53 protein-coding genes and 1 pseudogene (2 of these 54 running past the window's edge) are annotated in these 55,989 nt (G+C 69.0%); 17 read left to right on the plus strand and 37 right to left on the minus strand.

Annotated elements, in window-relative coordinates:
- Positions 1-134: the 3' portion of a CaiB/BaiF CoA-transferase family protein gene (locus DIE13_RS04005; RefSeq protein ID WP_124825920.1), read on the plus strand. The gene continues 1,087 nt to the left of window position 1, outside the view; the window shows 134 of its 1,221 coding nt (coding positions 1,088-1,221); its start codon lies beyond the left edge, outside the window; it ends in the stop codon at positions 132-134.
- 158 nt (positions 135-292) lie between these two features.
- Here the strand turns inward: DIE13_RS04005 and DIE13_RS04010 are convergent, their stop codons facing one another.
- Positions 293-841: an alpha/beta hydrolase gene (locus DIE13_RS04010; protein ID WP_124825921.1), complete on the minus strand. Its 549-nt coding sequence runs from the start codon at positions 839-841 to the stop codon at positions 293-295.
- 182 nt (positions 842-1,023) lie between these two features.
- Positions 1,024-1,233 carry an ornithine acetyltransferase gene (locus DIE13_RS04015; protein ID WP_006497729.1) on the minus strand — a complete coding sequence of 70 codons (210 nt, stop codon included), beginning with the start codon at positions 1,231-1,233 and terminating at the stop codon, positions 1,024-1,026.
- Positions 1,234-1,486: 253 nt separating this feature from the next.
- Here DIE13_RS04015 and DIE13_RS04020 point away from each other — a divergent pair, with 253 nt between their 5' ends.
- Positions 1,487-3,196 (plus strand): glutamine--tRNA ligase/YqeY domain fusion protein, encoded by a 1,710-nt coding sequence (locus tag DIE13_RS04020; RefSeq protein WP_124825922.1) that lies wholly within the window; start codon positions 1,487-1,489, stop codon positions 3,194-3,196.
- Between the two features lie 120 nt (positions 3,197-3,316).
- On the opposite strand, the gene DIE13_RS04025 is transcribed toward DIE13_RS04020, so the two are convergent.
- From DIE13_RS04025 to DIE13_RS04035, 3 genes are all read right to left on the minus strand, one after another.
- Entirely contained in the window at positions 3,317-3,796 is a 480-nt protein-coding gene (locus DIE13_RS04025; protein ID WP_124825923.1) for an NUDIX hydrolase, read from the minus strand.
- 11 nt (positions 3,797-3,807) lie between these two features.
- Positions 3,808-4,194 carry a hypothetical protein gene (locus DIE13_RS04030; RefSeq protein WP_124825924.1) on the minus strand — a complete coding sequence of 129 codons (387 nt, stop codon included), beginning with the start codon at positions 4,192-4,194 and terminating at the stop codon, positions 3,808-3,810.
- 127 nt (positions 4,195-4,321) lie between these two features.
- Positions 4,322-5,707 (minus strand): cytochrome-c peroxidase, encoded by a 1,386-nt coding sequence (locus DIE13_RS04035; protein WP_124825925.1) that lies wholly within the window; start codon positions 5,705-5,707, stop codon positions 4,322-4,324.
- A 207-nt stretch (positions 5,708-5,914) separates the two neighbouring features.
- Between DIE13_RS04035 and DIE13_RS04040 the strand changes: the two genes are divergently transcribed.
- Positions 5,915-7,516, plus strand: a complete 1,602-nt coding sequence (locus DIE13_RS04040; RefSeq protein WP_390679161.1) for an acid phosphatase — start codon at positions 5,915-5,917, stop codon at positions 7,514-7,516.
- A 125-nt stretch (positions 7,517-7,641) separates the two neighbouring features.
- On the opposite strand, the gene DIE13_RS33250 is transcribed toward DIE13_RS04040, so the two are convergent.
- The 8 genes and pseudogenes from DIE13_RS33250 to DIE13_RS04075 form a co-directional block, all read right to left on the minus strand.
- Positions 7,642-7,941: a DUF3331 domain-containing protein gene (locus DIE13_RS33250; protein ID WP_233409971.1), complete on the minus strand. Its 300-nt coding sequence runs from the start codon at positions 7,939-7,941 to the stop codon at positions 7,642-7,644.
- Positions 7,936-8,139: pseudogene (locus DIE13_RS33255) on the minus strand (DUF3331 domain-containing protein); the annotation flags it as partial. The pseudogene DIE13_RS33255 and the gene DIE13_RS33250, both read right to left, overlap by 6 nt.
- Positions 8,140-8,193: 54 nt before the next feature.
- Positions 8,194-9,684 (minus strand): alginate export family protein, encoded by a 1,491-nt coding sequence (locus DIE13_RS04050; protein ID WP_124825928.1) that lies wholly within the window; start codon positions 9,682-9,684, stop codon positions 8,194-8,196.
- A complete protein-coding gene (locus DIE13_RS04055) occupies positions 9,681-10,376 on the minus strand; it encodes a YoaK family protein (RefSeq protein ID WP_124825929.1) in 696 nt (231 codons plus the stop codon). Before DIE13_RS04055 ends, DIE13_RS04050 begins: the two co-directional genes overlap by 4 nt.
- Entirely contained in the window at positions 10,373-11,290 is a 918-nt protein-coding gene (locus tag DIE13_RS04060) for a VOC family protein (protein WP_124825930.1), read from the minus strand. Before DIE13_RS04060 ends, DIE13_RS04055 begins: the two co-directional genes overlap by 4 nt.
- A gap of 26 nt (positions 11,291-11,316) precedes the next feature.
- A complete protein-coding gene (locus tag DIE13_RS04065; protein WP_124825931.1) occupies positions 11,317-11,769 on the minus strand; it encodes a DoxX family protein in 453 nt (150 codons plus the stop codon).
- Between the two features lies 1 nt (position 11,770).
- A complete protein-coding gene (locus DIE13_RS04070) occupies positions 11,771-13,660 on the minus strand; it encodes an amidohydrolase (RefSeq protein WP_124825932.1) in 1,890 nt (629 codons plus the stop codon).
- 18 nt (positions 13,661-13,678) lie between these two features.
- Positions 13,679-13,846 (minus strand): DUF1427 family protein, encoded by a 168-nt coding sequence (locus tag DIE13_RS04075; RefSeq protein ID WP_124825933.1) that lies wholly within the window; start codon positions 13,844-13,846, stop codon positions 13,679-13,681.
- Between the two features lie 102 nt (positions 13,847-13,948).
- Here DIE13_RS04075 and DIE13_RS04080 point away from each other — a divergent pair, with 102 nt between their 5' ends.
- Positions 13,949-14,872 (plus strand): LysR family transcriptional regulator, encoded by a 924-nt coding sequence (locus DIE13_RS04080; RefSeq protein WP_124825934.1) that lies wholly within the window; start codon positions 13,949-13,951, stop codon positions 14,870-14,872.
- A gap of 60 nt (positions 14,873-14,932) precedes the next feature.
- On the opposite strand, the gene DIE13_RS04085 is transcribed toward DIE13_RS04080, so the two are convergent.
- Both DIE13_RS04085 and DIE13_RS04090 read right to left on the minus strand, forming a co-directional pair.
- A complete protein-coding gene (locus DIE13_RS04085) occupies positions 14,933-15,619 on the minus strand; it encodes a hydrolase (protein WP_124825935.1) in 687 nt (228 codons plus the stop codon).
- Positions 15,600-15,896, minus strand: a complete 297-nt coding sequence (locus tag DIE13_RS04090) for a hypothetical protein (protein ID WP_124825936.1) — start codon at positions 15,894-15,896, stop codon at positions 15,600-15,602. The genes DIE13_RS04085 and DIE13_RS04090 overlap by 20 nt, the downstream gene beginning before the upstream one ends.
- Between DIE13_RS04090 and DIE13_RS04095 the strand changes: the two genes are divergently transcribed.
- The 4 genes from DIE13_RS04095 to DIE13_RS04110 are packed head-to-tail and all read left to right on the plus strand — an operon-like array spanning position 15,895 to position 19,127.
- A complete protein-coding gene (locus tag DIE13_RS04095; protein WP_124825937.1) occupies positions 15,895-16,155 on the plus strand; it encodes a XapX domain-containing protein in 261 nt (86 codons plus the stop codon). The genes DIE13_RS04090 and DIE13_RS04095 overlap by 2 nt on opposite strands.
- A gap of 25 nt (positions 16,156-16,180) precedes the next feature.
- Positions 16,181-17,761 carry a sodium:proton antiporter gene (locus tag DIE13_RS04100; RefSeq protein ID WP_124825938.1) on the plus strand — a complete coding sequence of 527 codons (1,581 nt, stop codon included), beginning with the start codon at positions 16,181-16,183 and terminating at the stop codon, positions 17,759-17,761.
- Between the two features lie 56 nt (positions 17,762-17,817).
- Positions 17,818-18,210: an OsmC family protein gene (locus tag DIE13_RS04105; RefSeq protein ID WP_124825939.1), complete on the plus strand. Its 393-nt coding sequence runs from the start codon at positions 17,818-17,820 to the stop codon at positions 18,208-18,210.
- A 32-nt stretch (positions 18,211-18,242) separates the two neighbouring features.
- A complete protein-coding gene (locus tag DIE13_RS04110) occupies positions 18,243-19,127 on the plus strand; it encodes a pirin family protein (RefSeq protein WP_124825940.1) in 885 nt (294 codons plus the stop codon).
- A gap of 56 nt (positions 19,128-19,183) precedes the next feature.
- On the opposite strand, the gene DIE13_RS04115 is transcribed toward DIE13_RS04110, so the two are convergent.
- From DIE13_RS04115 to bcsB, 9 genes are read right to left on the minus strand one after another with little or no spacing between them, the layout of a single operon-like run.
- A complete protein-coding gene (locus DIE13_RS04115; RefSeq protein ID WP_124825941.1) occupies positions 19,184-19,378 on the minus strand; it encodes a hypothetical protein in 195 nt (64 codons plus the stop codon).
- The gene (gene bcsG, locus DIE13_RS04120) at positions 19,360-20,916 is read right to left on the minus strand and encodes a cellulose biosynthesis protein BcsG (RefSeq protein WP_124825942.1); all 1,557 of its coding nucleotides are present in this window, start codon (positions 20,914-20,916) and stop codon (positions 19,360-19,362) included. Before bcsG ends, DIE13_RS04115 begins: the two co-directional genes overlap by 19 nt.
- Positions 20,917-20,943: 27 nt before the next feature.
- The gene (bcsA, locus tag DIE13_RS04125) at positions 20,944-23,481 is read right to left on the minus strand and encodes a UDP-forming cellulose synthase catalytic subunit (RefSeq protein ID WP_124825943.1); all 2,538 of its coding nucleotides are present in this window, start codon (positions 23,479-23,481) and stop codon (positions 20,944-20,946) included.
- Positions 23,478-24,257, minus strand: coding sequence for a cellulose biosynthesis protein BcsQ (bcsQ, locus tag DIE13_RS04130; protein WP_124825944.1), 780 nt, complete (start codon positions 24,255-24,257; stop codon positions 23,478-23,480). Before bcsQ ends, bcsA begins: the two co-directional genes overlap by 4 nt.
- Positions 24,254-24,463 (minus strand): hypothetical protein, encoded by a 210-nt coding sequence (locus DIE13_RS04135; RefSeq protein ID WP_124825945.1) that lies wholly within the window; start codon positions 24,461-24,463, stop codon positions 24,254-24,256. Before DIE13_RS04135 ends, bcsQ begins: the two co-directional genes overlap by 4 nt.
- The gene (gene bcsE, locus DIE13_RS04140; protein ID WP_124825946.1) at positions 24,460-26,427 is read right to left on the minus strand and encodes a cellulose biosynthesis protein BcsE; all 1,968 of its coding nucleotides are present in this window, start codon (positions 26,425-26,427) and stop codon (positions 24,460-24,462) included. Before bcsE ends, DIE13_RS04135 begins: the two co-directional genes overlap by 4 nt.
- Before the next feature lie 8 nt (positions 26,428-26,435).
- Positions 26,436-30,359 (minus strand): cellulose synthase subunit BcsC-related outer membrane protein, encoded by a 3,924-nt coding sequence (locus DIE13_RS04145; protein WP_124825947.1) that lies wholly within the window; start codon positions 30,357-30,359, stop codon positions 26,436-26,438.
- On the minus strand, positions 30,344-31,552 hold the full coding sequence (gene bcsZ / locus DIE13_RS04150; protein WP_124825948.1) for a cellulose synthase complex periplasmic endoglucanase BcsZ: 1,209 nt from the start codon (positions 31,550-31,552) through the stop codon (positions 30,344-30,346). Before bcsZ ends, DIE13_RS04145 begins: the two co-directional genes overlap by 16 nt.
- Positions 31,553-31,555: 3 nt before the next feature.
- Entirely contained in the window at positions 31,556-33,886 is a 2,331-nt protein-coding gene (bcsB, locus tag DIE13_RS04155) for a cellulose biosynthesis cyclic di-GMP-binding regulatory protein BcsB (protein WP_124825949.1), read from the minus strand.
- A 478-nt stretch (positions 33,887-34,364) separates the two neighbouring features.
- Here bcsB and DIE13_RS04160 point away from each other — a divergent pair, with 478 nt between their 5' ends.
- On the plus strand, positions 34,365-35,387 hold the full coding sequence (locus DIE13_RS04160; RefSeq protein ID WP_124825950.1) for a sensor domain-containing diguanylate cyclase: 1,023 nt from the start codon (positions 34,365-34,367) through the stop codon (positions 35,385-35,387).
- Positions 35,388-35,458: 71 nt separating this feature from the next.
- Here DIE13_RS04160 and DIE13_RS04165 read toward each other — a convergent pair whose 3' ends face one another.
- The 4 genes from DIE13_RS04165 to DIE13_RS04180 all read right to left on the minus strand — a co-directional run bounded on the left by DIE13_RS04165 (position 35,459) and on the right by DIE13_RS04180 (position 39,764).
- Positions 35,459-35,911, minus strand: coding sequence for a hypothetical protein (locus DIE13_RS04165; RefSeq protein WP_124825951.1), 453 nt, complete (start codon positions 35,909-35,911; stop codon positions 35,459-35,461).
- Positions 35,911-37,323: a phosphatase PAP2/dual specificity phosphatase family protein gene (locus DIE13_RS04170; RefSeq protein ID WP_124825952.1), complete on the minus strand. Its 1,413-nt coding sequence runs from the start codon at positions 37,321-37,323 to the stop codon at positions 35,911-35,913. Before DIE13_RS04170 ends, DIE13_RS04165 begins: the two co-directional genes overlap by 1 nt.
- Positions 37,320-39,089 (minus strand): bifunctional alpha/beta hydrolase/class I SAM-dependent methyltransferase, encoded by a 1,770-nt coding sequence (locus DIE13_RS04175; protein WP_124825953.1) that lies wholly within the window; start codon positions 39,087-39,089, stop codon positions 37,320-37,322. The genes DIE13_RS04170 and DIE13_RS04175 overlap by 4 nt, the downstream gene beginning before the upstream one ends.
- A gap of 69 nt (positions 39,090-39,158) precedes the next feature.
- On the minus strand, positions 39,159-39,764 hold the full coding sequence (locus DIE13_RS04180; protein ID WP_124825954.1) for a CDP-alcohol phosphatidyltransferase family protein: 606 nt from the start codon (positions 39,762-39,764) through the stop codon (positions 39,159-39,161).
- A gap of 457 nt (positions 39,765-40,221) precedes the next feature.
- Here DIE13_RS04180 and DIE13_RS04190 point away from each other — a divergent pair, with 457 nt between their 5' ends.
- Together DIE13_RS04190 and DIE13_RS04195 are read left to right on the plus strand one after the other, a co-directional pair.
- Positions 40,222-40,869 (plus strand): 1-acyl-sn-glycerol-3-phosphate acyltransferase, encoded by a 648-nt coding sequence (locus tag DIE13_RS04190; RefSeq protein WP_124825955.1) that lies wholly within the window; start codon positions 40,222-40,224, stop codon positions 40,867-40,869.
- A 33-nt stretch (positions 40,870-40,902) separates the two neighbouring features.
- A complete protein-coding gene (locus DIE13_RS04195) occupies positions 40,903-41,832 on the plus strand; it encodes a phosphatidate cytidylyltransferase (RefSeq protein WP_098549107.1) in 930 nt (309 codons plus the stop codon).
- Between the two features lie 136 nt (positions 41,833-41,968).
- Here the strand turns inward: DIE13_RS04195 and DIE13_RS04200 are convergent, their stop codons facing one another.
- Entirely contained in the window at positions 41,969-42,793 is an 825-nt protein-coding gene (locus DIE13_RS04200) for a topoisomerase IV (RefSeq protein WP_124825989.1), read from the minus strand.
- 42 nt (positions 42,794-42,835) lie between these two features.
- The gene (locus DIE13_RS04205) at positions 42,836-43,621 is read right to left on the minus strand and encodes a hypothetical protein (RefSeq protein WP_234745540.1); all 786 of its coding nucleotides are present in this window, start codon (positions 43,619-43,621) and stop codon (positions 42,836-42,838) included.
- A 15-nt stretch (positions 43,622-43,636) separates the two neighbouring features.
- On the opposite strand from DIE13_RS04205, the gene DIE13_RS33260 reads away from it, so the two are divergent.
- The 3 genes from DIE13_RS33260 to DIE13_RS04215 all read left to right on the plus strand — a co-directional run bounded on the left by DIE13_RS33260 (position 43,637) and on the right by DIE13_RS04215 (position 45,603).
- Positions 43,637-43,822: a hypothetical protein gene (locus DIE13_RS33260; protein WP_260435037.1), complete on the plus strand. Its 186-nt coding sequence runs from the start codon at positions 43,637-43,639 to the stop codon at positions 43,820-43,822.
- A 47-nt stretch (positions 43,823-43,869) separates the two neighbouring features.
- A complete protein-coding gene (locus DIE13_RS04210) occupies positions 43,870-44,529 on the plus strand; it encodes a helix-turn-helix domain-containing protein (protein ID WP_260435038.1) in 660 nt (219 codons plus the stop codon).
- Positions 44,530-44,781: 252 nt separating this feature from the next.
- On the plus strand, positions 44,782-45,603 hold the full coding sequence (locus tag DIE13_RS04215) for a carbon-nitrogen hydrolase family protein (RefSeq protein ID WP_124825956.1): 822 nt from the start codon (positions 44,782-44,784) through the stop codon (positions 45,601-45,603).
- A gap of 25 nt (positions 45,604-45,628) precedes the next feature.
- On the opposite strand, the gene DIE13_RS04220 is transcribed toward DIE13_RS04215, so the two are convergent.
- From DIE13_RS04220 to DIE13_RS04230, 3 genes are read right to left on the minus strand one after another with little or no spacing between them, the layout of a single operon-like run.
- Positions 45,629-45,940 (minus strand): hypothetical protein, encoded by a 312-nt coding sequence (locus tag DIE13_RS04220; protein ID WP_124825957.1) that lies wholly within the window; start codon positions 45,938-45,940, stop codon positions 45,629-45,631.
- Positions 45,940-47,301: an acyclic terpene utilization AtuA family protein gene (locus tag DIE13_RS04225; RefSeq protein WP_124825958.1), complete on the minus strand. Its 1,362-nt coding sequence runs from the start codon at positions 47,299-47,301 to the stop codon at positions 45,940-45,942. Before DIE13_RS04225 ends, DIE13_RS04220 begins: the two co-directional genes overlap by 1 nt.
- A gap of 38 nt (positions 47,302-47,339) precedes the next feature.
- Positions 47,340-48,638, minus strand: a complete 1,299-nt coding sequence (locus tag DIE13_RS04230) for a CitMHS family transporter (RefSeq protein WP_124825959.1) — start codon at positions 48,636-48,638, stop codon at positions 47,340-47,342.
- A 97-nt stretch (positions 48,639-48,735) separates the two neighbouring features.
- Between DIE13_RS04230 and DIE13_RS04235 the strand changes: the two genes are divergently transcribed.
- Entirely contained in the window at positions 48,736-49,632 is an 897-nt protein-coding gene (locus DIE13_RS04235; protein WP_124825960.1) for a LysR family transcriptional regulator, read from the plus strand.
- 40 nt (positions 49,633-49,672) lie between these two features.
- Here the strand turns inward: DIE13_RS04235 and DIE13_RS04240 are convergent, their stop codons facing one another.
- Both DIE13_RS04240 and DIE13_RS04245 read right to left on the minus strand, forming a co-directional pair.
- Positions 49,673-50,266 (minus strand): flavin reductase family protein, encoded by a 594-nt coding sequence (locus DIE13_RS04240; RefSeq protein ID WP_124825961.1) that lies wholly within the window; start codon positions 50,264-50,266, stop codon positions 49,673-49,675.
- Positions 50,267-50,384: 118 nt separating this feature from the next.
- Complete coding sequence (locus DIE13_RS04245; RefSeq protein ID WP_390679185.1) at positions 50,385-51,179, minus strand: hypothetical protein; 795 nt, start codon at positions 51,177-51,179, stop codon at positions 50,385-50,387.
- Positions 51,180-51,738: 559 nt separating this feature from the next.
- Between DIE13_RS04245 and DIE13_RS04255 the strand changes: the two genes are divergently transcribed.
- Positions 51,739-52,899 (plus strand): porin, encoded by a 1,161-nt coding sequence (locus tag DIE13_RS04255; protein ID WP_124825962.1) that lies wholly within the window; start codon positions 51,739-51,741, stop codon positions 52,897-52,899.
- A 386-nt stretch (positions 52,900-53,285) separates the two neighbouring features.
- Positions 53,286-54,512: a transglycosylase SLT domain-containing protein gene (locus tag DIE13_RS04260; protein ID WP_124825963.1), complete on the plus strand. Its 1,227-nt coding sequence runs from the start codon at positions 53,286-53,288 to the stop codon at positions 54,510-54,512.
- A 198-nt stretch (positions 54,513-54,710) separates the two neighbouring features.
- Here the strand turns inward: DIE13_RS04260 and DIE13_RS04265 are convergent, their stop codons facing one another.
- The gene (locus tag DIE13_RS04265) at positions 54,711-55,040 is read right to left on the minus strand and encodes a hypothetical protein (protein ID WP_124825964.1); all 330 of its coding nucleotides are present in this window, start codon (positions 55,038-55,040) and stop codon (positions 54,711-54,713) included.
- A gap of 276 nt (positions 55,041-55,316) precedes the next feature.
- Positions 55,317-55,989, minus strand: the 3' portion of a protein-coding gene (locus DIE13_RS04270) for a MipA/OmpV family protein (protein WP_124825965.1). It continues 74 nt past the right edge of the window; 673 of the gene's 747 nt are visible here — the last part of the coding sequence; the start codon falls outside the window, past its right edge; its stop codon occupies positions 55,317-55,319.

Genomic DNA, 55,989 nt, shown 5'->3' on the forward strand with positions numbered 1-55,989 from the left:
GGATGAGCGCGACACCGCCCGACGCGCGCACCGCCCCGCCGCTGCTCGGCGCGCAGACGGAAGACGTGCTGCGCGACATGCTCGGCTACGACGATGCGCGGATCGCCGCGTTGAAGGCGAAGCAGGCAATCTGATCGCACCGGCACGGCAGCCGCGCGGCGCCTGTCGGGCACGCGCGGTGATGTGCGCGGACGTCGCCGGCGACGAGCGGACCGGTTTGCTGACTGGTCGACGCGAACTCACGCCGACTCGCCGACGCCGACTAATCGTGACGAATACCGACTTCCACAGGCTAACGCGCAAGCGCGTCGAGCCAGTCGCGCGCGGCCGGCCAGTCGCCGAGCCCGCTGTCCGCGTTGATGTGGCCGTGCGGGCCGAGGTCGCGGAAGGTGCTGCCCCAGGCATGCGCGCAGCCGCGCGCGAACGCGATCGAACCGTACGGATCGTCGCTGCTCGCGACGACGCAGGTCGGAAACGGCAGTCGTTCGTGCGGCACCGGTCCGAAGCCGTGCGCGTCGGTCGGAAACGCCGGCCCCGCAGGATCGGGCAACGCGACGAGCAGCGCGCCGCGCACCTTCGCGAGCGCGGCCGGCCGCGCATAGCGGGTCGCCCACCACGCGGCGGTCAGCGTGCCGAGGCTGTGCGCGGCGATCGTCACGGGCCCCGGTGCGGCTTGGACCGCGCGGTCGAGCGCGAGGCACCAGCCGTTGCGCGACGCATGGTCCCAGTCGGGCATCGCGACGCGCACGAAGCGCGCGTCGGCGCGCTCCCAGCGGCTTTGCCAGTGGAGCGGGCCGGAGTTGCCGTAGCCCGGCAGCACGAAAACGAGAGAATCGCTCATGGAAGATTCGTCGACCAAGGGTATCGTTATGTGAGGTCGACGAAGTGTCGCACACCCGCCCTCCCTGAGGCTGCCTGTCGAATCGCGGAAGAATCGCAGAATGGGTGTGCGGGGAATGAACGGGTCGCGATGGGCCTCAAACGCCATCACGACCGGCCGGCGCTCATGCGCGCCGGCTTCGGTCAGCGCACGCCGGCGCCGACCAGGCCGCCTGCTGCCGCGCCGGCGACCGTGCCGACCGGGCCGCCCGTGATCAGGTAGCCGAGCGCGCCGCCCGCGGCCGCGCCGATACCGGCATTACGCTGCGTATGCGTCATCGCGCATGCGCCGAGTTGCGACAAGGCCGCGACGATTACCGCGGTACGAACGAGAAAAGTGGTCTTCTTCATCATGATTGTTGGCTTCCTCCCGCCAGGCAAAAATTACGAATGGCGGCATTGAATCGGTAAGGCCATCATAGGAAAACCCGAACGGCGACGGCAATCCGATTTACGTCGTGTTACAGCCGACACACTATCGAGATATTGCGCCACACCTCCCCGCGCGGCTCGCGCCATGCCGCAACCCGCGCGGGACGGACCCCGGTCAGGTAGAATTGCAGGATTAAACCGGCGCGACGCGCCGACACAACCTGACGCCAACCGCATGAGCACCGAACGCAACGACGCCCCCGCGGCTTCCAACTTCATCCGCAACATCATCGACGACGACAACCGCACCGGCAAATGGGGCGGGCGTGTCGAGACGCGCTTCCCGCCCGAGCCGAACGGCTATCTGCACATCGGCCACGCGAAGAGCATCTGCCTGAACTTCAGCGTCGCGCGCGACTACGGCGGCGTGTGCCACCTGCGCTTCGACGACACGAACCCCGAAAAGGAAAGCGTCGAATACGTCGACTCGATCGTCGACGCGGTACGCTGGCTCGGCTTCGACTGGCGCAAGGACGCGGTCGATCACCAGTATTTCGCGAGCGACTACTACGACAAGCTGTACGAGTTCGCCGAGCTGCTGATCCAGCGCGGCAAGGCGTACGTCGACAGCCAGAGCGCCGAAGAAATGCGCGCGAACCGCGGTTCGCTGACCGAAGGCGGCAAGCCGTCACCGTTCCGCGAGCGCTCGCCCGAGGAAAACCTCGACCTGTTCCGCCGGATGAAGGCCGGCGAGTTCAAGGAAGGCGAGCACGTGCTGCGCGCGAAGATCGACATGGCTTCGCCGAACATGAACATGCGCGACCCGGTGATCTACCGGATCCGCTACGCGCACCACTACCGCACCGGCGACGCGTGGTGCGTGTATCCGATGTACGACTACACGCACTGCATCTCGGATGCGCTCGAAGGCATCACGCATTCGCTGTGCACGCTCGAGTTCGAGGATCACCGCCCGCTGTACGACTGGGTGCTGAACGAGCTTGCGGAAGCCGGCATGTTCACGCGTCCGCTGCCGCAACAGATCGAATTCTCGCGACTGAACCTCACGTACGCGATCACCAGCAAGCGCAAGCTGCTGCAGCTCGTGACCGAAGGCCACGTCGAAGGCTGGGACGACCCGCGCATGCCGACGATCGTCGGGATCCGCCGCCGCGGCTTCACGCCGGAGAGCATCCATCTGTTCTGCGAGCGTATTGGCGTGACGAAGGTCGATTCGTGGATCGACATGAGCGTGTTCGAAGGCGCGCTGCGCGACGACCTCGACGACAAGGCCGCGCGCACGGTCGCCGTGCTCGATCCGCTGAAGCTCGTGATCGACAACTATCCGGAGGACCTCGAGGAAGCGTGCACGGCCCCCGTGCATCCGCACCATCCGGAGCGCGGCGTGCGCACGTTCCCGATCTCGCGCGAGCTGTGGATCGAGCGCGAGGACTTCGTCGAGAACCCGCCGAAGGGCTATTTCCGCCTGTTCCCGGGCAACAAGGTGCGTCTGCGCTACGGCTACGTGATCGAATGCACGGGCTTCGACAAGGACGCCGACGGCAACGTGACGGCCGTGCACTGCAACTACTTCCCGGACAGCAAATCGGGCACCGAAGGCGCGAACAACTACAAGGTCAAGGGCAACATCCACTGGGTCAGCGCGAAGCATGCGCAGGCGGCCGAAGTGCGAATCTACGACCGGCTGTTCAAGGAGCCGCATCCGGACGCGGGCGGCGCGAACTTCCTCGATGCGCTGAACCCGGACTCGAAGAAGGTCACGCAGGCCTATGTCGAACCGGGCGCCGGCGACGTCGCACCGGAAACGCGTCTGCAGTTCGAGCGTCACGGCTATTTCGTCGCCGACCGCGTCGATTCGAAGCCAGGCAAGCCGGTGTTCAACCGGATCGTCGGGCTGCGCGACAGCTGGGGCAAGCCGGCCTGACGGCCTGCTCCGCGCGCGACGCGGGCCACGAGGCTCCCGGTGCGCGACAATAAGAAACCGGCCTGCGGGCCGGTTTTTTATTGCGTGCCGACGATCGCGGCGGCAGCGAGCATCCGGCGCTCAAGCGCCGGTCAACTGCCGATGCAACTCCGCGAGTGGCAACGTCGTACGAAACAGCCGCGCGAGGCTACGGCTCGCATACGCATCGACGTCGCCCGGCGCGGTCCAGCGATACGCGTCCATCTCCGGGATCAGCGAGCCGTCGCGACGGCTTGGAAACAGCGACGTGCATGTGCAGTGCGCAGGGTCGATTTCGTCGTCCGCGACCCGCACCGCGAACAGGTGCAGATCCTTGTCGTGACGATAGGCGAAGCGGCCGAGATCGAGCAGCCGCGCGGGCGCGAATTCGATGCCGGTTTCCTCGCGCAGCTCCCGTAGCGCGGCATCGACCGGCGCCTCGCCGGGCTCGCCCTGCCCCTTCGGGATGTCCCAGTGCGTGGTATCCGTCGCATGCGCGAGGAACACACGTCCGGCCGCATCGAGAATCACGACGCCGCACGATACCGTACGCGGCGTGCGCGGCGCACCGCTGCGCGTCATTGCACGTGCGCTCAGCGCTTCTGCAACTGCCACTTGCCCGCGGCGGTCTTGCAGAAGACCGGCTTGAGCGTCATCGTCTGGCCCTTCGCAGCGATTTCGGTGGCGATCTCGCGGCAGGTCTTGCCGTCGCTCTCGGACGTCGAGGGCGTGAGCTTCGCATCGATCTGCGTGCCGCGGCCGCTGCTCTGCCACGTCGTGGTCTCGCCGTCCTTGCCTTCGTCTCGCACCTGCGCGACGGCCTGGGTCAGCGACGCACGGTCGGTCTTGCTGAAGTACGTCAGGGGCGTGTCGTTCAGGAAGCCCAGGTTGCTTTGCGCATGAACGGGCAGCATCGCGGCTGCAAGCGCGGCGCCGGCCAGCACGCGCGTAACGACGGAAACAGATGCACGCATCGACATGTGTTGTTCTCCTTGGATGTTCGATCGAACGGCGTGGCGCACGGCCGGCGAACCGGGGGCCGGCCCTCCGGCACGCGCCACGCCTGTCAGCCAGCGAGCATAGCATGCGTGCCGCAAGGGCCGTGTTCTAGTGCGCAGCCGACGCGGCCGCCGGTTGATATCCGTCAGTCAGCGTGTCAAGGAACGCGATCACGTCCTTGATCTCGGCCGCATTCAGCGCGGGTGCATCGCCGCGCTTGCGGTCGAACGGCGGCTCGCGGTTGATGTTGGGCCAGTAGCGCTTCGGCAGGTCGTCGTAGATCTGCACCTTGCCGTGCACCACCGGATAGAACTTCTCCGGGTGGATATCGCGCTCGACGTAGAAGCGCATCACGTCCTCGAGCGAGTGATACACGCCGTTGTGGAAGAACGTCTTGCGCAGCGCGACATTGCGCAGCGACGGCGTGCGGAACAGCCCGCAGAATTCGTCGCGGCCCTTCAGGTCGGTACGCTCGGGGCCGCATGCGCCGAGATCGTGGAAGCGCGGATCGCGATTGACCGGCAATGCGCGGTTGCGTGGCACCGCAATCGCGATCAGGCCGAAGTCGCTGAACTGCGGCGGCGTGCCGTCGAGCGCGCGCTGGCTGATGTGGCAGCTCGCGCAATTGCCCTTCTTCTCGTCGTTGAAAAGCCGCAGCCCGCGCAATTCGGCCGGCGTGAGCGGTGCTCGGCCCGCGAGGTACGCGTCGTACTTGCTCGTATAGGGCGAGAACAGCTCGGGCGTCTGCTCGAACGTCTCGAGCGCGCGCAGCACGGCCTTGAACGTGCTGGCGTCGTCGTCAAGCACCTTCACGCCGAACACCGCGCGAAACTCGTCCGCATACGGCGCGGCCTTCACGGCCTGCGCGACCTTCGCGGGCGTGCTGTTCATCTCGAATGGCGATGTGAGCGGAATGCGCGCCTGCTCGGCGCCCGTGTCGACGCGGCCGTCCCACGTGAGGCCGCCGGTCGGGCCGGCATCGACGCTCTCGTCGCCTTCGTCGTCGGAGTCGTGGAAGTGCTCGGTGAATTGCGGCACGCCCTGCAGGTACTTGAGCGACGGCACCGCGCGGAAACCCGAACGCTTCATGTCGTCGCCGCCCAGTTGCACGGCCAGCCCGTTCGGCGGCCCGAACGCGTGCTCGGGGCTGTGACACGACGCGCATGCAAGCTTGCCGGAACCTGACAGCGTAGGGTCGAAGAAAAGTTGCTTGCCGAGCGCCGTCATCCGGCGCACGCCTTCGTAAACTTGCGCACGGGTCTGCGGCTGATTCACGGCGACCACCGGGCCGCTCGCATCGATCGTTGCGGACGCAACCGGTTGTACGGCACCCGATGCGCTGGATGCGCTCGCAACCGGTGCGGCCGGCGTGCCGGCACCCGGCTGCGCGTCACAGCCGGCAAGGGTTACGAGCGCGGTGGCCAGCACGAGCGCGCCGGTCAGATGCAGCCGCGAGCGCGCAAATGCGCCGGCTGCCGGTTGGCGAGGCTTCATCGATTCGAAGGAAAGTGGGTTCATGAGCGGCCGGAGTTTATGTCAGCCGCATGACCATTCCATGACGCCACACCGACAGCAAATCGAAAGGACGCCTACACTCGCCTGTCAAATCGCGCCCTCAAAATGCTTACAGCCGGACACGCGACGGTCATCTTCGAGAACCGGCCGCACACCGATGCTCCGGTCCCCCACGCGACAAGAGAGATGAGAGTACAACGCATGAAAACCCACGCCTGGATTCGCTTTACGCCGATCGCCGTTGCCGCGGCGGCGGCCCTCACCGCCTGCGGCGGCGACGACGTGCAGCCGCAAGGCCTGTCGACGGTGAAGAACGTCGTCGTGATCTATGCGGAAAACCGCAGCTTCGACAACCTGTACGGCAACTTCCCGGGCGCGAACGGCCTGCAGAACGTGACGGCTGCCAGCGCGCAGCAAAAAGACCGTAACGGCCAGCCGCTCGCGACGCTGCCGAAGGTCTGGGGCGGCCTGACCGCGAAGGGCGTGACGCCGGCCGTGACCGAAGCGATGACGGCCAACCTGCCGAACGCACCGTTCGCGATCGACGACCCGAACGGGTTCAACACGTCGATGAGCGTGACGACGCGCGACCTGTATCACCGCTTCTACGAGAACCAGATGCAGATCAACGGCGGCAAGAACGACATGTTCGCCGCATGGGCCGACTCCGGCGGCCTCGTGATGGGCCACTACACGCCCGACGCGACGAAGCTGCCACTGTGGAAGATCGCGCAGCAATACACGCTCGCCGACAACTTCTTCATGGGCGCGTTCGGCGGCTCGTTCCTGAACCACCAGTACCTGATCTGCGCGTGCGCGCCGTTCTATGCGAACGCCGACAAGAGCCCGGCGTCCGGCTCGATCTCGGCCGTCGCGGCAGACGGCAAGTCGCTGCAGCTCGCGAGCAATTCGCCGGCGTCCGCGCTCGACGGCATTCCGAAGTTCGTGAACTCGGGCAACCTGACGCCGGACTTCTACGCGATCAACACGATGCAGCCGCCGTACCAGCCGAGCGGCAACAAGGCCGCATCGGGCGGCGACCCGAACCTCGCCGACCCGTCGGCCGCGACGACGCTGCCGCCGCAGACGCAACAGAACATCGGCGACCTGCTGACCAATGCGGGCGTGTCGTGGGCATGGTACGGCGGCGCGTGGAACCAGGCGCTGCAGGCCGCGCAAAGCGGCACGGCGAACGTGATCTACGGCCCGAACATGACGGCGCCGAACTTCCAGCCGCACCACCAGCCGTTCAACTACTACGCGAACCAGGCGCCGGGCAGCACGAGCCGCGCGCAGCACCTGCTCGACGGCGGCACCGACGGCAGCGAATTCATCAAGGCGATCGACGCGGGCACGCTGCCGCAAGTCGCGTTCTACAAGCCGCAGGGCAACCTGAACGAACACCCGGGCTATACGGACGTCGCGAGCGGCGACCAGCACATCGCGACCGTGCTCGCGCACCTGCAGGCAAGCCCGCAGTGGAAGAACATGGTCGTGGTCGTCACCTACGACGAAAACGGCGGCTTCTGGGATCACGTGTCGCCGCCGAAGGGCGATCGCTGGGGTCCGGGCACACGGATTCCGGCGCTGATCGTGTCGCCGTACGCGAAGAAGGGCTTCGTCGACCACACGCAATACGACACGGCGTCGATCCTGCGCTTCATCACGCGCCGCTTCTCGCTGCCGCGCCTCGCGGGCCTGCAGCAGCGCGACGACGCGCTGAAGGCAAACGGCGCGCAACCGATGGGCGACCTGACGAACGCGCTCACGCTGTCGCCGAACCCGTAACGGTACGGCCAGGAACGGCCGGCGCGATGCCGGCCGCCAATGACGAAGGGCGGCTTGGGCCGCCCTTCGTTCGTTCTGCAAGCGCGCGTCACCCCGGCATGTTCGGCGTCGTGCCCGCGCCCCGCTCAGGCAGGCGCGAAGTCGGCGCCATCGAGTGCGACGGCCAGAATCATCGCGCCGGAATTCGGTGGCATCGGCCGTCCGCTCGGGCGGAACACGTCATCCCCGCATGCAATCCGCGCCCCCGTCAGCGCGCAGACACCCGCATGCCGCGCGCGTCCGGGCTTCCAGTGCTGCTCGCCGAAGTGCGCACGCCCCGGTTCGACCCAGCGCACGACCAGCAACTGCGCCGAGCGCTCCAGCACCTGCACCTGCGGACGCACCGTCGGCGCGCGCAGACTGCCGAGCGCCGCGGCCAGGATCATCGCATTCGGATCGACCGGCGCACGCCCGCGCGGGCTGAAGACGGCGTCGCCGCACACGATCTTTTCGCCAGACAGCGCGCAGTGGCCCGAACGGCATGCCCGCCCGGACGTCCAGCGCTGTTCCGCGCCGCCCGGCGCCAGCCAGCGCACGATCAGCACCTCGTCAGAATAGGCGAGCACCTGCACGCGCGCATTCATCCGACACCCTGCATCGGGCGCGCATTCGACGGCGCACGCGCTGCGGCCCGCGCGCTACCACCCATACTTCAGCTCGACGCCCGCATAGTCGGCGTTGTGTCCGCCCGCCTGCCGGATCGCGTCGCCGACCTGGAAATGCACGGCCTCGATCGATCCGATCAGGTTCGCGGCGATGGTCCAGTCCGCGCGCAACTGCACGTACATGCCCGTCCACAGACCGCCCTTGCCCGCCGTGCCCGGGACCGGTATGTTCGGCTGCTGATAGACGGCATCGCCGGTCGTCTCGCGCCACTGGAAGCCCAGCGCGCCGAGCAGCGACAGGTTCGCCGACGGTTTCAGCGTCACGGACGGCTTCACGTGAATCAGGTTCGCGTAACTCGTATAGCCGGCGAGCGTGAAGTAGTAGCCGTTCGGGAACAGCGGGTTGAACGTGCCGACGCGGCCGTCTCCCGGGTGCCGGTCGCCCGACGCCGCATCGACCTGCAGCGCGATGTGCGGCGACCACGGCGCATCGAGCTTGTAGCCCGCGATCGAACCGACGGCCCACGCGCCGATCGTGCTGTTGCCGACGGTGCCGGACTGCAGCATCGTTTCGAGATCCCAGTCGAAGCGCCCCTGCGTGCCGCTGTAGCGCAGGTCCCATACGTCGCGACGCTCTGGGCCGCTCGCATCGAGGTAACGCGCGTTGGTGCGGTTGTAGCGCGACCAGTAGCCGGACAGGTCGCCGGGCCCGACCGACTGCCGCTCGAAGCGCAGGCCGCTGAACGTGAGATCGCGATTCGACACGTCGTCGAAATCGGACGCGTTGCGGTTCTGCACCGGCTGCGTCGCATAGCCGATGAAGCGCCATTTCCCGTATTCGTAGTCGGCCCAGACCGCATCGAACGCCTGCCGCACGTTCGGACCGTCGCGCGCGGCAATGAAGCGCTGCAGGTCGAACGCCATTTCCTGCCGGCCGACGCGGAACTTGACCGTGCCGCCGCCGAGCGCGCCCGTGTAGGCCGCGAACGCCTGTTCGAGATCGAGCGGGTTCCGGTCGACCGGCGACACCGTGTTCTTGCCGTAAGCACGCGCGTCCTGCAACTGCGCGAAGAACTGCCAGTGCTGGCCGAGATGCGCATCGGCATGCACTTCGACGCGCTGGATCAGATACGTATCCGATTGCGCGGAGCCGATCCCGAACAGCTGCGCGTTGTTGGTTTCAAGCCGCTCGCGCAGGTTCATGCCAAGCGACAGATAGGATGCCGGATCGTTGCCGAGCGGCATGTATTTCAGCCCGTCGAGCGGCTGGCGCGGCACGCACGGATTCGCGAGCACCGACCAGTCTTCCTGCCAGCGGTTGAACAGCACGGTCGGCCGCCTGGCGGTGCAGGTCGAAACCGTGCCGTCGGCCGCGGATGCCGGTGTGGACGTCGATGTCGACGTTGCCACCGCTTGCGCGAACGCCGCGTCGGCGCCTGCGAACAGCAGCCCCACGACGATCGACAGGCCTGCGGCCCGATCGGCGTGGCGGCTGCGGTATCTTCCCTGTGTCAACGGGATCATGCGTGCTCCTGCTTGACGGTGCCGGCCGCTTGCGCCGCGCACGTCGCGAGCAGCGCAAGCGCGCCGACGGGCACGAGCAGCGCCCAGAATCCGACCTGACGAAACCCGAGTGCACCACCTGCCGCACCGAGCGCGAACGCGACGATGGCCGGCAGCATCTTGCCGAAGCGCGCGCGCGCGGCCGCACGCGCGCTGTCGGCCGTGCCGGCCGACAGCATGTCGACGACGTCGAGGATCGCCTGCGTCACGTTGCCGGTCATCACGGTGTTCGGCACGCCGGCACGCGGGATCACGCGCGGGTGCGCATTCTGCACGCCCATCGCGAACGTGCCGACGATGCCGGCCACGAGCGCCGGCAGGCTGTCGGGCTGCGTGACGGGCGACGCCCATACGCCGGCCGCGCAGAAACCGAGCAGCAGCACGGCCTGCACCGCGTGCAGCGCGCGCGTGCCCTGCCACGCCGGCCGCGCGGACATCGAGCGCGCGATCAGGCTGCTGGCGATCACGCCGCACACGAACGCCGGAAACACGCTCAGTTTCAGCACGACGCCCTGGCCGAACCCCGCGATGCCCGCGCCGATCAACACGAAGTTGCCGGTCACGTGCGCGGTGAACAGCCCGAACAGCGCGACGAAGCTCAGCGTGTCGACGAAGCCGGCCACCGCGGCAAGGAGCGTGTCCTCGTGCTTCATCGTGCCGCGCTCGCGTGGATCTCGGCGACGTAGCCCCCCGGGAACTGCACGAGCGCCGCTTCGCGGCCGTCCGACGCGAACGGCGGCACGAGCACGGTCACGCCCGCGGCTTCGGCCTGCTTCAGCGTCGCGGCGAGATCGGCCACTTCGTAGCCCGTCATCTCGCGGCCGAACGGGTAAGGCAGATGGCCGTCGGTCACGAGCACCGTCAGCTTGCCGAAGCCCGACTCGATGCGGATGCGGCGATACGTATCGTCCGGCCGGCCGATTTCGACGCCGGGCGCCTTGCGCGCGTCCGACACGACCTTGCCGTGCGAGAACGCGACGAAGTCGCGCACCAGCACGTCCGCGCGTTCCGGCGACACGTACACGCGGTTCTCCGGCACCGTCTGCAGCGCGTCGTAGTTCGGCGCCTGCGTATGCCAGTAGAGCTGCATGTTCACGCCGCCCGGCCAGCGGATGATCGCGTCGCGGCCGATCGGATCGGGAAACGTGTCGACGACCACGTCCGCGCCGTGCGCACGCGCCGACTTCATCGCGACGTCGAGGTCGGTGACGAGGTAGCCGGTGCGCTCCGAGCAGAACGGATACGGAATCGGCGTCTTGAAGCCGAACACCGACACCGTGCCGACCGGCGTGAGCACGAGCTGCGACATCGTCTGGCTCGGCGTCGGCGTGACCTGGAACACGCCCTGCTTCGACTTCTTGCCGCCGAACGTCGCGACGAAGCTGTCGGTGAAGCGGTCGAAATCTTCCGGCGCGACGCACACGTGCGTCGTGTCGTACTGCGGGCCGACCGCGATCGCGGGCGTCGCGACGGCCTTCGCGACCGGCGGCTTCGCGAAAGCCGCCGGCGCGACGGCGAGGCCGCCCGCGATCATCGCGGCAAGCAGCACTGAACGAATGGATTTCATCACGGGATTCCCTGGTTGTTGCATCGTCATCGAATGGAGCGGCCGTCGTCGGCCGCGTGCTGCGCATCGTCGAGCACGGTCGCCAGCACGAGTGCCGCGATCAGCCCGAGATGCTCGAAAAAGCTGTTGAGCGCCATGAAATGCCCGGCGCCCGAGCGATTCCAGAAATCATTTGCCACGACCATCGCGACGAGCGTCAGCATGCCGAGGCTGCCGGCGCCGAGCCACGTGAAGCGGCGAAACACTACGCAAAGCGAGCCGCCGATCTCGACCGCGATTGCGAGCACCGCCCACAGCGCGGCCGGATGCAGGCCGAAGTGCGCCTGCTCCGCGACCGCGCCGTCGAAATCGAGCGCCTTCGCGACGCCGCCGATCAGAAAGGCGGACACCAGCGCCAGGCGCGCGAGCGGCAAGGCCCACGGCTGCGACAGCAGCGCACGAACCCATGCCGGGTTGCCGTAGACGGTGCGCGTCGTCATGTCAGACCGCCCAGCACGAACAGCCGAACGCGCCCCAGAAGCCCTTCGCGTCCGAGGTCGGCAACGCGCGGCCCCACGCGCCCGCATGTGCGTGGCCGTGCACGTTGCACGCGCTTGCGCAGCCGCACATCGCGGCGGCCGCGGCCCGTTGGAGCGGTGCGCCGTCGCGTTGCGTCGCGCCCCAGCCGCCGTAACCGCCGTACGCGCGCACCGGCGACCAGTCCGGCATCGCGGGCGGAATCGGCGCGTCGTGCGACGAAAACGGCCCGGCGCCCCACACGATCCGGCCGCCCACGATCGTCAGCAATGCAGTCGTGTCGACGATATCGTCCTCCGCACATGTGAAGAAATCGCGATCCGGGACGACCAGGTCGGCGAGCTGCCCGACCGCGATGCGCCCTTTCTTGCCTTCCTCGTTCGAGAACCAGGTCACGTACTCGGTCCACATGCGCAACGCGGTTTCGCGATCGAGCAGGTTGCGCTGCGGATACATGCGCATCCCGCCGACCGTCTTGCCCGTCACGAGCCATGCGAGCGACACCCACGGGTTGTACGACGCGACGCGAGTCGCGTCGGTGCCGGCCGATACCTTGAGCCCCTTGCCGAGCATCTTCGCGACAGGCGGCGTCGCTTCCGCTGCCTGCGCGCCGTAGCGCTCGACGAAGTACTCGCCCTGGTACGCCATCCGGTGCTGCACCGCAACGCCGCCGCCGAGCGCGGCGATCCGGTCCATCGACTTCTCGGAGATCGTTTCCGCATGATCGAAGAACCAGTTCAGCCCGTCGAGCGGAATATCGCGGTTCACTTTCTCGAACACGTCGAGCGCGCGGCTGATCGTTTCGTCGTAGGTGGCATGCATGCGCCACGGCCAGCGGTTCTGCGCGAGCACGCGCACGACGCCTTCGAGATCGTCTTCCATCTGCGCGGGCAGGTCCGGACGCGCGACGCGGAAGTCCTCGAAATCGGCCGCGGAAAACACCAGCATCTCGCCCGCGCCGTTGTTGCGGAAATAGTCGGTGCCGTCGTGATACTTGACGCTCTTCGTCCAGTTCACGAAGTCTTCCTTCTCCGCGTTCGGCTTCTGCGTGAACAGGTTGTATGCGATGCGCACCGTCATCTCGCCCGCATCGTGCAGCTTGCGGATCACTTCGTAATCGTCGGGATAGTTCTGCGAGCCGCCGCCGGCGTCGATCACGCCGGTCACGCCGAGCCGGTTCAGCTCGCGCATGAAGTGACGCGTCGAGTTGTACTGATATTCGAACGGCAGCTTCGGCCCCTTCGCCAGCGTCGCATAGAGGATCGACGCGTTCGGGTTCGCGAGCAGCAGGCCCGTCGGGTTGCCCGTCTCGTCGCGCAGGATCGTGCCGCCCGGCGGCTCCGGCGTGTCCTTCGTATAGCCGACGACGCGCAGCGCGGCCGCGTTCAGCAGCGCACGGTCATACAGGTGCAGGATGAACACCGGCGTATCGGGCGCGACCGCATTGAGTTCGTCGATCGTCGGCAGGCGCTTCTCCGCGAACTGATGCTCGGCGAAGCCGCCGACCACGCGCACCCATTGCGGCGCCGGCGTGATCGCGACCTGCTGCTCGAGCATCTCCATCGCGACCGCGAGCGAGCGCACGCCGTCCCAGCGCAGCTCGAGGTTGTAGTTCAGCCCGCCGCGAATCACGTGCGTGTGGTTGTCGATCAGGCCCGGCAGCACCGGGCGCCCGTCGAGATCGATCACCTTCGTCGCGCGGCCCGCGAGCGGCATGATGTCGGTGTTGCTGCCGACCGCGACGAAGCGGCCGTCCTTGATCGCGACGGCAGTCGCGACGGGGTTCGCACGATCGAGCGTCGTGATGCGCCCGCTGTGCAGGATGAGATCCGGTTGAGTATCGGTTGCGTTCATGGTGTGTCCTCGATGTGGTCAGAAGCCGAGCCAGTGACGGACGGGGCCGATGGCCTGTGCGCCGATCAACATGCCGGCGAGGCCGATCAGCGCGATCAGCGGCGGCGCAGGCGAGCGCACCCTGATCACGCTGTACACGACGCCGATCAGCATGCCGGCGGACAGTGACAATAGATAAGATTCCATAACGATTTTTCCTCCCGGCCGGATTAGAATGATCCGCATCGCAACGGCTGCTCGATTCGCTGCCGCCACATTCACTTCGCATTCCTGCCACTCTGTCCGACCATGCAAACCCTTCCTGACCTCGAAGCCTGGGCCATCTTTGCGCGCGTCGCGGAGACGGGCTCGTTCGCGAAAGCCGCGGAACTGCTCGGCATATCGCAACCGACCGTATCGAAGGCGATCGCGCGCCTCGAAAAGCGCCTCGGCGCGATGCTGCTGTACCGCACGTCGCGCAAGCTGTCGCTCACGCCCACCGGCGAACTGCTGCGCGACCGCGCGATCCGCCTGCTCGCCGACGCCGAGCTGATCGAGAGCGAAGCGACCGCGCAAGCACTCGAACCGCACGGCCTCGTGCGCGTGAACGCGCCGATGTCGTTCGGGCTGCGCCATCTGTCGCCGCTGCTGCCCGCGTTTCTCGAGCGCTATCCGCGCGTCGACATCGACCTCGTGCTGACCGATCACATCGTCGACATCGTGTCCGGCGGCTTCGACGTCGCGATCCGCATCGCCGAGCTCAGCGATTCGTCGCTGCGCTCGCGCCGGCTGTGCGCGGTGCGCCGCCCGCTCGTCGCGTCGCCCTCGTATCTCGACCGGCACGGCCGGCCCACGCATCCGCGCGACATCGAACAGCACGTTTGCCTCACCTACACGAACCTGCCGACGCCCGAACACTGGCGCTTTCGCCTCCCGGCCTCGGGCGAGGACTTCGGCGTGAACGTGCACGGACGCATCCGCACCAACAACGCCGACGTGATCGTCCCCGCGCTCGTCGCCGGCCACGGCCTCGCGCTGCAGCCCGAGTTCCTGGTGTGGGACGCGATGCAGCGCGGCGAACTCGAGGAAGTGATGCGTGACTGGAAGATCGCGGACATCAACGTCAACCTCGTCACGCCGCCCGGCATGCTGCGCGCCGCTCGCGTGACGGTGCTGCTCGACTTCCTCGCCGAACATTTCGCGCATGCACCATGGGCGCTGCCCGCGACCTGAGCGGGCGGCGGTCTTCGGATTCCGCAGTCCGTCGCGGACATCGATCGGGTCGATCGTTCGTTACTTCGCCGGAACCGCCGGAACCGACTCGTGCGGCGTCGCGGTACGTTGCGCGGCCTTGTGGACCATCGTGTACGCGTAGTCGACGCCCATCCCGTACGCGCCCGAGTGCTCCCTGACGACGTTCATCACTGCGTCGTACGTATCGCGGCGCGCCCAGTCGCGCTGCCATTCGAGGATGACCTGCTGCCAGGTGACAGGCACCGCGCCCGCCTGCACCATCCGCTGCATCGCGAAATCGTGCGCGGCCTGCGACGTGCCGCCCGATGCATCGGCCACCATGTAGATCTCGTAATCGCCTTCGAGCATTGCGCACAGTGCGAACGTCGTATTGCAGACCTCGGTCCACAGGCCCGACACGATCACCTTCTTGCGGCCGTTCGCGGCCAGCGCGTCGCGCACCTTCTGGTCGTCCCACGAGTTCATCGACGTGCGTTCGAGCGTCTTCTGGTTCGGGAACACGTCGAGCAATTCCGGATAGGTATGCCCCGAGAAACTCTCGGTCTCGACCGTCGTGATCGTGGTCGGCACGTTGAACGCCTTCGCGGCTTTCGCGAGACCGACGACGTTGTTCTTCAGCGTCTGGCGATCGATCGACTGCACACCGAATGCCATCTGCGGCTGCTGGTCGATGAAGATCAGCTGGCTGTTCTGCGGAGTAAGTACTTCAAGCTTCGGATTGCTCATGGCGCATCGCGTCCTGTGAACGAGAAAAAGAGGGCCTGCCTCGACCGTGAAAACGGAAGGAGCCGGAGATACGTCGCGCCGGATCGTCATCCGGCTCGAAATATTTAATCCTCAAACGCACGGCGCGAACACCCAAGAAATGGAATCGATGCAATTCCGGAAACGACGTCCGTTCGGGGCCGCCCGTGCTTTTTTTCTTCACGCAAACCCGATACGCTTTCAAGACTTTGACGGCGCCGTTGCGGTGCCGCTCGGCCATCACGAGGCGCTCGACCATGAAACCGTATATCTTCTCGCTGCTCGCCGGCATCCTCGCCGGCGTCGTCTACGGCGCGATCGGCGTGAACTCGCCCGCGCCGCCGGTCATCGCGCTCACCGGCCTGCTCGGTATGCTGGCCGGCGAACAGATCCTGCCCGTCGCACGGCGCATGCTCGCGGGGCATCGGCTGAATACGGCGTGGCGCGACGCGAAGTGCAGCCAGCACATGTTCGGCGCACTGCCGGGCGGCAGCACGAACGAACGCAAGCCGTCGTGATGCCGCGCGTCGCGAACCGCCGCGCATGAGCAATGTCGAGCTGTTCCATTACCTGCTGCTGTTGATCTGCGGCGCGGGTGCGCTCACGTGGCTCGCCGAACGGATCTCGATTCCGCCGGCCGTGGTGCTGCTGCTCGGCGGCTGCGCGGTGGCCGTCGCCGGCAAGCGCGTGCCGGACATGGACCCGGCGCTGCTGCTCGCGGCCGTGCTGCCGCCGCTGCTGATGTCGAGCGGTTTCTACACGGCGTGGAAGGAATTCCGGCGCGAGCTCGCGTCGATCACCTCGCTCGCGCTCGGCGCGGTGGCATTCACGACCGTCGCGGTCGCACTCGCCGTGCACGCGGTGAATCCCGCGCTGCCGTGGGCCGCCTGCTTCACGCTCGGCGCGATCGTGTCGCCGCCCGATGCGATCGCCGCGGAGGCGATCCTGAAACGTCATCCGCTGCCCGCACGGCTCGTCGCGGTGCTCGAAGGCGAAAGCCTCGTCAACGACGCGTCGGGTCTGCTGCTCTATCAGATGGCCGTATCGGCCGCGCTCGCGGTCACGATCACGACGGCCAGCGCCACCAGCCTGTTCTTCTCGCTCACGCTGATCGGCATCGCGGTCGGCCTCGCATGCAGTCATGCGATGTGCTGGGTACTGCAGCGCCTGCGCGAGCCGATGCTCGGCATTGTCGTGACCTTCGCGATGGCATGGGGCAGCTACGGGATCGCGGAAGCCGTGCACGGCTCGGGCGTGCTGTCGGTCGTCACCTGCGGGCTCGTGCTCGGCGTGCGCCAGCATCGCGTGTTCGGGGCCGACATGCGGATCAAGGCGAAGGCGACGTGGGAAGCGATCGTGTTCGTGCTCGACGCGCTCGTGTTCATCCTGATCGGCCTCGCGCTGCACGCGATCCTCGCGCGCGTGAACCACGAAGGCGCGGTGCTGATGGATGGCTTGCGCGTGGCGCTGCCGGCCACCGCCGCCGCGATCGCTGCGCGCGTCGTATGGGTGTTCGTCGCGATGTGGCTGCCGGGCCGCCTGCGCGCGGCGCGGGCGGGCCATCCGGCGTGGTCGTGGCGCGAGGCCGTCGTGCTCGGCTGGTCCGGCATGCGCGGCGTGGTGAGCCTCGCCGCCGCGATCGCGCTGCCGGGCAACTTCCCCGGCCGCGACCTGATCCTGTTCAGCACGTTCCTGCTGATCATCGCGACACTCGTCGTGCAGGGCGGCACGCTCGCGCCGCTGATCCGCGTGCTGAAACTGCAGCCGGCCGCGCGGCACACGATGTCCGAGCACGCGGCGCGCGCACACACGTTCGGCGCGGCGCTCGCCGAGCTCGACGCACGCGGGCAGCACGGCTCGGGCCTCGAGCGCGCATCGCTCGACCGGCTGCTGACCGAATACCGCAGCCGCGTCGCGTTCAACGAGCGCGCGCACCGGGATGGCGCCGAACCGGCGGACGTGCGCGCACGCATGCTGCGCGTGGAGCTCGAACTGGTCGGCGTGTCACGCGATGCGCTGCTCGGACTGCATCGCGATGGCCGGGTCGACGACGCGGTGCTGCACCGCATAGAATCCGAACTGGACTTCGAGGAACTGCGGCTGCAGCGCCTGCTCGAACCGTAACGACCGGCCGTGCCCGGACGGTCGCCGGCCCACCCCCTTCCCCACATGGAATTGCAATGAGCGAACTGTCCGTCGAAGCGAGCATCGGCTCGGTCGATTACCTGGTCCATTTCACCGACGGCGTCCATCAGTGGCGCGCCGACGAGCCGGCGTCGCTCGGCGGCGGCGACGCGGCACCGACACCCGTCGCGCTGCTGCTGTCGAGCCTCGGCGCATGCACCGCGATCACGCTGAAGATGTATGCGCAACGCAAGGGCTGGCCGCTCGCCGAAGTGCACGTGAAGCTCGCGCACGAATCGGGCAGCGCGGGCAGTACGATCGTGCGCCGCATCACGCTCGACGGCGACCTGTCCGACGAGCAGCGCGAGCGCCTGCTGCAGATCGCGAACGCGTGCCCGGTGCACAAGATCCTCTCGCACCCGATCGCGATCGACACCGCGATCGCCTGACGCGCCGCCCCCCCGAACCCGAAGCCCTCACCATGTCCGCATCGATCAAGACCCTGCTCACGCCGCGCGAGAGCGACATCGGCAACCTCGTCGTGCGCCGCGTGCTGCCCGCGCGCGCCGCGCGCCTCGTCGGCCCGTTCATCTTCTTCGACGAGATGGGGCCGGCCGTGCTGCCGGCCGGCAGCGGCATCGACGTGCTGCCACATCCGCACATCGGTCTCGCAACCGTCACCTACCTGTTCGACGGCACGCTGATGCATCACGACAGCCTCGGCTTCCGGCAGAAGATCGTGCCCGGCGACGTGAACTGGATGACGGCCGGACGCGGCATCGTGCACTCGGAGCGTTCGCCCGACGAAGACCGGCCGCTCGCGCAGCCGGTCCACGGGATCCAGACCTGGGTTGCGCTGCCGGTCGAGCACGAGGACACCGAGCCCGCATTCGCGCATCACGCGGCCGACACGCTGCCGTCGTTCACGCGCGACGGCACGAACGTGCGCGTGATCGCAGGCACGGCGTTCGGGCTCACGTCGCCAGTCGAGGTGTTCTCGCCGACGCTCTATGCGTACGCGGCATTCACGGTGGGCGGAACCCTTGCGCTCGACGCGGAACACGACGAGCGCGGCGTGTATCTCGTCGACGGCGACCTCACGATCGACGGCACGCCGCTCGCCCCCGCGACGATGGCCGTGCTCGAACCCGGCACGGGCGTCGCACTCGCGAGCGCGAACGGCGCGCGCGTGATGCTGCTCGGCGGCGCTCATCTGCCGGGCGAGCGGTTCATCGAATGGAATTTCGTGTCGAGCGCGCGCGCGAAGATCGAAGCGGCCCGCAACGCGTGGGCCGCGCAGACCTTCGGCAAGGTACCCGGCGAAGAAGACCAGTGGACGCGCCAGCCGGAACGCAAGGCGCACTGACACTTCATCGGTCGATCGACGCAACGCGGCCGGCATTCACGCCGGCCGCGTTGCGTTTACCGCGTCAATCCCATCAGCTTCGCAAGTACCGGCCAGCGCTCGAGCGATTCGACGAACGCGCGCCGCGCCTGCTCGTCGACATAGTGGGCCGGGTCCAGCGCGGGTAGGTGCCGCGCGAGGCCGAGCACGTCGTTCGGTTGCGACAGGCGGCCCTCGTCGCCTTCGCCGATGTTTATTGTTCGTCGATCCATACGCCGTCCGGAGTCTTGACCGCATAGCCCGCGGGCGTCTGCATCGTCACCGTGCCCTCGTTCTCGCCGACCATCCGCGTGCGCGGCAGATCGGCCGCATATTGCGCGAGGGTCACGCCGGGCTTGAACGGACTGTTCGACACGAGGTTCGACAGGAGTTGCGCGAGCGCGAGGAAGCTCGTCGGCTGGTCGATCACGGTGGTCGTGCCGTGATTGCCGGTGAAACCGACGAGCCGAACGCCGACCGGCCCGTGAATGATGCGCGGCGTCGGAATCTCGCGCAGGCCCGCGACCTGGTTCTTGTCGCCGCGCAGCGCGGCGCCGTGCTCGGGCACGAACACGATCACCGCGCGCCGGCCCGACTGCGCGACCAGATCGGCGAGCCGGTCGAAGTCGTCCATCAGCTTGGTCGCGCGCTGCGGATACGAGTCGATGCTGTTCAGCGAACTGCCGATCACGCGGTTGCCGTCGTGCATGCTGATCGTGTTGTAGTACAGCGCGACCGGCCCCGGCACCGATGCGCGCTGCGCGTACCAGTTCGCGAGCGTCTGGTAGTCGTCCTTGATCGCCGAGCCGTCGAACGCGTGCATCGCGACAGGTGCGGCCGCGTTCGAGATCATCGGCGCGTCGGGCACGCCGAGGTTGTCGTGCACGACCTGCAGGAAGTTGTCGAAGTGGCCGTCGTGGTTCAGCAGCGACTGCACCGTGTAGCCGGCGGCCGCCAGCTGCGAGAACAGGTAGCACTGCTGCGGCGCGGGCTTGTACAGGTCCGCGTGCGCTTCCTGGCCGCAGGTCGCGCGCAGCACGCGGATCGCGGCCGGGCCGCTGTAGCTCGCGGCCGTGCTGAAGTTGTTGAACAGGTAATCGAAGTGGCTCAGCATCGGGTGGTTGCGCACCTTCGCGGCGTCGAGGTCGTCCCACGACAGCGAGCAGATATGCAGCACGATCACGTCGAACTGCGTGGACGGATCGTTGCCGAGATGGCCGAACGTGACCTGCCGCTGCGACTCCTGCGCGCGGAACGTCGCGAGCGCCGCGTTGTGATCCTCGGGCTGGTCGGAGCGCCCGCCGTTGCCGTTGGCGAGCTGCTGCGCGGGCGGTGCGACGACGCGCGCCATCAGTCCGTTGCCGGCCTGCCATAGCGGCATCACGATCAGCACGGCGAGCACGAAGGTTGCGACGCGCAGCCAGCGGTTCACGATGAAATAGACGATCAGCGCGCCCGCCACCGTCAGCACCAGCATCGGCGGCAGCAGGCGCGGCAGCAGTTCCATCCAGTAGTCGAGGCGGAACGTGCTGACCTCGCGCGCGGCTTCGGCGAGACGCGCGAGCGGCGGCGCATGCAGCTCGCGCGCGAGCAGCGGCACCGCGATCGCGATCGCCACGATCTGCCGCACGATGCGCCACACGCGCTGCCGGATCGGCGCGCTCGCGACGAGCGCCAGCGCGAACGCGAGGTTCGCGAGCCACATCGGCTGCAGGTGGCCGGTCGCGAACAGCGCGAACTTCAGGATGAAATACAGATTCCAGAACGTCATCTAAACCACTCCGTCATGAGCGCCGCGTCAGTCGCGCGCCCGATCGAGCTTCGGCGCCAGCATGGTCTGCACGCTGCGCGCCGCGCCCTTCCACATCCGTACGTACCCGTCGACGCCCACCTGCAGCACTTCCTTCAGCCCGCGCAGCGGCGTGTCGGGGCGCGAGCCCGCGTGCCAGTCGAGCCACGCGTCCGCGCGGCCGAACGTGCACTGCACGAGCTGGCGCTCCTGTTCGAGCGTGAGCGCCTCGAAGCTCACGCCGACGTGGGTCGGCGTCACGCGGCTCACACGCACCGGAAACGGGAACGGCCGGTCGCCGCGTGTCACGCACACCGTCAGCGTGTCGCCGACCGCAAGCGGCAGCCCCGGCACCGCTTCGAGACCGAGCCCGCCTGTCGAGTAGTCGCTCGTGAAGCAGGCGGCCGTCGAGCCGTCGGCGAGCAGCAGCGTCGCCGGCACCCGCATCGCGATCCGGTGCGTGACGCGTACCTGCTTCGTCTCGCGCGCAACCGCCAGCGCCGCGCCGAGCATCGCGAGGTTGTAGACGGTCCAGCCGAGCGTGATCAGGATCGTCGCCGCCTCGTCGCCCTGCTCGGCCACGAGCCGCCAGAGCCCCGCGACGACCGCGAGCACATTCAGCGCGAACAGCACGAGGTACGGCTTCGACGTCGACCAGTCGACGTAGCCTTCGTCGATCTTGCCGCCCTTGTCGGTCACGTTGAACTTGCCGTGCTTCGGGCTGAAGAACGCGACGGTGGTCGGCAGTGCGATGTACCACGCGAGCACCGATTCGTAGACCTCGGCCCAGAACGAATGGCGGTAACGCCCCTGCATCCGCGAGTTCGCGACGTTCGCGAGCACCAGGTACGGAATCACGTAGCTCGCGAGCGCGACCGACGATGCATTGATGAAGTACAGGTGGAAGAACAGGTACGCGAGCGGGATCGTCAGGAACACGAGCCGCGGAATCCCGTAGAAAAAATGCAGCATCGCGTTGCCGTAGCAGATCCGCTGCACGAAGCCGAGCCCGCGCCCGAGGAACGGGTTGTCGATGCGGAAGATCTGCGCCATTCCGCGCGCCCAGCGCGTGCGCTGCTTCACGTGGCCCGCAAGGCTTTCCGTCGCGAGGCCGGCTGCCTGCACGGTCGGCAGGTACGCCGACGTGTAGCCGCGGCGATGCAGCTTGAGCGCCGTGTGCGCGTCCTCGGTCACGGTTTCGACCGCGACGCCGCCCACCTCCTCCAGCGCGCTGCGCTTGAGCACAGCGCACGATCCGCAGAAGAACGTCGCGTTCCACAGGTCGTTGCCCGACTGCACGAGCCCGTAGAACAGGTTGCCCTCGTTCGGAATCTCGCGGAACGTGCCGAGGTTGCGTTCGAACGGATCGGGCGAGAAGAAATGGTGCGGCGTCTGCACCAGCGCGCACTTCGGGTCGCGCAGGAACACGCCCATCGTGGTCTGCAGGAACGAGCGCGTCGGCACGTGATCGCAGTCGAAGATCGCGATGTACTCGCCGTGCGTCTTCGGCAGCGCGCGGTTGATGTTGCCGGCCTTCGCGTGACGGTTGTCGTCGCGTGTCAGGTAGCCGATGCCCGCCTCTTTCGCGAACGCCTCGAACTCGGGACGCCGGCCGTCGTCGAGCAGGTACACGCGCAGTTTGTCGGTCGGCCAGTCGATGCTCTGCGCGGCGAACGCGGTCGGCTTCACGACCGACAGCGGTTCGTTGTAGGTCGGAATGTAGAGATCGACGCTCGGCCATTCGTCGGGATCGTCGGGCAGCGGCACGATCGGGCGATCGAGCGGCCACGCGGTCTGCACGAAGCCGAGCAGCAGGATCATCCACGTATAGGCTTCGGCGCCGTACAGGAGATAGCCGGCCACGGCCTCGACGGGGCTGCGGAAGTCGAGCGTCTGCGTCGTGCGCCACCACACGTAGCGCACCGTCGCGAGCAGCGCGAGCGATGCGAGCGCGAGGGTCGGCAGATGTCCGGGCAGGCGGCGCAGCGCGAGCGCGAGCATCGCGACGATCGCGAAGAACGCGAACTGCGCGTTGGGCATCAGCGGCGACATGCCGGCCGCGGCCCACAGCACCGCGCCGGCGATCAGCAGCAGCGGCGCCAGCCAGCGGTGCCGGCCGACGCCGTTCGCGCGCGCATCGAGCCAGCCGCCCCAGCGTGCCCACGGCAGGCGCTCGAACTGCATATTGACGCGCCGCGCGAGCGCGCGCGCCGCGACGTAGACGGGCACGACGAACGTGTCGAACCACGCAAGCGGATCGCGCGCGGGCCGGCCGTCGGCGCCGCGCGGCGCACGCACGATCGCGCGCCACAGCCATTCGCGCGGGCTCAACGGCTGCAGCACGCCCCAGTCGCGCGCGAGCCGCAGGAAGCCGGTGCGCGCCCAGCGGCGCACGGGGTCGGGCCGCCCGGGCGGCGGCGCATGGAAGAACAGCCGCACGAGCCAGTCGAGCAGCGTGCGCTGCACCGGCAGCCCGATGCCGCGCGCGCACCAGTCCGTCACGCGGCGGCGGGCCACGCGCCAGCGCGACGCGGATGCGCCCTTCATCGCGACGCTCCCGCACGGTCGGCCACGGCCGCCGGGAGCCACGTATCGACCCAGTTCGCGACGCCGTTCAGGTCGTGCGACGCCTGAGAATAAGGCGCGTCGTCGAAAATCCAGCTGCCCCGCGCAAGCGTTTCGGGCACGGCTGCATCGACGTGGATGCGTTGTTCGAGCATCGACGCCGGCCCCGCGACCGCGCGGAGCATCCCGAGCGCGTCGCGCTGCATGTCGCGCGCCGGGTTCAGCCGGTTCACGACGATCTGCAGCTCGCCGCCACCGGCGCGCAGCGCGTCCAGACGCGCGGCGAGCGTCGCGCATGCCGCCGGTTCGGGCGGCACGACGACGAGCGTCAGGTCCGCGCGGCGAATCGCTTGCTCGGCCTGTGGCGACGGATAGCGTGCGGTGTCGACCAGCACGACCCCGTCGGCCGGCAGCGCGATCTCGTCGAGCGCGCGCGACAACCAGGCGGAATCGGCCACGAGCCGCGCGTCGCACGCGGCGGCGCCCGCCGCGTCGACCTGCCCATACGGCACGAACAGCACGCCGTCTGCATTGCGCCATGTCTGCGCGTGCCACGGCGCGGCGTCGCCGAGCAGGCTGTGCGCGAGACCGTGTTCGGGCAGCGTGTCGAGCCCGAGCGACGCGCCCATCAGGTTCTGCGCGTCGAATTCGACGGCGACGACCGGCCGGCCGCGGCGCGCGAGCAGCACCGCGAGCGCGGCGGCGAGCGTCGTGCGGCCCGCGCCGCCCGTCGTCGACGTAATGGCGATCGTCTTCATCGCGACGCCTCGCCGGTGCGGCCCGCATCGGGCAGCAGGCGACCGCGCAGCGCCACCGGCACGAGTTCGCACGGCACCGCTTCGCGCCGGTTGATCCCGCGCGGCGCATGGAAACCGCGGCCGATGCCCAGGTGCTGAGCGACAATCCACACCGGCACCGCGATCGCGAGGCCGACGATGAAACCGATGACGAGTTCGGCGATCATGCGCCCTCCGGCTTGCGCAGCGGCATCGCACTGCGAATGGCGCCGCGCGCACGCGCGGCGGGAAATACGGAAACCTGCGCCGGCGCATCGGCGGCCGGCACGGCGTCGGCATCGGCCCGCGCGAGCGGCCGCGCCGCATCGATCGGCCTGTCGGCCGCGCCCGGCATATCGCTCGCGCCACCCGGTTCCGCGCGCCGTGCGACCTCGCCCGCGCGTCCGGCCGGCACCTGCGGCGCGGCAGCGGGTCGCGCCACTGCAAACAGGTCGCTGTAGTCGGCGATCGGCGCGCGCCGGTTCTCGGTCTTCAGCGCATCGAGTTCCTTGTCGATGCTTTCGTGCCCGAGACACACGACGCGATCCGACAGCGTATCGACCGGCACGTCGAAGATCCGCGCGAGTGCGTCGCTCGCATCGGCCGGCTCGCATGCGAACAGGAACACGTACAGGTGTCCGGCATCGGCCGTCACGACATCGCCCGCGCGGCGCGGCCGGCAGCGCCGCAACGCATCGACGTGCGACACGCCGGGCAGCAGCGCGATCTTCGCGAGCGTGTGCGGCAGCGACAGCACGGCGCCGCGATCGAGCACCGCGCGGATGCGCAGGCAGAACGCGCCGACCGGCAGGTAGCCGAGCACCGAATCGCCGAGCGCGGCCGCGAGCGCCGCACGATAGTCGGGCGCGACGGGCCGCGCATAGAGTTGCCCGCGCAGCGCGTGCACGGCGGCCTGCAGGCGCGACATTGGCAGGTCGCGCGCGACGACGCGATTCGCGCCGACGCTCAGCAGCAGCATCTCGAACTGCTGGCGCAGCACCTCGTCGCGTTCGACGATCGCGATCTTGAGTGCGCCACCGCACTGCCGGCGCAGCGCGTGAACCGCCGCGCACAGCGCTTCGAGCTGCGCATGCGAGCGGAATGCCAGCACCGCGGTCGCGGCCTGTGCGTGTGCGCAGGCGGTGACGACTGCCGCGTTGTCGTCGACGATCTCCCAGTCGGCGGGCACGCGGCTCGCGTCGTCGAGTATCGCGCGGCTGACGACGACACGGTCCTCGTCGGTCGCGAGCTTCATCCTGCGTGCGGGCTCGGTCGCGTCGCCGTCGGCGATCGCGGCGAGCCGGCCGCTCGGCGCAAAGCGCAGCGGCCGCACTTCGCCGGCCGCGAGCATGTCGCCCGCGCGCCAGAAATCGACGACCCACAGCAGCTCGCCGTGGGTGCGCTGCAACTGCGCGACACCGGAGCACACGCCGTGGAATTCGCCCCGCGGCGCGCGGCCCGCATCGCGCACGAGCGGCGGATCGTCGGTGGTCGAATCGGCATCGGCACGGGCGATCTCCGGATCGAGCAGCAACACGAGCGCGATCCGGTGCGTGCGGCACCAGTCGGCAAGCGCGTGCCCCTCTTCCGCGAGCGCGGACGGATCGTCCCAGCTTAACCAGCGCTGCGCGCCTTCGATGAAATACACCGAGCGCGCACGAAAACCGTAGCGCTTCATCGCACGCAAGCCGCCCGTGAGTCGCGCGAACGGTCCGGGCGCCGCGCGGCGCGGCGCGTCCGGTTCCGTCGCGGCGTCGCCGTCTGCCGGCCCGGTGGCCGGCGGCATCGCCAGCACGTTCAGGTTGCGCGGCCAGCCGGCCGGATGTGCGCCGCCCGCGAAGCCGCACGCCTGCATCCGCGCGGCGACGCGCGCGGCGTCCCGTGCGAGCACCACCGTCACGTCGCGCGTGCGCGACTGCCGTGCGCTTTCCCAGACGAGCGCGTCACAGGCCGGCGTGCCGGCGGCCGCATACACGGCATACAGGCCGCCCGCTTCGAGCGGCGTCCACGCATCGGGCAGCCCGTCGATCGCGAGCCGGCTCAGCGGGCCGGCGCGACCGCCGGCCGGGCCCGTGCGCAGCAGCAGGCGCAGGCGACCCAGCAGGCCGGCGGCGCCGAGCGCGGGACGAGTCGCATCGATTTCGGTATTCACGCGTTCCCCTAGTAATCCGAATAAAGCTGCACTGGCGTCGGCGTGACGAGCCAGTTGCGCTCGGCGCGCGCATCGAATGCGTAGCGCAGATACACGAGCGCCGAGCTCGGCGCATAGTCGTGCGAACGGTCCACATGCAGTTGCGCACCGACGCTCAGGTGTGGATTCACGCGGTACTCGACGATGCCGTTCACGCCGTACGAGAACGACACGCCACGCGTCGAGCTGCCCGCATAGACCAGGCCGGCCGCCTCCTGCGCGGCGCGCTGATCCGCAAAGGTCGGGTAGAACAGCGAGTCCTTCTCGTAGCTGTTCGAGATCCCGGCCGTGACGGTCAGGTCCCACGACAGCGCGTCGCGCCGCCCGGCCCATTCGATCGGCACGCCGAGCGACAGATAGCGCTGCGGGCTGTAGTAGCCGCCCTGCCCGTACGTGTAGTAGCGCAGGTTCTGCGCGTAGTGCCACGCATTGCCGACGAGCCCGGTGCTGACCTTCATCGTCGCGCGTTCGTACACGGGCACCGTGAAGCCCGAGCGCAGCGTGACTTCCGCGTTGCGCTCGACGTTGTTGCCCGACAGCACGCCCGCGCCGAGTTCCGCGAACAGGTTCACGCGGCCGATGTCGACCGACCCGCGCAGGTTCACGCCGTCGCGGCGCACGCCGCCCCACACCGCGCCGGTCCAAGGATCGCGCATTCCCGCATACGACAGCACGCTGCTCGTTTCCGGCCGCCGCGACGCATTCACGGTGAAGCTCGCCGGGCCTGCGTCGAAGCGATAGCGTACGCCGCCGACCAGGTAATGCACCGGGAACCCGAGCGGCGACGTGCCGAGATCGAAGCGCCACGCGTCGGTGCGATAGCCGGCGCCGATCGCGACGCCCGTCGTCGGCTGGTGCAGGTCGCCCTGCCGATTCGCGATCGCCCCGGCGGCCAGCAGATTCCACGGAAACATTGACGAGCCGGCCAGGGCCTTGAGCCCCCCGTAGGTCCCGAAGGTTTTCAGCGAATACGCGTCCGGGTCGCTCGTATCGAGCGTGCCGGCGTCCAGATGCACGGTGTCGAGCTGCAGGAACGCATGCCCGTCGTAACGCACCGGCATCTGCATGTAGACCGGCACCTGCTGCGCGCGGTACGCGGAAATCCCTTCGTCGCCCGACTTGTACGCGGGCAGCCAGCCGATCTCGATCTCCGGGTTGCGCCGCTGCTCGAGATCCGCGAAGGCGGCCTGCGCGGGCGTGCGGCCGTCGCGGCCCGGGCTCACGCCGCTCGTGCGTTCCTGCGACTGCGACAGCCGGTACAGCGACGCGGCATCGTCGTAGCGGCCCTGCGCTTCGGCCACGCGCCCGGCCGCGACCGTTACGTCGGCGCGCGCCGGGTAGGCGGCCTGCAACCGGTCGGTCACCTGCGCGGCTTCGTCCGGGCGGCGCAGCGCATTCAGGCGGCGCACGACCGACAGCCGCGTATCGACGTCGTCGTCCGGCGTGCGGCCAAGCACGGCCTGCACGCGTGCGAGCGCGGCCGCGCGATGGCCGCTGTCCTCGTCGATCCGCGCGAGCGCGAGCTGCGTATCGGCATCTTCCGGCATGCGCGCGACGACCGGCGCGAGCGCATCGCGCGCCGCATCGTAGTGGCCCTGCGCGCGTTCGAGATCGGCCAGTTCGAGCGCGTAGCGCTTGTCCTCGCGGCCAGCCGGGCTCGCGCGAGAAAGCAGCGTGCGGGCACGCGCATAGTCCTGTTGCGCGATCGCTTCGTCGGTCTGTCGCAGCACGAGACGCAGCGACTGATCCTCGATCCTCGCGGTCTGCGCGGGCGTCAGTCCGGGTTCGCGGCGCAGCGTGTCGAGCCACGCGGCGAGCGCATCGTCGCGCCCCGCGCTGCCGAGCAGGTCGCCGTAGCGCAATCGCACGTCCACATCGGCGTCCTTCGGATGCGCGGCGATCCAGTCGTGCAGCGGCGCAAGGCCGCGCCCGGGTTCGCCCGCGTCGATCCACTGCGCGCCGATCGCGGCGAGCATGTCGGGATCGTCCGGCGCGCTCGCCTGCGCATGCGCGAGCGACGCGGCGAACGCCGCGCGATCGCCGCGACCGAGCGCGCCGCGCGCGTCGGCCAGCGCACTTTCGGCGTCGAGCTTGCGCGCGAGCGCATGCATGCCGTCCGTGCGGTGCGGATCGTCGACGCCGGCAAGCGCCGCCCGTGCGCCGGCGACGTCGTCGATCGAATTGCGATACAGCGCGCTCGCATAATGCATCTCGGGCGTGTCGCCTTGCGCGAGCCCGTCGTCCATCACCGTGCCGCCGAGCTGCGGCAGCCCCATGTCGCGGTAGAGCCGCGCGAGCGCGAAGCGCGTCCACGCCGCGTCGGGCGCCGCGCGCACCGCCGCTTCGTAGCGCTGCGCGGCCGGCCCGCGTTCGCCCTTGTCCGCCAGGGCCTTCGCCTGGCTCGCGAGCAGATCGGCGCGCAGGCCGTCGAGCGCGTGGCGATCGTCGCGGCCCGTCACGCGGCCTTGCAGCGCATCGAGCAGCGGGCCGATGCGATCGGCACGGCCGGTGTTTTCATACAGCGTCGCGGTCCCGCGCACGGCCGACAGGCTCGGCGAGCGCGCGGCCAGCAATTCGCGCAGCAACGGCTCCGCACGCGCCCAGTCGCGCTGCGCGAGCAGCGCATCGGCGAGCTGCAGCTTCGCGTCCGGGCTGTCGGGCTGCATCGCGAGCGCGGCGCGCGCCGCCTGTTCGGCATCCTGCGCACGCCCTGCCGACGCCGCCGCGCGGCCTTGCGCGAGCAGCCCCCAGAACTGCGCGGTGCGCGCGAGGCTCTGCCATTTGCCGCGCTGGTCGGTCGCGAGCGTCGCCGCCCGCGCGAACAGCGCGCGCGCTTCGTCGTGCCGGCCTTCGCGCAGACGCAGCATGCCGAGGCCGCCCACCGCATCCGCGTCGTCGGAGCGCGCCCGCGCGGCGCGCGTGAGCAGCGGCTCGGCCGCCGCCAGATCGCCGCGCGCGAGCGCCTGCAGGCCGCGCTGCTGCGCGATGTAATCGGGATCGCGCTCGAGCCGGCGCTGCGCATCGCGCTGCCGGTCGAGTTCGGCGACGCGGTCGCGAAACTCGGTGTCGTCCGGTACTAGCGCGAGATACGCATGCAATGCGTCGGCATACGCGGGATCGATGCCGGCGGACTGCAGCACGTGCCGCCACACGGCCATCGCTTCGATATGGTCCGCGTCGACGCGCTTCGCGAGCGACCATGCGATCCGGTTCGCCTCCGGGCGCGTGTCGTCGCGCTGGTTCAGGAGCCGCGCAAGCGCCAGCGCCGCGCCGGTGTCCTGCTGGTCGGTCGCCACCGCACGGCGCAACGCGGCGATCGCGGGCTCGCGCCCGCCCGGCGCGTTCGCGACGATCTGGTAGTACTCGGCGCCGAGCGCACCGGAGGGCGCGCCGTTCGGAAACAGCGCGACGATACGCTTGGCCGCTTCGTCCGCGCGGCCGCTGCGCGCGAGCAGGCGGATCTGCGCCATCTCGCCGCGGCCGCTCGTCGCGACGCGGTACTCGTCGGCCGCGCGCCGCGTGTCCGGCGCACTCGGCGCACTCGCCTGCAGCCGCGCAAGCGCGGCCTGCGCGCCTTTCGCATCGCCGAGCCGCAACAGCACGCGCATCTGCTCCGCGAGCAGTTCAGGATCGTTCGGCGCGATCAGCAGCCCCTTGCGCACCGCATCGCGCGCGAGGTCGTCGCGATGCTTGACGCCCCACATGCGGGCGGTCGCGAGCTGGCGCTGCGCGTCGGTGAGATCGGCCGCGGCCGGCGCCGGCACCGGTACGGCATTCGGCACAACGGCTTTCGGCGCGACAGCGACCGCGGCCGGCGCGGCCACGCAGACCGACGACGCGAGCCATGCGAATCCGGCGACGCGCGGCGCGGCGCGCTTCATCGGGCCGCGCATGAACGGCCCTCCCAGCGCGCCTCGAGCGAACCGTCCGCGTCGAACCGGTAGCGGCCGTCGCGCCAGCCGAGGCCGAACAGCGTCAGCACGCTCGTGTAGTAGCCGGGCGCCGTCTGACGCGCGAGCGTATCGACCCGGGCGGCTTGCGCATCGGCGAGCGCGTGCTGGCCGCGGGCGTCGAGGAACGGCACGGCCGCCGCGGAAAAACCGCCGTTGCCGTCGTTCGGCCCCGCGACGCCGGTCGTCGTGTCGACCTTCTCGGGCGGCGCGCCATGGGCGGCGATGTAATCGGCGAACGGCGCGAACCGCGCGAGCATTGGCGCGGCGAGCGGATCGGTGCGGTCGAGCATGCCGGCCCACAGGTACACGCGGATCGCGTTGTACGCGCTTTCCGCGTGCGTCTGCGGATCGGGGCCGAAGCCCGTACCCGGCCGATACAGCGCCCAGTCCGGCGAAAAACCCTTCGGCGCGGTGTCGAGCAGCACGCGGCCGGTGCTGGCCGCAAGCGCCGCCCAGCGGCGGTCGTCGGGTAGCCGCGCGGCGAGCCCGCGGATCACTTGCGGCGGCGAATAGCTCGGGTTCACGCGGTACTGGCCGTCGGCCAGCTTGAAGCCGACCGGCCCGGGCAGCAGCGTGATGCCGAGGCCCGGCACGCTCGCCGTCTCGTCGTCGAGCACCCGCTTCGCCAGCAGCGCGCCGCGCGCGGTGTAGCTGCGCTCGCGCCACAGCCGCCCGGCCTCCAGGAGCGTGTAAGCGATCCACAGGTCGGCATCCGACGCCGCGTTCGCGTCGAGCACGCGCCACGTGCCGTCCGGCGCGCGGCCCCACAGCCACGCCGGCAGACGGGCGCTCAGGTCGCCTTGCGCGAGGTTGTTCTCGGTCCATGCGAGGATCGTGTCGAACGCGCGCCGGTCGTTCGCGACGAGCGCGAAGAACAGTCCATACGCCTGCCCCTCCGATACCGTGCGCGAATCGGCCGAGCCGACGTCGATCACGCGGCCGTCGGTCGACACGAAGTCGCGCTTGAACGCATCCCAGCGCGGCCACGCCGCGCTGCATTGCGCGTCGGCCGCGCCGCTTTGCACCGCCTGCGCGTCACCGGACGCGCAGGCGGCCGCGACGGCCAGCAGGAGCGCCGTGCCGACGCGGCGCGCCGGCTGCGTGGCCCGTCGCCTTGCGATTGCCCGCGCCATCCGTTACATCCCCCGTCGACGCGCGGCGATTCTCTGCAGCACGCTGAACACGCCGAGCGCGAGCAGCAGCCCCGCGACGACGCCGACCGCGCCGAGCACGAGCGGGTGCCGCGCCGCGTGCGTCCAGACGCGCGCATACCACGGCACGAAGCCGACCACGTACGGTTCGCCGACGCGCAGGCTGTCGACCTGCCCCGGTCTCACCAGCGCGAGGTCGCCCTGCAGTTGGGACACGAGGCCGGGCTTCTGGAACACATCGAGCAGATCGCCCAGGTGCGACTGGTCCGTCGCCGTCAGCGCGACGACGCTGCGACCGTGGCTGCCCGGCAGCTCGAAACCGGCGAGCGCCGCGAGCGGGCCCGACTGTTCGATGCGCGCGCCGCCGTTGGCCAGCCCGACGCCGTTGCGCCAGCTTTCCTTAACCGAGAACGCGACACGCGTCGCGCCCACGCCGGCCTGCTCGTCGATCGCGAGCGGCAACGACGCGCGCCACTGCGACAGCAGCGGCGACGCGGGCGAGCCGTCGATCACGAGCAGATCCTTGCGGCCGGCCAGCGCGGCGACGTCGCCGGGTCGCGCTACCTGCACGCGCAGCGCCGGGAAGCCCGTCCACTGCCCCATGTGGCCGAGCATCGTCAGATAGGCTTCGAGCTCCTGCGGCGACGGACGATCCGGTATCACGACGGCCGTCTGCGACAGGTCGGCGAAGCGCGTGAACGGGAAGCCGCTGTTCGCGAAGAACGCGAGGTTCGGCAATTGCGCGTAATGCACGAAGTGCGAGAAGTCGATCGTCGAATCAGGGTCGATCGCCGCGCGCTGCGGTTCGCTCGCGGAGCTCGAGCAAAGCCCCGTCTTCTGCGAATCGAGCGTGAAGCGGAACTGCAGCTGGTTGCCGCTGCCGACGCGGAACGCCGGAATGTCGACGTCGCTCGTCACGCGCCCTTCCGGCACCGACAGCAGCGGCAGCTGCATGCGCCCGCGCGCATCTTCCGCATGGGCCGGCCCGAGCCGGTACGACTTCACGAGCTGATCGTTGATCTCGACGGCGAGCGTCGAGTTGTCCTGCACGGTCGGCGCCGTATAGCGGTAACGCAGCGTAATCGGCACGCCCGAGCCGTTCCACGAATGGAGATCGGCCGGCACGCGCAGGTTCAGGCGGATCGCGTCGGGCGTCGTGCCGCGCACTTCGAGTTCGCGCGGGTCGGACACGAGTTCGCGGAACGTGATCGGCCGGTTCACCGGCAGCCAGCGCGGCGCGTCGTACGGCTTGCGCGGCGCGCCGAGATCGACGTGCGCGACCGTCGCCGCCGGCCCCGACAGGGCCGCGCGGCCGAGCACGAGCGTCGCGACTGCGTCGTCGACTTCGGCCGCCGTGCGGCCCGTCACCACCAGCAGCTTGCGGCCCGGCGCGGCCGGGTTGTCGGTGACGGCGAGCATCGGGCCGTTGACGGGCGGCAGCGCGAGGCCGGCCGGCAACGTCGCGGCCGTGCCGACCACCACCGCCTGGTCGTCGGCCGGCAGCGCCGAGCCGACCGGGAAACGCGCCTGCCGGTAGTCGGCCTGCGCGCCGAACCACGACGCGAGCACGCCGGCACTGCGCACCGTCGCCGAGTCGGGCGACGCGGGCAGCACGAACGGCAGCCGCAACAGCCCGTTGTCGCGCCGGTCGAAAAACGGCGCGGGCAGCAGCGCGAGATCGTTCGGCAGGCGCACCGGCGATTCGTCGAGCAGCAGTTCGCTCGTCGGGCTCACATCGGCCCACAGCGCCGAGTTCGACGGATCCTCGCAATGATCGAGCGTGTAATGCGCGATCAGGCGCAAGCCGATCTGGTTGAAATCGGAGAAGTAGCGCGGATCGATCGGGATGTCCTGAGTGACCGTGCGGCCCGCGTGCGGCGCGTCGAACGGCACGGTCGCGACCACCTCGCCGTTCACCGACACCTTCAGGTGCGACATCGGGAACACGAGCGACGGCGAGTACGCGTAGGTCAGGCGCAATCGCGCGCCGGTGACCACGCGATCGAGCCGCACGCCGGCGTTGATCGTGCGTGCGTCGTCGGCGCCGCGCAGGCGCAACGGATCGAACGCGCCGAGCGACGCGAACGGCAGGTGCACGGTCGTCACCGGCAGGCCGGCCGATGCGGCACCGGCCGCGCTGGCCGCCGCCGGCGCGGCCGCGAGCACCGGTGTATTCGCTGCGGCGGCAGACGCCCCGGCGGCGCCCCCCGCAGCGGACGCCGGCACCGCCGGCATCGGCGCGGCCGACAGCGCAGCCGCATGGAACGCGCCAAACGTGGCGACCGACAGGAGGAGCAACGACGCGGCGGGCCTCATGCGCGGCGCCCCATCGTCTCGATCACCCGGTCATCAAGCGCGTCGCAAGCCGCGCGCGCAAAGCAGCCATGCCCTTGAATGCACATCCCCACTGCTTCCCCTCAATTGTCTGGCCTGAATGCATTTATCGAAACGACGCGGCGAATTGCCCGATTGCCGATTCGCTCTGCTTCGTGCGCCTGGCACTGGCGCTCGCTCATTCGTCACACTATCTCAAAAATAGGACAAAACTTACCCCGATTCGCAACGACGAGGCGAAAAAAACTCAGTTCGGTCGGAAATACTGAACTCAGCGGATGAATGGCAAGAATTGCGTCGTTGCTGTCGGCCGGACCGACCGGCATACTGCCGGCGCGGATTGGGGATGGCAGGACACCGGCGGCCCATTGCGGGTCGCCCGAAACGCGCTGCCGCCGAGCGGCGCGTATGCTACCGCAAGCGCACGCATCGCGCCGCCCTTTATTCATGGAAAACTGACTTGGATCAAATCATCGATACCGTCACCCCGTCCCCGGCCACGCTGCTGCGCATCATCGCCACGCAAACCGAGATCGCGAAACTCGGCCTCGACCTCGGCAGCGTGATGGCCTATGTGACCGAGCAGGTGCCCCACCTGACGGGCGCGAGCGGCGCGGCGGTCGAGTTCGCCGAAGGCGACGACATGGTGTACCGCGCCGCGTCGGGCTCCGCCGCCGGGATGCTCGGGCTGCGGCTGCGCCGCTCCGGCAGCCTGTCGGGCCTGTGCGTGACGCGCGGCGAATTGCTGCACTGCACGGATTCGGAAACCGACCCGCGCGTCGATCGCGACGCGTGCCGCCGCGTCGGGCTGCGCTCGATGCTCGTGATGCCGCTCACGCACGCGGACACGACGGTCGGCGTGCTGAAGGTGATGTCGCCGAACGTCGACGGATTCTCGGCCGCCGATGCCGGCGCGCTGCGGCTCACGGCCGAGCTGATCGCCGCCGCGATGTTCCACGCGGCACGCAACGAGGCGAACGAACTCTATCTGCGCGCGACGCACGACGCGCTCACCGGCCTGCCGAACCGCGCGCTGTTCTACGACCGTCTGCGCCAGTCGATGCACACCGCGCTGCGCGCGAACGGCCGGCTCGGCATCCTCAACATCGACATGGACGGGCTCAAGCCGATCAACGACGGCTACGGCCACCGCGCGGGCGACGCCGCGCTGCGCGAGATCGCCACGCGGATGCTCGGCGCGGTGCGGCGCGCCGACACGGTCGCGCGCGTCGGCGGCGACGAATTCGCGGTGATCCTGCCGAACGTCGGCGGCCGCGACGATGTGGACGCGCAGCGCGTGCGGCTCGCGCAGCAGGTCGGCGAACCGTTCGAATTCGAAGGACGTCCGCTTGCGCTCGGCGTCAGTGTCGGCGCCGCGCTGCTGCCCGACGACGGCACCGACATGAACGCACTGATCGAGCATGCGGACCGGGCGATGTACGAGGCGAAGCGGATGCGGGGGCCGCGCGCGGGGCGGGCGTGACCCATGACGCACGGCGCACGACACGCGGATAGCGGCCTGGCGCCGCAACCGCGTGCCCCGTACCTGTACCGCTAACCGACTTGCGGCAGCGCGATCGCGATCCCGACCGCGGTCCACTGCACGATCGCGATCAGCACGCCGGCCCGGCACAACCCGACCGCGCCGCGCACGCGCGCGTCCAGCGCCCGCCCCAACTTCCCTTCGTCGATCCAGCCGAGATCGGCAAGCGCGCGGTCGAGCGCGGTCAGCCCGTCGTCGACAGGCGCGTCGCCCGACGCCGCGCGTGCCAGCGCGGCGAACAGCCGCCGGTCGATCTCGATGCGCACCGCGTACCACAGCGCGGCAATCCCCGACCCGGTGCTGATCACGGCCAGCAATACGCGCGCGATCGTTGCCGGCGCCCAGCCCGACGCGATCCACCAGCCGGCGCCCGCCGCGGCCAGCGCGGCCGCGATCGCCCACGCGCCCGCATCGAGCGCGCCGCGTGCGGCGGCAATCCTGAAGGGTGAGGACGGATCGCGCATCACACGCCTCCCGTGACCCGGCGGCGATCGATCCAGTCCTGCAGCACGGCCACGCCGTCGTCCGACCAGACCGCATGCGGCCGCACCGCGCGCACCGCCGCAAGCGCTTCGCGCGCGTCGCCGAACCCGCGCCGTGCCGCGAGCCACGCGGCCGCGCACAGCACGCTGCGCCCATAGCCCAGCGCGCAACAAACCAGCACCTCGCGCCCTTCGCGATGCAGCCGTTCGAGCGCCGCGACGGCCGCCGCGAGTTGCGCCGCGCTCGGCGCGACGAGGTCGAGTTGCGGCACCGCCGCATACGCCAGCGAAGCGTCTGCCGCGACCCAGCGCGGCATCTCCGCCGTGAGGTCGACGAGCGCGGTGAAGCCATAGCGCCGCATGTCGCGCGTCGTCGGCGTACGGCCGATCGACACGCGCTCGTCGATCCGCGCCGGCACCGGCTGCCGGAAGGTCCACAGCCTCGAATTGACGAACGCGCCGGCGATCGTCGGCGCGAACAGCCAGCGGATGAACACCGGAAAGCGGCCCGCGTCGTCCTTCTGGAACGCACCGGGCGCCCCGCGCCGGTAGACCCACGCGACGCACGCGAGCCCCAGCGCGCCCCATCCCGCCGCCAGCGCCCAGCCCGGCGCATGCGACACGCAGTAAAGCGCGACGAGCGCGGCCAGTGCCGCACCGAGCGCATAGCGGCGCGCGAGCGCGCGAGCGGCGCCGGACGGCGAGCCTTCCGCGCCCGGCAGGCGGCCCGCGGCATCGCGCAACGGAAACAGGAACAGCGCGAAGCAGCCGACGGCCGCGCCGGTCGGCACGTCGATCGCATGATGCTGGTAGGTCGTGAGCACCGACACGCCGATCGCCGCGAACCACAGATGGAGCATGGCGCGCGCGGCCGTGCCGCGCAGATGCTTCGCGTAGACGGCCCACAGCACGACGAGCAGCCCGATATGCAGCGAAGGCGCCTGGTTGTACGGCTTGTCGAAGCCCATCAGCAGCGTGAACAGCGCACCGGCCACACCGCCCGCGCCGGGCCGCTCGAAGCCGAAGCGCAACGGCCACGCGATGAAGCACGCGACCGACACGAGCTGCACGGTCAGCAGCCGCTTCACGTGATCGAGAAGGTCGTCGCGCCGCGTCCAGAACAGGAACGACAGCGCGTACAGCAGGTCGATCGACCAGTACGGCACGATGGTCCACGGCACGAACGGAATCGCGTGCTCCCAGCCGAATGCGAACGTCGGCACCGCGGCGCGGTGCGCGGCGAGCCAGTTCGCGAAGCCGTACGTGGAGAAGAACACCGCGCCCATCGCCGCGAGCCAGCCGACGCGCAGCGCGAGCGATGCGTCGCGCGGGCCGGCCGCCGCCCCGACCATACCACCGCCCACGCCGCTCGTGCCGCCGCCGAGCGCGCTCATGATGCGTCGACCCGCTGCGCGAGACTCACCGTGAAAATGCCCATCTCGTCGATCCGCTGGTCGAGCTTGCGGAACCCGGCGCGCGCGACGAGTTCGTCCATCTCGGCCTGCGACCGGCGGCGCATCACCCACGTCGCGTCGCCGCGGTGATTGTTCAGCGCCCGCGCGATGAATTCGAGCTGCGGATGCCACGGCTGCCCGGTATAGACGAGATAGCCGCCGGGCGGCACCGCATGCGCGAGCCCGCGCAGCGAGCGCTCGATCAGCGCGTTCTCGCCGAACAGTTCATACAGCCCGGACACGATCGCGAGCGTCGGGCGCGGCTCGAGCGTCGCGAGCGACACTTCGTCGAATGCGTCGCCACGCTCGAAACGCGCGATCGGATCGAGGCCGCGCTGCGCGATCAGCACGCGCCCGGCCTCGACGTTCGGCGGGCTGTAGTCGCGCAGCGTGATGTCGTCGGGCGCCGCGCCGTCGCGCTCGGCAACCGTCGCGATCGCATCGAGCACATAGCGTCCGTGACCTGCCGCGATGTCGACGATCCGTACCGGCTCGCCCTGGCCGCGCAGCCGGCCGATCGCCGCACCGATCAGTTCCTGCAGATGCACCTTGCGCTGGCGGATGCCGACCCAGCCCGGCGAATCGAGATACGTGCGGTCGATCAGCGCGCCGACGCCGAGCCGCCCCTGCGCGCGGTTGCGGTACACGTAGTCGAGCGTCGAGCCCGAATCGAAGCCGAGCCGCAGCCCAAGCGCGATGCCGTCGGACAGCGCGCCACCGAGCTTCAGGCCAGCCCGCGTGATCGCCCAGTACGCACGCGCGAACGGGTTCGCGGGCGGCCGGCCGAGCGCCGAGTATTCGTCGTGGAACGCGCCGCGCCGGTCGGCATCGGCGAGCGACACGCGCGGGCTCGGCGTATCGAACTCGCGCAGCACGAAGGTGCGCAGCGGCGCGAGCGCCTGCGCGCGATCGCGCTCGCCCAGCGTGTCGTGATAGAAGCCCGGCAACACAATGCGCTCCTTGCGGGCGGCGCCGAGCCGCTCGAAGAAGCGGTCCTGCGGGCCACGATGCACGACCCAGTCGGCGCCCGAGATCAGCAACTGCGTCGGCACGGTGATCGCGGCCGCATCGGCGACGATCCGCTGCGCGGTGTCGTGCAGGTCGAGCAGCATGTTCACGGCGATCGGCCGCGTGATCAGCGGATCGGCCGCATAGCTCGCGATCCGTTCCGGGTCGTGCGTGAGGAATTTCGGCTTCACGTAGCTGTTCACGTAGAAGAGGCCGCGCAGCTTGTGCATCAGCCGCAGCCCCGGCCGCGCGAACGGTACGTACAGCTTGATGTGGAACGCCGGCGACGCGACGACGAGGCAGCGGATCGGCGGCGCGTAATCGTGCGCCCAGGTGGCCGCGAGCACCGCGCCGACGCTCTGGCCGATCACGGCCATGTCCTCGATCGCGATGCCGTGCGTGTCGCGGATATGCTCGACGAAGGTCTGCAGGTCGCGCACCGATGCGGCCGCGCTCGGGCTGTAGCCGCGCGCGCCGGGCGAGCGGCCGTGGCCGCGCGCATCCCATGCGAAAAATGAGAAATCCGGCAGGTCGAGTTCGTCGACGAGGTGCGCGACGCGCGCCGAATGTTCGTGGCCGCGATGCAGCAGCACGATCGCGCCGCGGCAGCGCGGGCCCGTCGCGGGCCAGTGACGATAGAACAGCGTTTCGCCGTCGTGCGTGATGAAGTCGGCCTCGCGGGCCATGCGTGCGCTCATGCGTTTCTCTCTCGTTTCGTTATTCGAATCATGCGGCGCCGCCCTCCGGCGCCGATCAGCCTGCCGCCGTCAACCGCCCGCTTCGGCGATGCCGGCCTGCACGCGCCGCACCGCCGTCACGATCGACAGCACGATCAGCAGCCGCCACAGCCACGCGGCGACGCTGCCGACCGGCAAACCGAAACCGATCCACAGCGCGAATGCGCCGAGCGCGAACGCGCGGTCGCTCTTGCCGAACGGGCCGTCGTAGCGGCGCGTCGCACCGACGAGCGGCCCGATCAGGCCCGCGCATTCGACGATGACCGCCGTCAGCGCGAACAGCCAGACGTCTGCCGGAGCGAACGCGGGAATCGCGAGGAACGGCAGCACGAGCGCGATATCGGACACGACGTCGCCGAGCTCGTTCAGGTACGCGCCCAGCGTGCTCTTCTGTCCGTGCTCGCGCGCGAGCATGCCGTCGATCGCGTTCAGCGCCATCCGTGCGAACAGCCAGATCGGAATCAGCAGGAACAGCACGCGCGCGAACACGCCGAGCCCGGCCAGCGCGCCGACGACGATCGAGCCGCCGGCTGCGAACAGCGTGACCTGATTGGCTGTGATGCCGCGCTCGGCGAGCGAATCCGCGAACGGACGAAGACGATTCTGGAATTTCGGTTTGAGTGCGTAGAGGCTCATCGTTTTATTGGTTCTGCACGTCCGGACACGTTTGCAACCGCCCTGCCCAGGGCAGCGCAACCGCCGGCGGCGGCTGTCGACAGGTGGTCGTATCGTCGCCGAGCGGCCCCGAAGCGTCAAGCCGCACGCCGGCCGTGCCGCGCCGGGCAATCTGGCGTTTTCGGCGGAAACTCGCGATAATCCGCTGGCGCCGTGAGCGCAGTCATCCGTTCGAACTGCACACGGGCGCTCGTGCAACAGCCGATTTTCACGCCGTCGACCGGCGCATTCGCCGCGAAGCAACGTCGCGCGAATCGTCCGATTATCGCGGCCCTGCGGCCCTGCGACAGGCAGCCACGAATTTGAAAAAACTTGAACAATGGCCGTCCGGCGCGCATCCAGCCGCGCCGGCATTCCGGGATTCCGCCTGCCGCGCCTGCGCGGCCGCGCGGGCATGCACGCAGGAGGCGCCGCGCCGATGAACATCCTGAACGTCTGGCAGCGCGATTTCCTGCTGTCCATCGTGCGACTCGTCGCCGGCGCGTATCCGGTCTGGCACCAGGCGCCGCCGTCGTCGACGCAGAAGATCTACTTCTCGAACCATACGAGCCACATCGACACGCTCGCGATCCTCGCCGCGCTGCCGCGCGACGTGCGCGCGGTCGTGCGGCCCGTCGCAGCGCGCGACTACTGGGACAGCAGCGACCTGAAGCGCCATATCGCGCAAAAGCTGCTGAACGTCGTGCTGATCGACCGTCACCGCGAAAACGGCGGCGACCCGCGGGGCGGCCATCCGCTGGAGCCGGTGCGCGATGCGCTGCGGCAAGGGCACTCGATCATCATCTTTCCGGAAGGCACGCGCGGCGCCGACATGTTGCCGCAGCCGTTCAAGAGCGGACTGTTCCATCTCGCAACCGAGTTTCCGAACGTCGCGCTGACACCCGTCTATCTCGAGAACCTGCAGCGCATCATGCCGAAGGGCGCGATCTGGCCCGTGCCGCTGATCTGCAAGGTGCACTTCGGCGCGGACGACGCGCTCGGTGCCGACGAAGACAAGCCGACCTTCCTCGCCCGCATGCGCGACGCGATCGTCGCGCTCGCGCCGCCGCAGCGGCCGGCCGGCTGAACGCGCGTCCCTCTCCCTTTTCCGGATATCCCCATGCGAACTCTCTTCTGGGAACTGGTCGCGGGCGTCACCGGCGTGCTGGTGATCGCGACCCTGATCGGCGCGATCCTCGGCGCACGCAGCGGCGGCACCAGCGCGACGATCGTCAACCTGAACCAGCGCATCCGCGCGTGGTGGGCCATGATCGCGATCATGGTCATCGCGATCGGCCTCGGCAACAACGTCACGTATCTGGTGTTCGCGCTGCTGTCGTACCTGACGCTGCGCGAGTTCATCACGCTCACGCCGACCACCGCGAGCGACCACACGACGCTCTTCATCGCATTCTTCGTCGCGATTCCGGTGCAGTATCTGCTGCTCGGTATCAACTGGTACGGGATGTACTCGATCTTCGTGCCAGTGCACCTGTTCTTCGCGATGTCGCTGGTGTCGGCGCTCACGCAGGACACGCGCGAATTCCTGAGCCGCAACGCGAAGATCAACTGGGCGTTGATGGTGTGCGTGTACGGGCTGAGCCACGCGCCGGCCGTGCTGATCCTCGACATTCCGCACTACGCCGGACAGAACGCCCTGCTGCTGTTCTTCTTCCTGTTCGTCGTGCAGATCAGCGACGTGCTGCAATACGTGGTCGGCAAGCTGTTCGGACGGCGCAAGATCGCGCCGCGCCTGTCGCCGTCGAAGACGGTCGAGGGCTTCATCGGCGGCGGCCTGCTCGCGACGCTGTGCGGCGCGTCGCTGTATCGCGTGACGCCGTTCAGCTTCGGCGCGGCGTTCGGGATCTCGCTCGCGATCGTGATCGCGGGCTTCGTCGGCGGGCTCGTGCTGTCGGCCGTGAAGCGCTCGCTCGGCACGAAGGACTGGGGTTCGATGATCGCGGGCCACGGCGGAATGCTCGATCGCGTCGACTCGATCTGCTTCGCCGCGCCGGTGTTCTTCCACCTCGTGCGCTATCTGTACGTATGATGCGCGGCAAGGACGCATCGAGGGAAACCGGCCGGCGACGGCATCCACGCGGCGGTGCGGCCGGCTCCGCACTCACGTCGCGCGCCCGGGCCATGCCGCCCGTCCCCACGCCGCGCCGATCGGCCTGCGCCCCCGCTCAGTACCCTTCCCGCAGCGCCCTCGGCACCACGTAACGCCCGCGCGTCGCGTCGAACTTCACCGTGTAGCGCGCATGGATGTCCTTGCCGCCGCGCTCGCCCGTCTCCGTGACCGTCAGCGGATAGACGTCGCCCGTGCCCGCCGTGTCCGGCACGATCGCGAACGTGCGGCTCTCGCAATGCGACTTCGCGTTGCCGCAATCGAGCGACCCGCTGTTGTCCATCGTTTCGTTGATGCGCGGCGCGGCTTCGACGATCGCATTGCCGAGCGGCAGCCAGATCGACCGGCTCGCCTGCGTATAGCCCTGCAGCGTGATGCCCTCGCCGATCACGAAGCCGAACAGGTGCGGGCCGAGCCGCTCGATGCGCACGGTGCCGGGCTCGCCGCCCTTGCCCGACGCGATGTCCGTCTTCCTCACGACGGGCTCGAGCGTGGCGCCGTCCTGGGTCGGTTTCAGCACGTACAGGTCGATCGTGCCCGTCGTGCCTTCCGAATCCATGCCCGGCATCCCGTTCTGGACGGCCGCCTCGGTCTCGCCGCACATCGCGAGCAGCGTGCGCGGGCCGTCGGCCGTCGCGACGCGCAGCGAGCCGCACGACGCGTAGATGAAGTCGCCCGCATCCGACTGCCAGCCCTTGCGGTCGGCGCGCCACGTGCCGTACGTGTCGCGGATGAACTTTTGCAGCTGACGCTCGGGATGGACCGGCTCGGCCGCATGGACAGGCGACACCGCCGCGAGCGCAGTGAACACCGCGAGCGCGGACAGCACGGCGAGCGTGGCCGCGAATGGCGTGACGCGGGTTTTCGGGTTCGGGACGTTCATGAAGGCGTTCGATTCGAGGGAAAAGGTCATGCGGGAGTGCGATCAGGGTTGCCGCGGCGCGATGCCGGTGCCGTCGGGTTTCAGCCGCGCGCTCCGCACCCAGCCGTCGGCCGTGCCGTGCGTGCGCGGGTTCAGATACGTGACCGACGTGAACCGGCCGTATTCGGTCCGCGCGTCGACGTGATCGTACTCGACGATGAACAGGCCGTCGATCCGGCACGCGTCGTCCGGCGCGGAGAAGAGCGGCAACCGGCCCTTGCCCGTCACGACGCGCCCGGCGTCGCCGCCCGTCACGTAGTCGCCTCGTGCCTGCGCGCGGCGGTTCAGTGCGTCGCAATCGACGGCGCCGGGCGTGGCCGCGGCGGTGTTGGCGGGTGCGGCCGGCGGCGCGATGCATGCCGCCACATAGCGCGACAGCGCGTGCCGGTCGATCTTCAGCACGTCCGGCCGCTCGGGATCGCGCGTGATGTCGAGCGCGCGCAGCGCATGCGTGTCGAGCGTGACCCAGCCGATCGTCGCGTCGCGGTTTGGCGTGCCCCGACGGTCGGGCGTCACGAACAGCCGGACGCCCTCCACGCCTTCCGGTTGACCGGTCAGGGCCGCGGGTTCGGCATGGATCGCGCGCCGGTCGAACGCGGTGTGCCGCAGCGCCGGCACGACCAGCTGCGTGAGCCGTTCGTCGCACGCCCCGGACGATGCCGCGTGAGCCGCATGCATGGCGGCCGCTCCGGCACCCGCCAGCGCGACGCACACGGCAAGCGCCGCGAACCGGCGGCCGCGCACGGCCTCGCCATTCGCGCCGGCCGGCGTTACGATCTCGTTCTTCATTCCAGGATCCGGTCGATGCGCGCGGCCCGTGCCGCACGCGAGCCCGTAGCGTACACGCTCGGTGCGGCATCGCAAGCGCGCGGCGCGCCGGTCCGGCCCGACATGGACACACGCATGAACCTGAGCTTGCAGGACGTCGCCTGGCACCGGTCGGTCGGCTCGTCGAGTCGCTCGACCAGCCCGGTTTCTGGCTCGCGCTGATCCGGCTGATCGAGGAATACGTCGCGATCGACAGCTGGGTCGCGTTGATGTTCGGCGACGACCGCCCGCAGGTGTTCGCCGAATGTCCGTACGAAGGCGGGGGCCCCGACCCGCTCTTTCGCGGCTACGTGCAGGGGCTGTACCAGCTCGATCCGTTCTATATCGCGAACCGCGATGCCCCGAAAAGCGGCCTGTTCCGGCTGTCCGACGTCGCGCCCGAATGCTTTCGCGATACCGAGTACTACACGCTGTATTTCACGCACAACATCGTCGAAGACGAGGTGCAGTTCAACGTCGTGCTCGACGGCACGCGCACGCTGTGCCTGTCGCTGGGCAGCAAGCGGCGCTTCAGTCCCGAGCAGGTCGCACTGCTCGACCTGATCCGCCCGTGGGTCGCCGGCCTGATGCGTCAACGGCTCGCATTCGAACCGGAACCCGCCGAGCCCGCTGCGCCGCGCCGGGCCGGCAGCGCCGTGCGCGGCGGCTTCGAGCACGCGATGGCGCGGCTCGGCACGCCGCTCACCGCGCGCGAACTCGACGTGATCCGGCTGATCCTGAGCGGCCGCTCGAACAAGGAAGTCGCCAACAAGCTGGCGATCTCGGCGGAAACGGTCAAGGTGCACCGGCGCAACATCTATGCGAAGCTGGACATCAATTCGCAGTCGGAACTGTTCTCGTTGTTCCTGCACGCGCAGTCCCCCGCATGACGCACGGCCCGCGCCGCCCGGGCGTCAGCGCCGGCGCCAGCTCGGCCGCCGGCTTCATGTCAGGTCCGTCTTCGCACCCGCGATCAGCCGCCCGCTCCGGGAGCGGCGTTCGCAAATGCTGCGCAACCGGCGGCACCGCCACGAGATCAATACCCCGGACGGGTTAACGCGTCGGCGGGATGGGAAAACCGGCCGTTCAGCGCATACTCGGACATCCCGGCATCGATGCCGGTCCTTTCTGCGAAATCACTCATGAAACTGAAGCTCGACATCGTCCAGCTCGCCGGCCGCGACGGCGACACGCGCTACAACCTGCAACGCACGCTGGAAGCGATCGCGGCCTGCGCGCCCGGCACCGACATCGTGATGTTTCCGGAAGCGCAGCTCACCGGCTTTCTCGATCTATCGGAGCTCGAGCGCGTGGCCGAGCCGCTCGACGGCCCGAGCGTTGGCGCGGTGATCGCGGCCGCGCGGGCGCGCGACGTCGCGGTGGTGGTCGGGCTGATCGAGAACGACGGCGGGCGCTTTTACAACACAACCGTGTTCGTCACGCCGGACGGCATTGCGCTGCACTATCGCAAGACGCATCTGTGGGTGTCGGAACGCGGCGTCGTACTGCCCGGCGACCGCTACGCGACCGTCGAATGGCGCGGTGCGCGGATCGGCCTGCTGATCTGCTACGACAGCGAATTCCCGGAAAGCGGCCGCGCGCTCGCGGCACTCGACGCGCAGCTGATCCTCGTCACCGACGGCAACATGGAGCCGTACCGCCAGGTCCACCGCACGTCGGTCTCGGCGCGCGCGATGGAAAACCAGGTGTTCGCGGTCGTCGCGAACCGCGTCGGCGGCGGCACGCACGACGTCGTGTTCGCGGGCGGCAGCCTCGCGGCCGATCCGTTCGGGAACCTGATGTTCGAAGCCGGCAACGGCGAATCGCGCCACACGGTCGAACTCGATCTCGAGCAGGTCGCCGCGTCGCGCGCGCTCTACGACTATCGCGCCGACCAGCGCCTGCACATCGGCGGCAAGCGCATCGAGCACGCGGACGGCCGGCGTGAACTGCTGATTCCGTGAATGCAGGCACGGCCGCGCCGCATCGTCATACCGGAGCCGGCACGTCGATCGCCAGCAGCGCCGAACTGACCGACTTGCCGTGCGCATCGAGCGCGAGCGAACGCGTGACGCCGCCGCCGAGCGCATCGCGCAACACGAAATTGAATGCGGCGAGCGCCGGCAACTCATAGCGCACGACATCGCCATGCACGATGCCCGCGAGCCAAGTCTTCACGGCCTGTGCATCGAGATGCGCGCGCAGATGGTCGTAATCACGCGGATCGCGGCAGATGACCGACACGTTCAGCGTATTGCCCTTGTCGCCAGTGCGCGCATGCGCCAGTTCACGCAGTTGCATCACGCCTCCACGAATGAAAACGACGGCGTCACGGCCGCGCGCGGCAACAGCACCGACTGTACGGCGATCACTTCGCGCGTCGACTTGAACGCGCCGCCGCCGCCGGCCGGCCCGTTCGTATAAAGCGTCTCGACTTCGTTGCCGATCCGTGCGGCCTCCGCCGCATTCTCCGCGCGGCCGGCCACCCGTATGCGGACCTCGGCCGGCTCGCCGCGCACCGCAGGCGTCGCCGTGCCATACAGCGAATCGACGCCGATCAGGTCGAAACGCAATTCGGTCGCGGCCACGCCGGTCAGCGCGAGCCGTTCACGCACGATCTCGAGCGCGAGACGCGCGCGCGCCAGCGCACCGGGCCCGCCGTACGAGATCTGCCCTTCGCCGATATGACCGTCGACGTACGCGACCGATACCTTCAGCGTGTCGGTGCGCGCCGTGCCGCGCCCGCCCGCCACGCGCACGCGGTCGGTCGCGTCCTCCTCGACGGTTACCCGCGTGAAATCCGCGACCACGTCGGGCTGCAGGTAACGCGCCGGATCGTGAATCTCGTACAACAGCTGTTCCTTGCAGGTCGCCGCGCTCACGCGGCCGCCCGCATGCGGCACCTTCGTGATCGTGACCGAGCCGTCGGCTTCGACCTCGCCGATCGGAAACCCGAGGCGCGCGAGATTCGGCACGTCCTTGTAACCGGGGTCCGCGAAATAGCCGCCCGTCACCTGCCCCGCGCATTCGAGCAAATGACCGACGACCGTGGCCTGTCCGAGCGTGTCCCAGTCGTCCATTTGCCACCCGAACGCGTGGATCAGCGGCGCGACGAACAGCGACGGATCGGCGACGCGCCCGGTCAGCACGACGTCCGCGCCGGCCGCGAGCGCGTCGACGATCGGCGCCGCGCCGAGATACGCGTTCGCGGACACGATGCGCTCGCGATACGCGGCAACCTCTTCGCCCGACTCCTCGAAACGGAACGCGCCGCGCAGCACGACGTCGAGCACGTCGTCGCCCTCGACCGCCGCGACCTTCAGCCCCGCGAGGCCGAGCGACTGCGCGATCTGCGCGGCGCGCCGCGCCGCCGCGCGCGGATTGGCCGCGCCCATGTTCGACACGATGCGTACGCCCCTGGCCGCGGCCACCGGCAGCACGGCGCGCATGCGCGCGTCGAGCAGCGGGTCGTAACCGAGCGCCGGGTTCTTGCGGCGCGCCTGCTGCGCGATCGCGATCGTGCGCTCGGCCAGGCATTCGAAGACGAGATAGTCGAGCCGACCGTGTTCGGCCAGTTCGACCGCGGGCTCGATCCGGTCGCCCGAGTAGCCGGCGCCCGCGCCGATGCGCACGCACGGTTGATGTGAAGGCTTTGCTGTCATGTTCGTACCGTCGTCCGGCGCACGCGCGCCGGCAAAAATCAAAAGATGCCCAGCACGACGCACGCGATCGTCATCACGATCGAGGCGCCGAACAGCAGCGGGAACGTGAACTTCTGGTGCTCGGCCAGCTCGATCCCGCACAGGCCGACGACGAGGAACGTCGCGGGCGTCAGCGGGCTGACCGGGAACCCGGTCGTCATCTGGCCGAGCAGCGCGGCCTGCCCGACGTGCACGGCCGGCACACCGAGCTGGCCGGCCACTTCGGCGATCACCGGCAGCACGCCGAAGTAGAACGAGTCCGGGTCGAACAGCATGCTGAGCGGCATCGACACGAGGCCGAGCGCGACCGGAATGTGGCCGGCCATCGACGGCGGCACGAAGCCGACCGCCGCCTGCGCCATCGCCTTCAGCATGCCGCTGCCCTGCATGATCCCGGTAAACACGCCGGCCGCGAACAGGATGCCGGCCATCATCAGCGCGGCCCGGGCATGCGCGTCGATGCGCTTGCGCTGCATGTCGACGTCCGGGTAGTTCACCATCAGCGCGACGCACAGCCCGACCATGAACATGATCGCCGGCGGAATCTTCTCGCCCATCACGACCATCGTGCCGAGCACGACGAGCGTCAGCACCAGGTTGAACCAGAACAGGTGCGGGCGGCGCAGCGCCTGCTCGTCGGGCGTCAGCTCGCGTTTCGGCAGCGGAATCGACGCGTCGTTGCGCGACAGGCCGAGCCGCTTCTCCTCGCGCCGCCCGAGCCAGTACGCGACGCCGAACACGAACGCGAGCCCGATCGCCTGCACCGGAATCAGCGGATTGAACAGCGCCGACACCGGCAGGTGCAGCGACGCCGAGGCGCGGATCATCGGCCCCGTCCACGGCAGGAAGTTGATCCCCGCGGCCATCGACACGGCCGCGGCCAGCACGCGGCGGTCCAGCTTCAGCCGGTCGTATAGCGGCAGCACCGCCGGAATCGTCACGAGAAAGCAGACGGCGCCCGAGCCGTCGAGGTGAATCAGCAGCGCGAGCAGCGTCGTCCCCATCACGATGCGCGTGGGCCGCGTGCCGACCGCGCGCAGGATGCGGTCGATGATCGGGTCCAGCATGCCGGCGTCGGTGATCGTCCCGAAATAAAGGATCGCGAACACGAACATCCCGACGACCGGCGCGAGACTCTTCAGCCCGTCGATCACGAACTTGCTCGTATGCAGCCCGAACCCGCCGATGAGCGACGCCGCGATCGGCACGACGATCAGCGCGACGAGCGGCGACATGCGTTTGGACAGAATCGCGGCCAGCAGCACGACGATCGTGCCCAGCCCGAGTAACGGCAGCATCGGTGTCTCCTACCTTGTCTTTTGTTGGAGACGAGCGTAAGGTCGGCGCAGCGATAGCACAATTGAAATGATTTGATCGCAGCAATCACGAATCGTTATGGATCTGAACCTTCGCGACATCCGCGCCTTCGTCACCGTCGCGCACGCCGGCAACTTCACGCGCGCGGCCGCGCGGCTGCATTTGTCGCAGCCGGCGCTGACCGTGCAGATCAGGCGGCTCGAGGAAATCGTCGGCGCGCGGCTGTTCGACCGCAACAGCCGCAGCGTCGCGCTCACGCAGACCGGGCGCGAACTGTTGCCGCTGCTGCAACGCTCGCTCGACGACATGGAGCGCGTGCTGCGCGATGCGCGCGCGCTCGGCGAAGGCGCGAGCGGCACGGTGCGGCTCGCCTGTCTGCCGACGTTCGCGTCGAGCCTGCTGCCGGAGCTGATCCAGTCGTTCCGGCGCGACGTGCCGCGCGCGGGCTTCGAGATCCGCGACGGTGTAGCGAGCCTCGTTACCGCGCTGGTGCGCAACGAGGAAGCCGATCTCGGGTTGACCGGCGGCGATGCGTTCGATGCGTCGCTCGACGTACTGTATGCGGGCGCCGACCAGCTCGTCGCCGTGTGCCCGAAGGATCATCCGCTCGCGCGCAAGCGGCGCGTGCGCACCGCCGACGTCGCCGCCGTGCCGCTCGTGCTGACCGCGCAGGGCACGAGCGTGCGCAGCGTCGTCGATGCCGCGCTGGACACGGCCGGCTGCACGCCCGACATCGCGTGCGAGCCGACCTACATGATGACCGCCGTCGCGATGGTGCGCGGCGGCCTCGGCGTGACGATCCTGCCGGCGACCGCGCGCGAAGTGCGGGCCGAACCCGACCTCGTCGTGAAGCCGATCGACGACCCGGCGTTCGTGCGACCGATCGCGCTCGTCGCAAAGCGCGGGCGCACGCTGCCGCGCGTCGCGCAGGCGTTCGCGGAAGTCATGCTGGCGGAATTGGAAAAGCGCGCGTGAGCCGCGCGCTTCGGATGACGGAACGGTACCGCCGCAGCGCCTACTGCGGATCAGTCCGGTCCGGATCGACGTGCATCGATTCGCCGATCGCATAGAAGTTGCCGCCCGCGATGTAGTGCAGGCTGCGCAATGCCGGATCGGCCGATTCGAAGTACCAGTGGCCGTCGCGGAACACGCGCGTGTCCGACCACGCCCCCACCACTTCGCCGATGAACAGGTCGTAGGCCTGCTGGTTGTGCGGCTCCGGAATCAGCTTGCACGCGAGCCAGCCCGAGCAGCCGGTAACGAACGGCAGGTCGTGGCCTTCGACGTCGAACAACGTGACGCCCGCTTCACGCAGCTTGTCGGGCCGCTCGGCAAGGCTGTGACTGCCGACCGCATGCGTGAGCTTCAGTTGCGCGGCCGTCGGCACCTGGATCGCGAACGTGCCGCTGCGCTCGACGAGCTCGCGCGTCTTCGCGGACTTGTCGAGCACGACGGTGAGCTTCGGCGGCAGGAAATCGAGCGCGCATGCCCACGCGGCGGCCATCACGTTGTCGACGCCGTCGTGGCGGGCCGACACGAGCACGGTCGGGCCGTGATTGAGGAGACGATAGGCTTTCTTCAGCTCCACCGGAGCGATATGACTGTCCATACGAATTTCCTGGAAAGCGGCGCGAAGAAACGGCGCGGGGCGCGCCGGTCGAAGGCCGCATTCTCGCATTCAATGCCGGTCTTCGCTGGCCGTGCGCGCGGGCGCGGGCCGCGCACCGTCAGCGCCGCCCAGCCGCCCAGTCGATCGCCGCATCGAACAACGCGATGCCGGCCGGCGACAGGTTCGCGAACGTGTCGTTATCGAGGAAAAACATCACGCGGCGCGCCGGCGCGAGCGCTTCATAGTCCATCGTCGCGTCCTCCCCGTACGCGAAGATCGCGGCCTTGTCCGGCTGCCCGTACACGGTCGCGATCGTGATCGCGCCGAGCCCCGGCTTGCCCCGGCTCATCGGCGCCTGCTTGCCATACACGTTGGCCGCGCCCGCCGGCAGGCCGGCCGAGACCGGATGCGGCGCGTTGACGAGCCACAGATAGCGTTCCTTGCCCGTTTCGCCGAAATCGACGTCGTGGCGCTTGCCCGTCATCGCGAGATCGTCGAGCAGGTCGTTCTCCCACGTGACGAGCGGCTTGTCGAGCGTGCGCCAGCCGGGCCGCACGTTCGTCGACGATATCGTCGACGAGATCATGACGAGGTCGGCATCGCGTGCCGCGTCGGGCGTCGCGCTCTCGTCGATCAGGCGCACCGCGTAACCGCGCTCGCCGAGATGCTGGCCGATCCGTTCGTCGACCGTCAGGTTCGGTCCGCGCAACTGCACGAGCATCGCGACGCGCGTGACGGCCGGCGCTGCAACGGCGGTATCGGCGGCGAAGGCCGGGACGCTTGCCGACAGGGACAGGCCCGCGCACGGCGCGAGCGCAACGCGCGACGCCGCGTGCCGGCGGCCACGACGCGCACGGCGCCGGTCTTCATGTTCCGGTTCATCAGGTTCTTCTCCGAAGCCACGCGCCGTGATGCGCGACGCGCGGCGATTGCGTGAATCGCCCGCTCAGAACTGCAGCGTGGCCAGCAACGACACCTGCCGCGCATTGCCGACCGCGACGAAATAGCGGTTCACGCTCGACGGGTAGTACGTGCGGTTGAACAGGTTCTTCACGTTCAGCTGGAACGACAGTTTCCGCTTGCCGAGCCGCGTGTCGTACGTCGCGAACGCCCTCGCCCACGCTGGCGTGTCTCGCGCGACGCGCGCGATAACATGCCAGCCCCGTATCGCGCGATTCGATTCATTAAATAATCAATTGATCAATCGACGACGAATGTGCCGCCTCCGAAATTCGGCCGAAAATCGCGCTGAATTATTACGAATCCGGCAATACGCCAATCCCGCAACCTCAAATACCAAATCGATTAATGCGCATTTATCAATAATACTAATCCCTCAATGCACACTTCCGAAGAATACATTTGTCTGATTTAGATAACATCGGAGAATTTCGTTTTTATCGTTCGCGTGCGGCTCTGTAGTCTCCTGCCATTCCGGTTTACCGATGCAAATCAATACGCAAGGAGATGAAATGAAACGCACGACCCTCTCGATGCTTTCGATCGCGTCGTTCGCGGCAATGCCCGCCGCGCATGCACAAACGAGCGTCACGCTGTACGGCGTGGTCGACACGTCGATCACGTACGTGAATCATGCGCAGGGCAAGGACAGCGCGTGGATGCTGGGCAACAGCAGCGCGGGCAACCTCGCCGGCAGCCGCTGGGGCGTGAAAGGCACCGAAGATCTCGGCGGCGGGCTGAAGGCGCTGTTCCAGCTCGAAAACGGCTTCGACCCGAGCAACGGCCGCCTGGGCCAGAACGGCCGACTGTTCGGCCGGCAGGCGTTCGTCGGCCTGACAAGCGACCGTTACGGCACGCTCACGTTCGGCCGCCAGTACGATCCGCTCGTCGACCTCGTGCAGGGCATCACCGCCGACAACTATCTCGGCAGCGTGTTCGCGACGCCGGGCGACGTCGACAACTACGACAACAGCTTCCGCGTCGACAACGCCGTGAAGTACACGTCCGCCGTGTATTCGGGCCTGCAGTTCTCGGCGATGTATTCGTTCGGCGGAATCGCCGGCAGCACCGGCGCCGCACAGTCGTATTCGGCCGCCGTGTCGTACAACAACGGGCCGTTCAGCGTCGCGGGCGGCTACTTCCACGCGACCAACAGCCCCGCATCGAACACGATCCGCGACGGCTGGAGCAGCTCGTCGGACGGTACGTTCGACGGCCCGATCAACAGCGGCTATGCGAGCGCGCACTCGATCGGCATCGCGCGGATCGCGGGCCAGTACGTCGCCGGCCCGTTCACGTTCGGTCTCGGCTACAGCAACGCGCAATACCGCCGCGACGCGAGCGCCGCGTTCAACTCGAACGAGCACTACAACACCGGGCAAGGCTTCGTGAACTACCAGGCGACGAATGCGCTGCTCGTGGGCGTCGGCTACAGCTACACGCGCTCGGGCGGCGACACGTCGGCTACCTATCACCAGGTGTCGGCCGGCGCGGACTACAACCTGTCGAAGCGCACCGACGTGTACCTGACCGCCGCGTACCAGCACGCGAGCGGCCGCACCAGCGACGGCAACGGCGGGTCGATGGCCGCTCAGGCGTCGATCGGGTCGTACGGCTATGCGGGCACGAGTTCGCAGACCCTCGTCAACCTCGGGCTGCGTCACCGCTTCTGATCGACGGCGGCCGGCTGCGCACTGCACGGCCGGCCGGCACCCGATCGACCGACACGGCGGCTTCGGCCGCCGTCGTCGCTTGCGGCCCGCGTATCGACAGGCCCTCGGCTGTCGATGCGCGTCGTCCATGGCTGGGTTGACGGCAAAACTGACGCGAGGCGTCATCTTCGTGACGACCATCGCGTGGAGCAACTTGCGCCCGACAAGACGTCCTTTTTACCGATTGCACCGGGTCGCACCGATGCCGGCAGCGCTGAAAACACGCGCCAGATGGCCGTCAAATGCAAAGGAAAGTTTGATGCGAGCCATTTGTCTGCTCGCTATGGCACACTTCGCGTCTGCGTAATTTCCTTGCACCGGGCGGCCGGATTCCGCCCCATCCTGCCATGCCGCGTCAGACTGCCCGTTCGATCAGCCACGCCACGCCGAAGATCGCCGCGACGATCGCGATGTCGTGCGCGCTGCACGGCATCGCGCGCGCCGACTGCCTCGACGACGCGGCCACGTTCCAGCACGTGAGCGTGAGCCTGCTGCGCGGCATCGCGCAGGTCGAATCGGGGATGAATCCGAACGCCGTCAACACCAACACGAACGGCACCGTCGACATCGGCCTGATGCAGATCAACAGCACGTGGCTGCCGACCCTCGCGCGCGAGGGCATCACGCAGCAGAGCCTGTTCGATGCGTGCACCAATGCGTATGTCGGCGCATGGATCCTGTCGCAGAATATTCGCCAGCTCGGTGCGAACTGGAACGCGATCGGCGCGTACAACGCTGCTTCTCCCGACAAGCGCCTCGCGTATGCGCGCAAGGTCTATGATGCAATCCGGACCATGCCGGATTCGCCGGATACTCCCATGCCCATCCTTCCACCGTCCTTTACGCCGCCGCAACAGGTGCAGCCGTACAACCCGTTCGCGAGCCTGAGCGTGTCGGCACCGGCGGTCACGCGGCCGCGCATGCTCGCGCCGGCCGCCCCGCCGCCGCAGCAGCAAGGCGGGCCAGCCGGCCCGGCCGGCACGTACAACTTCGGCTGGACCGTCACGGGCGCCGACCAGGCCAAGCCGACCCAGGTGTTCGACGACGGATCGCGGATCTACGTGCAGTTCAGCGACATGAAACACGTGCCGGCGATCTTCACCGAAACGTCGTCGGGCCGCGTACTGATGTCGTGGGAGCTGCAATTCCCGTATGCCGTTTTGACGCGTCCCGCGCAAACGTTAATCTTCCAGCTCGGGCCGTTCGAGGCGCGCGCGCAGCGCGGCGGAGCCGGGTCGGCCGGGGCCGGTGCGGCCATGCAGGCAGGTACGGCAACGCCGCAGCCGGGCGCGGCGACGACCACGGCTGCCACGCCGCCCGCGTCGAAACACGCTGCCAGTGCCGCGGCCAAGCGCGCCGCGTCGTCCGATGCGCTCTGGTATATCGACACGGCATCGACGTCGGGTTCGACAGCGACCGCGAGCACGGCGAATCCCCCGCCGGCATCGACGCCGGCGACGTGGCCCACCGCGGTGACGTCGAGCGCGCCACCGCCCGTTGCAACGCCTGCCGCGACGCCGAAAGCGCCGGCCGCACGCGTCAGTACCGACGCACTCTGGTATATCTCGAAGTAACGTGCGCAACCGGCATGCGTCATGCAGGCGCGGATTACCGGACGATCGCCGTCGCGCCGTCCAGGTCCGGTTCGGCGATGACGCTCAATTCGCCTGCGTCGGCTAGAGTTCCGGCGCGTTCATGTCGTCGCCCCGCTACCGCACGGCTGTGCCGGCCGGCGCCGCCGACAATTCCGGCCATGACGGCCGAGCCATCCGTCACCCGCGCCGCACCCAGATCACCTTCCCGTCGCGAATGCCCAGATCGCGGCGTTCCTGTCGATAGTCCATCGTGCCGGGCAACGACTTGCCGTCGCGCTCGAGCACGCGCCACAGGCAACCGTCGAGCAGCGCGGCCGCATCGGCCTCGGTCTTGCCGATCAGCGCGTCGTCCGGCGCGGCATCCGCCTTGCACGCATGCGCGGCGCCCGGCTGTCCGGCGTTTGCGCCTGCGCCGTTCGTATCGGCATGGGTCGTGTTCATGTTCGCACATCCTGCAAATGTTGCGCTCGCAACGAGTGCAACGATCATCGCGATCGTGTTCTTCATCGATTCTTCTCCGTGTCGCGGCCCGGTGGCGTTTGTGCGGCAAGCGTGCGCGGCCGGATCTTGCATGCGTGACCGGTTCCGCACACCGCAGGCCGTTTCTCGATGGATGCCGGCAAAGCGGCGTGCGGCGCTGCGGCCCGGGCGAGCCGATTCGGCGCACCGGGCTCGCCTGCATGTTACCGCACGCGATTCGCAGCGACGGCGCGAAGCCGACACATCGCACGTGACCGGCCCGCGCGCATCCGTGCCCGCGGTGCAACGATCCAGGCAACCGGTTCAGAACTTGTACGTCGCGCCGGCCATGCCGTAGTAGTTGCTGCGCGACTGGACGATCGGGCTGTCGCCGTAGCGGCCGAGCAGTCGCGTCGCGCCGCCGGTCGCGAGTACTGACCAGTGCCGCGACACTTCCCGGTTCCACGCAACCGACATCGTGGCGCTGTCGATCCCGCCGCTTGTCGAATATGGCCTGAACCGGCTCGCCATCGACTGCGCATCGGTCACGCCGTAGAACGTCTGCGTATAGCGTCCGGTGCCGGCATGCACGCTGCCCGTCACGATGATCTGGTGCTGCGCGGTCTTCAACACCGGCACCGCGAGATCGACGTGCCCCGACACCCCGCGCGACGTGTGCGTCACGGGCGTGTCGACCGTCACGCTCAGTTCGGCCGCGTTGAACAGCGTCACGCCCGCCCGCGCGCCGACGAGCACCGAACCCGGAATCCGGCCCATCCCCTTCAGGTAGTCCGAACCCGGCAGGTCGAAGCGGTTCTCGTCCGCGCGGCCCGGATCGTAATTCACCGCCGCCGACACGAACACGCCGTGCGGCAGGTCCAGCCGGTAGCCGGCGCCCGACGCGGTGTCGATGAAGAAGCCGTTGCCGAACCTCGCCGAAAACGCCGGTGCAACGACGCCGCGATACTGGTTGCTCCCCGGGTAGCGCGGCGCGGCT

Origin of the sequence: Burkholderia sp. Bp9016, from assembly GCF_003857765.1 — a bacterium.
Taxonomy (GTDB): Bacteria; Pseudomonadota; Gammaproteobacteria; order Burkholderiales; family Burkholderiaceae; genus Burkholderia.

Coding starts and splice junctions, on each gene's coding strand:
- DIE13_RS04010 (WP_124825921.1), bottom strand. CDS start 841: ATGAGCGATTCTCTCGTTTTCGTGCTGCCGGGCTACGGCAACTCCGGC.
- DIE13_RS04015 (WP_006497729.1), bottom strand. CDS start 1,233: ATGATGAAGAAGACCACTTTTCTCGTTCGTACCGCGGTAATCGTCGCG.
- DIE13_RS04020 (WP_124825922.1), top strand. CDS start 1,487: ATGAGCACCGAACGCAACGACGCCCCCGCGGCTTCCAACTTCATCCGC.
- DIE13_RS04025 (WP_124825923.1), bottom strand. CDS start 3,796: ATGACGCGCAGCGGTGCGCCGCGCACGCCGCGTACGGTATCGTGCGGC.
- DIE13_RS04030 (WP_124825924.1), bottom strand. CDS start 4,194: ATGTCGATGCGTGCATCTGTTTCCGTCGTTACGCGCGTGCTGGCCGGC.
- DIE13_RS04035 (WP_124825925.1), bottom strand. CDS start 5,707: ATGAAGCCTCGCCAACCGGCAGCCGGCGCATTTGCGCGCTCGCGGCTG.
- DIE13_RS04040 (WP_390679161.1), top strand. CDS start 5,915: ATGAGAGTACAACGCATGAAAACCCACGCCTGGATTCGCTTTACGCCG.
- DIE13_RS33250 (WP_233409971.1), bottom strand. CDS start 7,941: ATGATCCTGGCCGCGGCGCTCGGCAGTCTGCGCGCGCCGACGGTGCGT.
- DIE13_RS04050 (WP_124825928.1), bottom strand. CDS start 9,684: ATGATCCCGTTGACACAGGGAAGATACCGCAGCCGCCACGCCGATCGG.
- DIE13_RS04055 (WP_124825929.1), bottom strand. CDS start 10,376: ATGAAGCACGAGGACACGCTCCTTGCCGCGGTGGCCGGCTTCGTCGAC.
- DIE13_RS04060 (WP_124825930.1), bottom strand. CDS start 11,290: ATGAAATCCATTCGTTCAGTGCTGCTTGCCGCGATGATCGCGGGCGGC.
- DIE13_RS04065 (WP_124825931.1), bottom strand. CDS start 11,769: ATGACGACGCGCACCGTCTACGGCAACCCGGCATGGGTTCGTGCGCTG.
- DIE13_RS04070 (WP_124825932.1), bottom strand. CDS start 13,660: ATGAACGCAACCGATACTCAACCGGATCTCATCCTGCACAGCGGGCGC.
- DIE13_RS04075 (WP_124825933.1), bottom strand. CDS start 13,846: ATGGAATCTTATCTATTGTCACTGTCCGCCGGCATGCTGATCGGCGTC.
- DIE13_RS04080 (WP_124825934.1), top strand. CDS start 13,949: ATGCAAACCCTTCCTGACCTCGAAGCCTGGGCCATCTTTGCGCGCGTC.
- DIE13_RS04085 (WP_124825935.1), bottom strand. CDS start 15,619: ATGAGCAATCCGAAGCTTGAAGTACTTACTCCGCAGAACAGCCAGCTG.
- DIE13_RS04095 (WP_124825937.1), top strand. CDS start 15,895: ATGAAACCGTATATCTTCTCGCTGCTCGCCGGCATCCTCGCCGGCGTC.
- DIE13_RS04090 (WP_124825936.1), bottom strand. CDS start 15,896: ATGGTCGAGCGCCTCGTGATGGCCGAGCGGCACCGCAACGGCGCCGTC.
- DIE13_RS04100 (WP_124825938.1), top strand. CDS start 16,181: ATGAGCAATGTCGAGCTGTTCCATTACCTGCTGCTGTTGATCTGCGGC.
- DIE13_RS04105 (WP_124825939.1), top strand. CDS start 17,818: ATGAGCGAACTGTCCGTCGAAGCGAGCATCGGCTCGGTCGATTACCTG.
- DIE13_RS04110 (WP_124825940.1), top strand. CDS start 18,243: ATGTCCGCATCGATCAAGACCCTGCTCACGCCGCGCGAGAGCGACATC.
- DIE13_RS04115 (WP_124825941.1), bottom strand. CDS start 19,378: ATGGATCGACGAACAATAAACATCGGCGAAGGCGACGAGGGCCGCCTG.
- bcsG (WP_124825942.1), bottom strand. CDS start 20,916: ATGACGTTCTGGAATCTGTATTTCATCCTGAAGTTCGCGCTGTTCGCG.
- bcsA (WP_124825943.1), bottom strand. CDS start 23,481: ATGAAGGGCGCATCCGCGTCGCGCTGGCGCGTGGCCCGCCGCCGCGTG.
- bcsQ (WP_124825944.1), bottom strand. CDS start 24,257: ATGAAGACGATCGCCATTACGTCGACGACGGGCGGCGCGGGCCGCACG.
- DIE13_RS04135 (WP_124825945.1), bottom strand. CDS start 24,463: ATGATCGCCGAACTCGTCATCGGTTTCATCGTCGGCCTCGCGATCGCG.
- DIE13_RS04145 (WP_124825947.1), bottom strand. CDS start 30,359: ATGCGCGGCCCGATGAAGCGCGCCGCGCCGCGCGTCGCCGGATTCGCA.
- bcsZ (WP_124825948.1), bottom strand. CDS start 31,552: ATGGCGCGGGCAATCGCAAGGCGACGGGCCACGCAGCCGGCGCGCCGC.
- bcsB (WP_124825949.1), bottom strand. CDS start 33,886: ATGAGGCCCGCCGCGTCGTTGCTCCTCCTGTCGGTCGCCACGTTTGGC.
- DIE13_RS04165 (WP_124825951.1), bottom strand. CDS start 35,911: ATGCGCGATCCGTCCTCACCCTTCAGGATTGCCGCCGCACGCGGCGCG.
- DIE13_RS04170 (WP_124825952.1), bottom strand. CDS start 37,323: ATGAGCGCGCTCGGCGGCGGCACGAGCGGCGTGGGCGGTGGTATGGTC.
- DIE13_RS04175 (WP_124825953.1), bottom strand. CDS start 39,089: ATGAGCGCACGCATGGCCCGCGAGGCCGACTTCATCACGCACGACGGC.
- DIE13_RS04180 (WP_124825954.1), bottom strand. CDS start 39,764: ATGAGCCTCTACGCACTCAAACCGAAATTCCAGAATCGTCTTCGTCCG.
- DIE13_RS04190 (WP_124825955.1), top strand. CDS start 40,222: ATGAACATCCTGAACGTCTGGCAGCGCGATTTCCTGCTGTCCATCGTG.
- DIE13_RS04195 (WP_098549107.1), top strand. CDS start 40,903: ATGCGAACTCTCTTCTGGGAACTGGTCGCGGGCGTCACCGGCGTGCTG.
- DIE13_RS04200 (WP_124825989.1), bottom strand. CDS start 42,793: ATGAACGTCCCGAACCCGAAAACCCGCGTCACGCCATTCGCGGCCACG.
- DIE13_RS04205 (WP_234745540.1), bottom strand. CDS start 43,621: ATGAAGAACGAGATCGTAACGCCGGCCGGCGCGAATGGCGAGGCCGTG.
- DIE13_RS33260 (WP_260435037.1), top strand. CDS start 43,637: ATGCGCGCGGCCCGTGCCGCACGCGAGCCCGTAGCGTACACGCTCGGT.
- DIE13_RS04210 (WP_260435038.1), top strand. CDS start 43,870: ATGTTCGGCGACGACCGCCCGCAGGTGTTCGCCGAATGTCCGTACGAA.
- DIE13_RS04215 (WP_124825956.1), top strand. CDS start 44,782: ATGAAACTGAAGCTCGACATCGTCCAGCTCGCCGGCCGCGACGGCGAC.
- DIE13_RS04220 (WP_124825957.1), bottom strand. CDS start 45,940: ATGCAACTGCGTGAACTGGCGCATGCGCGCACTGGCGACAAGGGCAAT.
- DIE13_RS04225 (WP_124825958.1), bottom strand. CDS start 47,301: ATGACAGCAAAGCCTTCACATCAACCGTGCGTGCGCATCGGCGCGGGC.
- DIE13_RS04230 (WP_124825959.1), bottom strand. CDS start 48,638: ATGCTGCCGTTACTCGGGCTGGGCACGATCGTCGTGCTGCTGGCCGCG.
- DIE13_RS04235 (WP_124825960.1), top strand. CDS start 48,736: ATGGATCTGAACCTTCGCGACATCCGCGCCTTCGTCACCGTCGCGCAC.
- DIE13_RS04240 (WP_124825961.1), bottom strand. CDS start 50,266: ATGGACAGTCATATCGCTCCGGTGGAGCTGAAGAAAGCCTATCGTCTC.
- DIE13_RS04255 (WP_124825962.1), top strand. CDS start 51,739: ATGAAACGCACGACCCTCTCGATGCTTTCGATCGCGTCGTTCGCGGCA.
- DIE13_RS04260 (WP_124825963.1), top strand. CDS start 53,286: ATGCCGCGTCAGACTGCCCGTTCGATCAGCCACGCCACGCCGAAGATC.
- DIE13_RS04265 (WP_124825964.1), bottom strand. CDS start 55,040: ATGAAGAACACGATCGCGATGATCGTTGCACTCGTTGCGAGCGCAACA.